This is a genomic window from Sodalis sp. (in: enterobacteria) (assembly GCF_036327475.1).
Taxonomy (GTDB): Bacteria; Pseudomonadota; Gammaproteobacteria; order Enterobacterales; family Enterobacteriaceae.
On sequence record NZ_CP132913.1, the window covers coordinates 865073 to 922743 of the forward strand.

Genomic DNA, 57671 nt, shown 5'->3' on the forward strand with positions numbered 1-57671 from the left:
ATTGAGAACCGGCATTTTGATCAAATCAGTGAAGCGAGCGTGAAGAATGTCAACTAAGTTCCTATCCAATCATGATACCACCCATGCCGAGCATGGGCACCACGATGCAGGAGCCAATAAAGTATTCGGTTTCTGGATCTACCTGATGAGCGACTGTATTTTGTTCGCTACCCTGTTCGCCACCTACGCCGTTCTGAGCCACAGCGTGGCGGGCGGGCCGACGGCTAAAGAGATTTTTGAGCTGCCGTTCGTCCTGGTCGAAACCTTCTTCCTGCTGTTCAGCAATATCACCTACGGCATGGTAATCCTGACCATGCACCGCGGCGACAAGAGTCGGATCAACATCTGGTTGGGTCAGACTTTCCTATTCGGTTTAGGCTTTATCTGCATGGAGCTCTACGAGTTCTATCATTTGATTGCCGAAGGCTATGGTCCGGATCGCAGCGCCTTTCTGTCCGGCGTTTTCACGCTGGTGGGCACCCATGGTCTGCATGTCATCTCCGGTCTTATCTGGATTATGGTCATGATGGTTCATGTCTCCCGTCGTGGTCTGACCCCGGTCAACCAAACCCGCCTGCAGTGCTTAAGCTTATTTTGGCACTTCCTTGACGTGGTCTGGATTTGCGTCTTTACCGTGGTGTATTTAATGGGGGTACTATAATGAGTCATGCATCCGCAGAGCATACCGGCGCCAACCACAGCAGCCATCAGTCCTATCTGATTGGTTTTATTCTCTCCATTATCCTGACGGTGATTCCGTTCGCCATGGTGATGCAGGGCTCTGCCAGCGAAAGTACGCTGATAGCGGTGTTGGTGATTTGCGCCGTGGTGCAGATTGTCGTGCATTTGGTGTATTTTCTGCACCTCAATACCTCGTCCGAGCAGCAGTGGAACCTAATAGCCTTTGTATTTGCGGTAATGATCATCGCAATTCTGGTAATCGGCTCCTTGTGGATTATGTGGTACCTCAATCACAACTTGATGAGCCACTAACAGTGTGCAACTGTAAAATGATTAAGCAATACCTGCAAGTAACAAAACCAGGAATTATTTTCGGTAACCTAATTTCTGTCATCGGGGGCTTTTTGTTGGCCTCAAAGGGCAAGATAAACTATGCCCTGTTTCTTGCCACGCTGGTCGGTGTATTGCTGGTGGTTGCCTCGGGTTGCGTGTTTAACAACTATATCGATCGCGACATCGACCGAAAAATGGAGAGGACCAAAAATAGGGTTCTGGTGATGGGGTTGATTTCTCTGAAAGCCAGTCTGGTTTACGCTACGCTACTGGGTATTGCCGGCTTTGCGCTGCTGTATCTGGCGGCTAATCCGCTAGCTATGTGGCTGGCGGTAATGGGCTTTATTGTCTATGTCGGCGTCTACAGCCTGTATATGAAGCGTAAATCCGTCTACGGTACGCTTATCGGCAGCTTGTCCGGCGCCGCGCCGCCGGTGATTGGCTACTGCGCCGCCAGCGATCGGTTCGACACCGGCACGTTGATTTTGCTACTTATCTTCAGCCTGTGGCAAATGCCGCACTCTTATGCCATCGCCATCTTCCGTTTCAAGGATTATCAGGCGGCGTCGATTCCGGTGTTGCCTATAAAACGTGGCATTTTAGTCACTAAACACCATATTACCCTGTATATCATCGGTTTTATGGTGGCGACGATGATGCTGACGCTGAGCGGTTATGCCGGTTACAAATACCTGATTGTCGCCGCCTCGGTCAGCGTTTGGTGGCTTAGCATGGCACTACAGGGCTATAAATCCGCAAATGACAATAAAGTTTGGGCGCACAAGCTGTTCATCTTTTCGATTGTTGCTATCACTTCGCTCAGTGTGATGATGTCGGTGGACTTTATGGTGCCTTCCGCCACCAGCCCGTTCACCCACGTCTAGTAGCTATTCGCCTTACCCTCCTCATGTCCTTTTCACCTCATTGTCAGCTGTGGCCGCCCGGGTAAAGGCGTATCTATTATCCCATTTTCCGTCATGCGTTAAGATATTATAATGGTCCGGTAAGATATTTCGAGGTAGTGATGAGCGACACAAAAATGACCGGAATGGAGCTGCGAGCCATCTGGGGGCTTGGTGCTGTATTTTCACTGCGCATGCTGGGCATGTTCATGGTATTGCCGGTATTGACCACCTACGGCATGGCCTTGCATGGAGTCAGCGAATCGCTTATCGGCCTCGCTATCGGCATTTATGGGTTGGCGCAGGCGATTTTTCAGATTCCCTTTGGCTTGGTTTCCGACCGCGTCGGCCGTAAGCCGCTTATCGCCGGTGGCTTGTTAGTCTTCGCCATCGGCAGCGCCATCGCCGCGCTGACCGACAACATTTGGGGGGTGATACTTGGCCGTGCATTGCAGGGATCCGGTGCAATTTCCGCCGTGGTAATGGCGCTACTGTCGGATTTGACCCGCGAACAAAACCGCACCAAGGCGATGGCATTTATCGGCGTCAGCTTTGGCGTGACCTTTGCCATTGCCATGGTGGTGGGCCCGATCATCACCCATTCCATCGGACTAAGCGGCCTATTCTGGGGCATCGCCGCACTGGCGCTGGCCGGCGTTTTGCTTACTCTATTGGTGGTGCCCACAGCCCGCGACCATACGCTTAACCGCGAATCGGGCATCGTGCGCGGCAGTATCAGAAAAGTCCTGGCCAATTCACAATTACTAAAACTTAATATGGGTGTTTTTTGTCTACACGCCATGCTGATGTCGAGCTTCGTCGCTTTGCCGCCCATGATGGCCGGCGCTGGTTTTTTGCCTAGCGAACAATGGAAAGTATATCTGATCACCATGCTGGTTTCGTTTGCCATGGTGGTGCCGGCGATCATTTACGCCGAAGTTAAGCGCCATATGAAGCGCGTTTTTTTTGGTTGCGTGACACTGCTGCTGTTTGCTGAGCTGGTATTGCTCACGTCGGGCAACCATCTGTGGGTGATGTTCGCTGGCATCCAACTGTTCTTTCTGGCATTCAACGTTATGGAGGCCCTCTTACCTTCGTTGATTAGCAAAGAGTCGCCGGCCGGCTATAAAGGGACCGCTATGGGCGTGTACTCCACCAACCAGTTTCTCGGCGCTGCATTCGGCGGTGCGCTCGGCGGTTTTCTATTTCAACTTCAGGGGGCGTGGCTGGTGTTTCTGGCTGGGGCGGTAATAGCATTGGCCTGGTGGATGGTGAGCGCTACGCTGCATGAACCGCCATACGTCAGCAGCCTACGCATTGCTCTGCCTGGTCGCGTGGCGGCCGATGGTCAACTGGCGCAGCGCCTACAAGCACAACCCGGCGTAACCGAAGTGGTGGTGCTGCCCGAAGAGCGCAGCGCCTACATCAAGGTGGACACCAAACAAACCAACCGCGCGGCGCTGGAAAAGGCGGTGGCGTTTAACGCTTGCGTCGCCGCCTCATCGGGTGCCACAGTCGCAAACGCCCGTTGTGCTACTCCTCCTCGCGAACAGCGCTGCGATCGACGCCGGGCGGGGCGTTAATCGCGAAAGTTAGTGAATTGGGCCTCCCCGCGCCTTTGATCCAGCGCGATAACCTGCGGCAGATCGTTAGAGCCTTGCTGGTGACACGGCCTGTTCGTCCTTGACCGCACCTGCACCTCCAGCTTGCTGTCTTTAATGAGCTTAAGGATTTTCTTGGCCAGCACGGTTCGACTCCTGTTTGAATTTCACATCGACGCTGTAGGTTTTCCCGCTGCGTTCCGGTTCGTTCAGTAATTCGATCGCGCCATCTTTAGCCGCGCTAGCCGCGCTTAGCCAGTTTTCACGCAAGATCTCGATCAGTTGTTTCACCTGAAATCCTACTTTGGCCTTTATGGTCTGATTTTTTATTCAAAACTGGACGGAACATTACAAAAGTCTCCCAGCCGGCGCTTAGTTCGCGATTGGCGTTTCCACCGCATTGCAAACTTCTTGCATATCAGTTGCTGACACGATATCAAATGATGGCATACTGTGTGGCTCTGGCAAGATAAAATTAGCCAACATATTATATCTTCTTGGGCAAAGAGATAAAAGACGGGATCCCAAAAGACGGGATCCCAGCGGCACATTACGCTCTGGCATGCCGTGAAAATCTGCGGCACAACAGTAAAGCCTATACTTATGGCTCCAGTGTGATGTGCGTCCTGACCCCTGTCATTTCGAGGGTAAGGCGCATGGGGCAGCTATGGCTGACGGCGCTCAGCCACCAGGAATACAGCGCCCAGGGATGGCTATGGGCGCCGCGATCGGTTTGCGGCATAATCAGCCCACAAGGGTGAGAAAGCTGTTTTCAACTGCCCACCAATAACGCCGAGCATTTGACTAAAAGCGATTGGCTAAAAGCGATATACTGCTGGTCACTCTGAAGTCTGGCAGGTGTCGGGGCTACGCGGGCATCATTGCCACAGTTACGGGCCAATTGTGCCACCTTACTCGTGCATAGCGGGCTCAACACTCGTGAAGAATTACGCTAATCCAGTCGCTGATCATGGGCGCCACTACCCTTGCCGCCAACCACAAGAGACCAAAATTCACCATGTTTATGCTGGCACGACTCGAATCGGGCCCGGCAATAACCAGGCGCAACAGGCTAGCGCCTTGCTGAAGTGTTGCACCATGCTATACCTGGGTCGCCTTGCACAACAATATTGCCGCAACGGCGATCTGGAGCGCTATGCAGCAGAAACCGAGGCCATCTGCTGCGAGGTGGCGATGGTGATATAGACCGTGAGGGCTACTGCAGCACCACCGATAATATCTCTTCCATGTTACAGGATGTCCTGGCGCAGCGGCATGCTGATTATATCAACGGCCATACTCTACGGCGCGCACGGACACGCGGCTGAGCGTGCCGGAGAACTAGCGACTATTTAATTCGATGAAATACAAGGAAAAGCTATGGATAAAACGATCCTTCCCCGCCTGGCAGATGCTAGTGAAGAAACCGAAGCCGTCACCATCTTCGATCTGCTGCTGCGCGCCTATTCTGAGGTGCGCAGCAGCGTGCGTCTGCTGGCCGACGATGCCATGGCAGCGAGTGCTTTCAGCGCAGTCCATTGTTGGTGACGTGAGTGCACCGTACGCATCTCGACGGTAATTTGGTGGCGGCGTCTCTGCGCCGCGCCAGCATCGGTGTTGCAGCACCATCAGCTGTTCAGTCAGACAAATATGACCGATTTCAGGCAGTTAAAGACCGATCAGCGGATGGTCTATGATGCGCGTTATATGATGCGCGTTATCGGCTCTTCACCAGCAAAGGGGTCGGGGACGGTAGGGATTTTCTCTAAAAATCATTGAGTTATTCGACGTCCGGCCGCTGCGCATACATAAATTCCTCCGTGCTTATCCTGGCACGCCAGCGAGATGATATGCTCTTTGTCATGGAAGATGAGCCGACACAGAATTAAGCGTGTTCAAGGTATCATCAATCAAACGCAAATTGGTCAGCATCTGGCTGGAGACCTGCCCAACGCTCTCGCCGACCACCAGCGCCACGTGCACCACCACACGTTTTAGCACGGCGCCCATCTGGCCATCACCACCTCGATCTCATTCACTCTCAGGACGACGGAGTTCATTGTCGGTATGCACCTCGATATGTTCCTAATGGCATACTACTGCCACTATCGCACTCCTTGAGAATATTGCGGATATTGCTGGTGAGAATCTTAATAAATCGCAACCGCACAGAAGTCGTTATTTGATCATTAAAGAGTCACACGTCACAATACGTTATATAATGGGATATTGACCCACATTAACCCCGACTTCGGCCTCCTCAGCCCTGCGGTGCGGAGTATACTACTTTGCGCGTGGGATTAAGGCGCAATTTGCTTATCACCCAATTCTGGGCTAACGTGGGCCACCATCCGCGCCTTCGCTATTGATCGGTAGGATACAGGCCATGCAAAAAAAAATTGAACAACCCGACAGTTTTGAAACTGCCCTAAAAGGGCTGGAGCAGATAGTCACCCGCCTTGAATCCGGAGAATTGCCGCTGGAGCAGGCACTTAACGAATTTGAGGAGGGCGTGCAGCTGGCTCGCCAGGGTCAGAAAACGCTGCAACAGGCGGAACAGCGGGTACAAATCTTGTTAAATGACACGCCGGAGGCACAGCTTGCTCCCTTTGCGCCGGAAAATGATGCGCTATGACCGATTTCGCCCGTGCGTTAGAAGCTAGCCGCCAGCAGGTGGATACGGCGTTGGAACACTATCTGCACACCCTTACCAGCCAGCAGGCGCCGCTTGTTCAGGCCATGCGCCACGGCGCTCTGCTGGGGGGTAAACGGCTGCGGCCCTTTTTAGTTTATCAGACCGGCCAGCTATTCGGACTCGCGCCCGCAAGTCTTGATGCGCCGGCGAGCGCGATTGAGTGTATCCATGCCTATTCGCTTATTCATGACGATCTGCCGGCGATGGATAATGACGCGCTGCGCCGCGGCTTGCCAACCTGCCACATCAAATTCGGTGAAGCTATCGCCATTCTGGCTGGCGATGCACTGCAAACGCTGGCTTTCAGCATCCTGGCCGATGCGGAAATGCCTGAGGTCAGTACACAGGATAGGCTGAAAATGATCTCGACCCTGGCCGCCGCCTGCGGCGCCGACGGCATGTGCCTCGGCCAGGCGCTCGATTTGGCGGCGGGGGGTCAGCAGGTATCCGTCGCACGTCTGGAGACGATTCATCGGTACAAGACCGGCGCCCTTATCCATGCCGCGGTGCGGATAGGTGCGCTGGCGGCCGGCAAACGCGGTGGACTGACACTGAGCTATCTCGATCGTTTCGCTGCCGCCATCGGCCTGGCTTTCCAGGTACAAGACGACATTCTTGATGTCGTGGGCGACAGCCAAACCACCGGCAAGCGGCAGGGAGTGGACCAGAAATTAGGCAAAAATACCTATCCGGCTGTACTGGGACTGGACATGGCGCGGGCCAAAGCTCAGGATCTGTATCACGAATCGCTAGCATCCCTAGAGTGTATCGCCGCACTCGGTTATGATACCGCCACGCTGGTGGCGCTGGCACGCTATATTATTGAACGTGACAAATAAGTGTTGTGGTTTTTTACATTCTAGATATGAATACCCCATGAGCTTTGATGCAAAGAAATACCCGACGCTGGTCCTAGTCGATAATCCTATGGAGTTACGCCAGTTACCCAAAGAGAGTCTGGCGGCGCTGTGCGATGAGCTGCGACAATTTTTGCTCGATAGCGTCAGCCGCTCAAGCGGCCATTTCGCTTCGGGTCTGGGGACAGTGGAATTGACGGTGGCGCTGCATTACGTCTACAATACACCATTCGATCGGCTAATTTGGGATGTCGGCCATCAGGCCTATCCACACAAAATTCTGACCGGACGTCGGGATCGCATCGCTACCATCCGCCAGCGCAACGGCTTACATCCGTTTCCGTGGCGTGGCGAAAGCGAATATGACCAACTTTCGGTGGGTCACTCCTCCACCTCCATTAGCGCCGGGCTCGGCATGGCGGTGGCGGCGGAGTATGAGGGATTGGGCCGCCGCACAGCCTGCGTTATCGGCGATGGCGCCATCACCGCCGGTATGGCGTTCGAAGCTATGAATCACGCCGGCGATATCAAATCCGATTTGCTGGTGGTGCTTAACGACAATGAAATGTCCATTTCGAAAAACGTTGGAGCACTCAATAATCATCTGGCGCAAATCCTGTCCGGCAAGCTTTACTCTACCCTGCGCCAGGGCGGCAAAAGGGTGCTGTCCGGTATTCCGCCCATCAAGGAGCTGGTGAAGCGCACCGAAGAGCACATTAAGGGTATGGTGGTGCCCGGCACGCTGTTCGAGGAGCTGGGATTTAACTATATTGGCCCGATGGACGGCCATGATGTGCAGGGTTTAGTGCAGACGCTAAAAAATATGCGTGCCAAGAAAGGGCCACAGCTGCTGCATATCATAACTAAAAAAGGCTGCGGCTATGCGCCGGCGGAGAAAGACCCCATTAGCTGGCATGCGGTGCCAAAATTCGATCCTCAAATCGGCACCCTGCCGAAAAGCGGCGGCCGATGCCCCTCCTACTCGGCCATTTTCGGCGATTGGCTGTGCGCCACTGCAGCTGGCGACGATAAATTAATGGCGATTACCCCAGCCATGCGCGAAGGCTCCGGCATGGTTACCTTTTCACGCAAATATCCGCGCCAGTATTTTGATGTCGCCATCGCCGAGCAGCACGCGGTCACCTTCGCTGCAGGTCTGACGATCGGCGGCTATCACCCTGTAGTTGCTATCTACTCCACCTTTTTGCAGCGTGCCTACGATCAGGTGATCCACGATGTGGCGATCCAGAATCTACCTGTGTTGTTCGCCATCGATCGCGGCGGTGTTGTGGGCGCCGATGGCCAGACCCACCAGGGCGCGTTCGATCTCTCTTATCTACGCTGCATTCCTAACATGGTCATCATGACGCCAAGCGATGAAAACGAGTGCCGTTTGATGCTGCACACGGGATATCACTATCGGGCTGGGCCGAGTGCGGTGCGTTATCCGCGTGGTAACGGCACCGGCGCTCCGCTCAGTGAGCTGTATGAATTGCCCCTGGGCAAAGGGGTCGTGCGCCACGATGGCGTCGGCGTGGCGATTCTCAACTTCGGTACATTGTTGCCCAAGGCCGAGGAGGCAGCAAAGGCGCTGAACGCGACGCTGGTGGACATGCGCTTCGTCAAACCGCTCGACGGTGCGCTCATAAGGGAGCTGGCCGCCAGTCATCAGGCGCTGGTGACGGTTGAGGAGAACGCTATTATGGGCGGTGCTGGCAGCGGCGTAAACGAATTCGTCATGCACCAGCGGTTGCAGGTGTCGGTATTGAATATTGGCCTGCCGGACTACTTCATCCCTCAGGGGGGGCAAGAGGAGATTTGTGCCGATCTAGGCCTTGACGGCGCAGGGATCCACCGGCAAATCAAGAACTGGCTGGCCTAAGAGCCCGTGGCGTCTCGCGCACGTAGGTGGTGCTGGCGTGTGTGCTGGCGTGGGTGCTAAGCAGGCCGGCGGACTGCACCCATCGCTGGCGCGTCGACCCAGCACAGCTTGCCGGTTGCTACAGTCTGCGGAGGTCAAGTTGAAAGCAGCTTGCTTACTGCACCATGTGGTGGGCTTTCGGTAGAGCAGCCGGCGTTTCCCTCCTGCCGCAACAGGGGAAACGCTCTAAAACAACGGCCAGTAATGCCCGACCCAGTAAAGGACGCCAGCGGAGATGATCCCGGCCACCACATCATCGATAATGATGCCCATGCCGCCGTGTACCTTGTGATCGAACCAGCGAATCGGCCAGGGTTTCCAGATATCCAGTAGTCGAAATAGTAAAAAGCCCGCTAACACCCACCGCCAATCGTTTACCGGCAAGGTTATCAGGGTGATCCACATACCGACGAATTCATCCCAAACGATGCAGCCGTGGTCGTGGACCCCTATATCCCGCGCCGTCTGATGGCAAAAGTAGACACCCAGGCAAAGGCTGAACATAATCGCCAGCGAATACAGCTGCCACGGCAGCGCCGCCAGAAGGTACCAAAACGGTATCGCCGCTAGCGAGCCCACGGTGCCGGACATCCAGGGGAACATGCCACTGCCGAAGCCCGTCGCCAGTAAATGTCGGGGGTTGGAAAGGTTAATCCGCCGCTTTGCGGCCAGCATATCCATCGTCATTCACTATTATCCGTTTTGAAATGATTATACCAGTCATACTCTACCGACTGGTGATGGCACATAAATTATATATCCCTTCGCTTCGCGGACCAATCTGGCCGTACAGGTAAACGGCGCGCCGGCATCGCCGCCAGCGAGCCAAAGACGCCGCGATTGATTTTAGGCATCGTAAAGTTCTAATCTTCACCGCCGCCGGGCGCCCAGCGCAGCGCCTGATCTGGCATGGCGTGGCGCAGCAACGCCGTAGAGGTGGAAATATCGGCGAGATTAATGCAGGCGCCGCAGTCGCTACGGGAAAGAATGTGGCGCAAATCCGTGATAATATTGCCGAAGATATCAATGACGGCGCTGGCGAGGTCGTGCAACAGATGCACGGCTGCAGGCGTAAATGGCGGTCCAGCAAAATATTGACTGTCCTGCGCATCCATTCCATGCAGATGATTTTGCAGTATCGCCAGACCGGCGGCGCTATCCCCAGCGTGCCGGTGATATGGATCCAGTTGCCCATTCAGGCGTCGACGCGGGTCAGTGCGCGGTCGTCAACGTTAAGCTCAACGGACCGCCACCGCCAATGAGCCGCATATCGTAGCAATCCAATTTCTAGAATAGGCTATCGCTGAAGGCAGCCAGCCAACCCTCTATAAGGTCAGCGCCACGACAACCAGGCTGGACCTGTCTGGCAGAAAATGCGTGCCCGCCATCAGTGTATCTCCGTACTGACCACAACCCATTTTCCGCTACCAACAGCAGCACACAGCTATCGCCGATGCTACCACCATATCCCGGTACGTTCTGCGGAAATAGCGGTTAATGAGGTCAAACTTACCACATGCCATACTCTGTCAAATTTGTGTTGGTGTTGGCACGACGTAACAGGCGGGATTGGCGACTTAGCGACGCCGGCCTCGCCTCGCTATTTTCTGTTTGGACGAATCTCTTTGGCCATCTTGTCCAGCACACCATTAATAAACTTATAACTCTCTTTTGCGCCAAAGGTTTTGGCCAGCTCGATAGCTTCGTTGATGGCGACCTTGTAAGGCATATCCTGGCGCTTACTCAGTTCAAACAGCGCAACACGCAACACAGCGCGCTCCACGTGACAGAGCTCCTCCAACTGACGTGAAAGATAGGGTGCCATCAGCTTATCCAGTTCCTGAGCATTCGTCGCCGTGCCGGCATACAGCTCGCAGAAATAAGCGACATCCACATCCGACGTGTCCCGCTCTGCCAGAAACTGGACTTCGATATCGGTAATGTCGTTATGTGATAATTGCCATGAGTAAATCGCCTGGACGGCACATTCACGAGCACGGCGGCGAGCGGCTGGTTTCACAAAATTCCCCTTTCCTTCTACTTACGCTTTGATGGCTTGCAATACGTTAATCATTTCCAGCGCGGTCAGTGCGGCTTCCGCGCCCTTATTACCGGCCTTGGTGCCGGCGCGTTCGATGGCTTGTTCGATACTTTCGGGGGTCAGCACTCCGAACGCCACTGGTAGCGCGGTGCGCGCGGCGACCGCGGACAGCCCGGCACTGCACTCGCCGGCGACGAATTCAAAATGCGCGGTGCCGCCACGGATAATCGTACCCAGCGCCACGACGGCATCATAGTTTTTGCTATCGGCCATCGCACATACCGCTAGCGGTAATTCATAAGCGCCCGGCACCCAGACCACGGTGATATTTTCGTCTTTGACCTGGCCGATGCGTTTCAGGGTGCCGACGGCGCCATCAAGCAGGCTGTCATTGATGAACTGGTTAAAGCGCGCAATAGCGATAGCGACGCGCGCATGGGGAGCTGCAACAACACCTTCAATAACGTTCATGGTTCTCCTTACAAAATGGCAAATAGCTGAATCGTCTCGCGAGGAGCAAATTTCAACATAATACTTTATCCGGCGTGTCAATTAAACGCCATCGCTTGGTTTCAAACGCAGGCGGATGTCCGGCCCCACATGCCGGACGTCAAGCAGCATAAACCCCGGCGCCGCATTAAGTTGTTGTAGCCCAGGCAGTAAACATAGCGGGCGGGCGTCAGCGCCGAGCAGTTTCGGCGCCTGGTACAATATCAATTCATCCACCAATCCGGCGCTCAGCAGCGCGCCGGACAAACCGGCGCCTGCCTCAACCCACAGGCTGTTGATCTGACGGCGGCCCAGCTGCATCATCAACACTACCAAATCAAGCTGTGCGCCATCCGGCCCCACGCGCGCCGGCAGTTGAAGCTGCTCGACGGACACCGGCCACGATAGATCGTCCGGCGCAAGGCGCGCCAGCCAGGTGCGCCCCTCCTCCTGCGCGACACGATGAGCGGGCGTCACGCGGTTGGCGCTGTCGATGATCACTCGCACCGGCTGACGCAACCGATTTCGTGGATAGTAAGCCTGAACATCCTCCGGCAGCGACGGCCAGCGCACCGTCAGGGCGGGATCGTCCGTCAGCACCGTGGCGGCAGTGGAAAGAATGGCGTCGCTTTCGGCACGCCAGCACTGAACATCCCGCCGCGCCTCAGGGGAGGTAATCCACTGACTCTCACCGGAAGCCATGGCGGTGCGGCCATCGAGCGATGCCGCGAGTTTGAGCCTGACCAAGGGAAAACCAGTGCGCATGCGTTTGAGAAAGCCCGGGTTTACCGCTTCAGCTTCTGCTAACATCAAGCCGTATCGAACATTAATACCCGCCTGCTGAAGCCGGCAGAAGCCGCGGCCCCCGACCTGCGGGTTGGGATCGAGCATCGCAGCCACCACTCGTGCCACGCCGGCGTCTATTAGCGCGTCGGCGCATGGGGGAGTGCGGCCGTGGTGGCTGCAGGGTTCAAGGGTGACATAGGTGGTGGCGCCGCGCGCCGCCTCTCCCGCCGTGCGCAGTGCGTACACTTCAGCATGCGGCTCGCCGGCGCGCTGGTGATAACCTTCACCCACAATGCGTCCATCACGAACGATAACGCAGCCCACGTTAGGATTGGGCGCAGTAGTAAAGCGTCCACGGCGCGCCAGTTCAAAGGCGCGCGCGAGAAAAGCCTCATCATGCTCCATAGAAGGGTTCCTTAGGGTGACACTAGTCCTGCGGTCGGGCGATCTCTTCACCAAACTCACAGATATTCTCGAAACTGCGATAAACCGAGACAAAGCGGATATAGGCGACCTTATCCAGTTTTCAGCGCGTTCATCACGAGATTGCCGATCATTTTGCTCGGCACACTTCGTGCTCGCAGGTGGCGCGCCGCTGGAATCTGATATGGTTGATGGCCATTTCGACATCGTCGAACTTGACCGGCCGCTTTCCAGCGCCTTCAAAATTTCGCGCAACCTTTCTTCGTTAAACGATTCGCGCACGCTATTGCTTTTTATTCAAATGTCGTGAAGCGTCCCATTACAGATAACGCACTGCCTGCGGCAGCACAACCAGGATTCCTTCCCCACTAGACGAGAATCTATCACTTTGGTATCGACTGCAGAATAAAACGGAAAACGGACAATGCATAGCGCTTCCTGGCTGGCTGATTGGTGATGGAGTAGTTTAGCGCGTTCTCCGCCGAGAACAAAGTAACAGCACTTAAAGCGGGACAGGAAAGGAAATTGCCACTATGATAATCAGTTATCTCGCTAATTATACCGTACCGTTGCCGCCATGCTGGTGATTACCGGTTGCGCCAGCCGAGAGGAGGCCCAACGGGCGTCAAACTGTGCAGCGAAGTGGGGCATTTAAACTAACGTTTGCAAACGATTACCAATCAGGCTGCAGCGATGATGGCGCAAAATGAGCAAAATCAGCAGTCGACACGCGGTCTACTCCCTGTACCCTGTGGCGAAAATTGCAGCGGACGTGCGCAGCGAGGCGGGCAACTTACGGGCCTTCATCAATCAAGTAGAGGCGGAAGCCAGCAGCTCACACTGCATGATATTCAACCGGAGACACCGCAAAATCCGCCGGCGACGGACGCCAAAACCCGTCGACAGCCAATAATGCCCTCTGCCTGAGCGTAACCGCTCAGCCGACGCCGACTGTATCGCGGGCTACAGCACTCCTCATAGCGCGTTGTGCGTCTCCTAAGATAGCAATGAAGGCTGATCGGCCCCCTCTTTTTCCACCTTCTGCTGCAACAAATGTTCGCGTTTCATACCGAGCTTAAGCGCCAACGCCGACACCACATAGATGGAGCTGACGGTGCCGATACAGACGCCGATAAACAGCGTTATGGAGAAGCCGCGCAGCATCGCGCCGCCGAAAATCAACAGCATCAACACCACCATCAATGTCGTGGCTGATGTTATGATGGTTCGGCTCAAGGTCTGCGTCAGCGAGACGTTAAAAATATCGTAGGTGCTGCCGCGGAAAATTTTGCGGAAGTTCTCACGGATGCGGTCCGACACCACGATACTGTCGTTCAATGAGTAGCCAATTACCGACATTATGGAAGCGATAATCGTCAGATCGATCTCGATATAAAGCAGTGACAAAACCCCAAGCGTAATCACCGCGTCATGGACCAGCGCCAACACCGCCCCAGTCGCTAGCCGCCATTCAAACCGGAAGCCGACATAAATCAGTATACAAATCAACGCCACCAGCAACGCCATGCCGCCGTCCTGTGCCAGATCGCTGCCGACGCTCGGTCCAACAAACTCAACCCGCTTCACGGCGGCATTCTGCCCGGTTGCCTGATTAATCACCACGAGCACTTTATTACCCAACTCCTGCCCAAAGCTGTCTTGCACCAGGGGCATACGGAATATCACATCGCGACTACTGCCGAAATTTTGCACCAGCGGATCCGTGAAGCCCGCATGTTCAAGCGCGTCACGCATCTGGTCAAGATCGGCGGTTTTTTCCAGGTTAAGTTCAACTACCGTACCGCCCGTGAAATCCAGCCCCCAGTTAAAGCCTCGCACTGCTATGATGGCGATGGAGGCGATAAGCAGGATCGCCGACAGGGTGAATGCCACATAATCCCAGCGCATAAAGTCGTAAACTTTACGCCCGTAGTTTAATTCTTTAACATTTATTTGTCGCTGAGCCATAAGCCACTCCTATATGGACAGCTTATCGATGCGTTTACCGCCATAAAGCAGGTTAACGATGGCTCGGGTGCCGATGGTTGCCGTAAACATTGAGGTAACAATCCCGATAGCGGTAGTAATGGCGAAGCCCTTGATCGATCCCGTGCCCACCGCGTACAAGATGACGGCGGTAATCAGCGTTGTGACGTTGGCGTCAACGACACTGGATAGCGCGCCACGATAGCCCTCGTGAATAGCTTGCTGGATCGTACGACCGTTGCGCAGCTCTTCTTTAATACGTTCATTAATAAGCACATTAGCGTCAACCGCTACCGCCAGCGTCAATACAATACCGGCGATACCCGGCATGGTCAGCGTCGCGCCTGGCAGCAGAGACATGATGCCGATAATGAGCACAAGGTTGGCGATGAGCGCCGTGGTGGCGATAAGACCAAATTTGTGATACCACACCACCATAAACAGAATCGACGCCACCAGCCCCCATAAACAGGCCTCCAGACCCTGAGTAATATTTTGCAGCCCCAGGGTCGGACCAATGGTGCGCTCTTCCACTATCTGGATCGGCGCAATCAACGCACCCGCACGTAGTAGCAACGACAGCTGACGCGCCTCGTTGGGGTTGTTGATGCCGGTAATGCGGAAGCTGTTACCCAGTCGCGACTGGATGGTGGCGACATTGATGACTTCTTCCTGCTTCTCCAGAATGGCGCGGCCGTCGGCGCCTTTCTTGCCGCTATCCTTATACTCCACAAACAAGGTAGCCATTAGCTTGCCGATATTATCCTTGGTGAAGTTGGACATGGTCGTGCCGCCGATGCCGTCCAGGGAAATATTGACCTGCGGACGGTTATATTCATCGGAGCTGGAAGTGGAGTCGGTGATGTGATCGCCGGTCAGGATAACCCGTTTGTATAACACAACCGGTTGGCCGTCGCGGGTAGCTTTCACCTCCGAATCCCACGGCACATGGCCGTTGGCGGCTGCGATTTGATCCACCGAGCTATTGACAAGACGGAATTCGAGCGTGGCAGTTGCCCCCAAAATTTCCTTGGCGCGCGCCGTATCCTGGATGCCCGGCAGCTCGACGACAATTCGGTCGGCGCCCTGTCGCTGCACCAAAGGCTCTGCGACGCCCAGCTGATTAACGCGGTTGCGCAGGATGGTAATGTTCTGTTGCACCGCGTACTCACGGGCTTGGCGCAGGCGATCATCCGCCAGCGTGGCGCGCAGCACGTTGTCTCCGACGCTATCGATAATCAGATCACGGTGACGTGGCGTCAACCAGGATATCGCCTGATCGCGGATATCAGTATCGCGGAAGCGGATTTCACTACCGTAATTTTCGATTTTACGCACCGTCGCATACGGAATGCCCCTTTCTCGCAAATCACCGCGCAGGGTATCCATTGTCTGCTTCTGCAACTTATTGAGCTCGGTGTCCATATCCACTTCCATCAAGAAGTGAACACCGCCGCGCAAATCCAGGCCGAGTTTCATTGGCGCCGCCCCTAGCATGGCTAACCAGGGGGGAGTGGCTGGGACAAGATTAAGCGCCACGATATAATCCTCACCGAGGGCGTTCATCAATGCTTCGCGGGCGCGAAACTGTACGTCCGCGTTTGAAAAACGGGCCAGAATGGTGCCATTTTCCAGAGTAATGGATTTACTGGCGATGTGTTGCTGCTCTAATACAGTCCGGATCTGGACCAGCGTCGATTCACTAGCGCTACCACCCCGCGCGCCAGTGATCTGCACGGCCCGATCCTCACCATACAGATTGGGAAGCGTATACAGCAGCCCGACGACTAGCGCCAGCACTAGCACGATATACTTCCATAAAGGATAACGATTTAACACGGCAATTCCCTTGAAAATCATTTATTACAGCGCTTTCATCGTACCTTTCGGCAAAACAGCGGCCACAAAATCACGCTTGATGACCACTTCATTGGTATCGTTGAGCGCAATGGAAATATAGCCCGTGTCAGCAACTTTCACTACTCGCCCTACCAGACCACCAGTCGTCAGAACTTCATCTCCTTTGGAAATGGAATTCATCAACTCTTTATGCGTCTTGGCGCGCTTTTGCTGTGGTCGCAGGATCATGAAATAAAAGATCAAACCGAAAACAACCAGCATTACCAGCAGAGAGTAAGAGCTTGACCGGGATGGATTATCGGTGGCAGCAACGGCGTCAGAAACGAAAAAGCCCATTTAAATTCCCTCATTGTTATTTAACTCGACGACTAAAGGCGGCACCGGCTTACCTGTCCGGCGATAGAACTCACCTACAAAGTGTTCTAACTTACCCTCATCAATAGCTTGGCGTAAATCCTCCATCAAACGCTGGTAATGACGTAGGTTATGGATAATATTTAGACGGGCACCCAATATTTCGTTGCAACGGTCAAGATGATGCAAGTACGCGCGACTATAATTGCGACAGGTGTAACAATCACATTCCGCATCCAGCGGCGCGACATCATCTTTATACCGGGCATTGCGTATTTTCACTACGCCATCGATCACAAACAGATGACCATTGCGGGCATTGCGGGTCGGTATGACGCAATCGAACATATCGATACCGCGGCGAACACCCTCCACCAAATCTTCAGGTTTACCGACGCCCATCAAATAGCGCGGTTTATCCACGGGAATCTGCGGGCACAGGTGCGCCAAAATACGGTGCATGTCGGCTTTTGGTTCCCCCACCGCCAGGCCGCCCACAGCGTAACCATCAAAACCGATCTCCACCAGTCTTTTTACCGATACATCTCGTAAATCTTCGTAAACACCTCCCTGAATAATACCGAAAAGCGCGCTGGGATTTTCAAGCTCATCAAAACGCTGGCGACTGCGGGCCGCCCAGCGTAATGACATTTCCATCGAGCGCTTGGCGTAATCCCAAGCGGAAGGATAAGGCGTGCATTCGTCAAAAATCATGACAATATCAGAACCCAGAGTGCACTGAATTTCCATCGATTTTTCAGGGCTTAGGAAAATCGCGTCGCCGTTGATGGGACTGCGAAAATGAACACCTTCTTCGGTAATTTTGCGAATGTCGCCCAGGCTGAAGACCTGAAACCCGCCGGAATCGGTCAGTATTGGACCGTGCCACTGCATAAAATCGTGCAAATCGCCGCTCAGCTTCATGACCGCCTGACCCGGGCGCAGCCAAAGATGAAAGGTATTGCCCAGCAGAATTTGTGCACCAGTTTCTTTTACTTCTTCTGGCGTCATGCCCTTTACGGCGCCATACGTCCCAACCGGCATAAACGCCGGCGTTTCCACAACGCCCCGATCAAATACCAACCGCCCGCGACGAGCCTGGCCATCGGTTTTCAACAATTGGTATTCCACACATCCTCCAACACCAGATAAACAGTCCGATGTTTGATGAAAAAAAAGAGCATTCTAAGCCGCTGTACAAGCCGATCCGCGGAATGTGTTGCCGCCGGCGTGGTTAATCCATGCTTTGGTGTTGACGGTTCGCGCAAAGCACGGATCCAGACCCACCACTGCCGATCAAGCCACCCGCTTACGACTCACCCACGCACTCTTTGTCAGCGGCAGGGTTTCGGGTGATAAACATGGCATCTCCATAGCTGAAAAAACGGTACACCTGCACAACCGCTGCCTGGTAGGCCGCCAGCGTATGGCGATAACCGGCGAACGCCGATACCAGCATTATCAAGGTAGACTCGGGCAGATGAAAATTAGTGATAAGCGCATCTATCACGCGAAAATGATAACCGGGATAAATAAAAATGCGCGTGTCACCAAAAAACGGCGCCAGGGTATTCTCTCCCGCCGCCACCGCCGCGCTCTCAAGGGAGCGCGCGGCGGTGGTACCGACGGCCACAACCCGGTTGCCGCGCACCTTGCACGCCAGAACCGCATCAACCACCTCTTGCGGCACTTCGGCATACTCCGAGTGCATCTGATGCTGTTCGATCCGATCCACCCGCACCGGCTGGAAGGTTCCAGCGCCTACATGCAGGGTGACAAAGGCCATTGCAACCCCTTTAGCGCGAAGCGCCGCCAGCAGTGGCTCATCGAAATGCAGGCCGGCGGTGGGCGCCGCCACCGCGCCTGGCCGTTCACTGTAAACCGTTTGATAGAGCTCACGATCCGCGACTGCGTCGGTCCTATCGATATAGGGCGGTAGAGGCATATGGCCGGCATCATTGAGTAGTGTCAGCACATCGCGTGGATCGTCGAAACGCAGCTCAAAAACTGAATCGTGGCGTGCCACCATGGTGGCGGCGATGCTGTCATCATCTCCCAATAGTAATGCGACGCCGCCTTTCGGTGCTTTGGACGCGCGCACCTGGGCAAGTACCCGCTTATCATCTAGAACTCTTTCCACCAGGACTTCGATTTTGCCGCCGCTGACTTTGTGACCGAACAATCTGGCGGGGATCACCCGGGTATTATTGAACACCAGTAAATCACCAGGTACCAGTTTATCCAGCAAATCGGTAAAAACCTGATGCGCCAGCGCGCCCGTCTGGCCGTCCAATGACAGCAAACGGCAGGCGCTGCGTTCCGCCTGAGGATAGCGGGCAATGAGATTATTGGGTAATTCAAAAAAAAAGTCGGCAACGCGCATGGTAAATCACTTCAGCATAAAAACAGGCGGCTTAGTCTAGGACTATACGTTCCGCTCTGCAAGAATTAAGCTATGTCGTGCCGCTTTTGCTGTTTACTAATGAAATGAATTTTCTTTCTCATCAGCATCTCGTCACCCTGTAGCTCCCTGCTCGAAAATCTGATGGCGGATTTTATCCGCGGCGATCCCGAAAGTCTCCATTCACCCGCGATTGTGGCGAGGATTTCGTCGAATTGATAGCCTTACCGATAGTCACGAAGCGGTAAGGCATAAGGCAGATGCGCACACTGTGTGCCCGCGACACGGCGGGTGGCGCCTATCGCACTGGATGTAGTCTGGGATCATTTTCTGTCGCGCCACTGGCTGCAGAAATCGCGCACGCAATCCCTTAACTGCTATCTGTGGATGGAAAACTGGCTGCTGCGCTATGCCGATGGGCCTTTTGGCTCATGACAAACGGTATGGCCCAGTGCCGCCCAGAAGGCGTTGTGGCAACTTTATCTGGCGATGATGCATGCAACGCGCCCGCTTACGTGCCGACCAGTCGCCGATCGCTCGGTCGTCCAATAGCGCGTCCACCTATCGGCAACGAGGTCCGCTCTGTCTCTGTCTATTAACAACGTGTCTATCTGTCACGTGGCCCACCCACTTTGTTGGCGAGTCCCGCGCTTCGTGGCAGGGCTATGTGGTCTGTCCGTCCGTATATATCCAAACTATTCGCTACATGGCCGGTTCCCCCATCGAGAATTGCCTTTTCGGCAGACAAGGGACTGTGCGCGGCACAATCTTTTGCCGCCCCGTACGCAATGTCCTAGAGATGATCCACCATCCCGTCGCTGTCAACGAATAACGCTAGGCAATCATCCTACATCGGCTCAAATCCTATCACACAGGGTAAACCGGCGGTCGTTTTCTTCTGGCCAATGGACCTCGCCTTAGTCTATTGCTTTTGACAAACGTTACGCAGCATTCTAGAAGCGCGGCGTGGAAATCCATCGGTGTCTCTTTTGACTCAGAGTTTGTACACAACGCCTGGCACAGGGTTACCACCGCAAAGGCACTATTAGGCCTATCCGATGGTAGCGGACATCAAACGCGAGATCATCAAAGCCTATAGCATTGAGCATCTGGAAGCCGGCGTCGCGCTGCGCGGTTCGCTCTTTATCGACCAAGACGGGATTGTTCATCATCAGATCGTTAACGATCTGATGATGGGTCGCAATATCGATGAAATAATGCGCATGGTCGATGTCCCGCAATTCCATGAAGAACACGGCGAAGGTTTGCCCGGCACAACGGGAAAGGGCAGGAAGGGATGGGGCTTCACCGGAAGATGTCGCCAAATATCTGTCTGAGAACTTGACCAAACTGTAATCAGTTTTCCGTCAGAGTAGAGGGGGCGCGCGCCTTGTCCGTCTAGCGCCGGTCAGCCTAGCTGACCGGCTTTTAACTCTTCGCCTACAACATGCCGGTAGCTAACCCGAGCAGCTAACCCGACAGACCCACCTTCACATCTCCTGCCAGGGTTTTGCACTCAGCAAGCGGTCACGTGCTTCGTTTTTACCCAGCGGTATCGCAGCAAGAGCAGCAAAATCCATACCACTCCAACGCATAACGACACCTGGGTAGTGAAGGAAGTACCAATCAAACCAAAAGACGATGCTGAAGCCAGCGGTGATAGTGTCGCCGGGCATGATCCACACCCATATGCTGACAAACGTAGCCAGCGCGGCGATCATCAGGAAAACATTTTCCGGCATGAGGTCTTCAAATAGACCGCCACCAGCATCGCCATTATCATCACCAGCATCGTATCCAGGGAATGCCGTTACGCGATACGCGCCGAAAGATGTGCGGCGTATGCCCATACCCGCTATGTCGCACAATATGCACCCGACTCCAAACACATCGCTGTTGATGGACGCCGTCAGCATGACGAAATTCAACAGGTCGGCGAAGACAAGCATGCCAAAATTCCGGAACGTCAATACAAACGGGCTACCGCCCGTACCCACCTGATTTCACGGGATAGATGGATATAATAACTGCCAGGATGCTGACTAAAATACACCAGGGAGCGGAGCTGATGGCTCCTAAGAGCGCTCAGGATTCCGCGCTTCGCTAGCACAGTGATGCCGATGATTTCAATACCGCCGTAAGCGAACATCACCATTTGTAGCGAAAGATCATCCCATGACGCCATAACTGAAGAAGCCGCCATGGCGCTATAAATTCGCCACACTAAAATTAAGAACCAGAACTCCAGCTCGCCAAGCGTTTTTACGCTCAGTCAATTGATCGCGTTGATGAATACACCACGTTCAACACCTAGACCCAGTGGGGTACCAGCAGGAACCACACGCCCATAAAGAGGTCACATCAGCAATGGCAACAATTAGGATTTCAAAATAGTAGCTCCAGTCGGTAATATGGCTCACCATGGGGTCAAAATTATCTTGCGCATAGCGGGAGAACGAACCAGCATTGAGGTTTTCAGGGGTATTTCTCCCAGGGCGGAAACGCAGGCCGCCAGGCCGCCTATAAAATAAGTCAGCAACACGATAGAACTATCGCATCAGCGAAACCATAGAACAACCCGATACCGATGGTAGAGCCATGTGCCGAGTGGAAAGCCCCGCTTCAGCGAAGGGGTGGAAGATTGTATGACCAATTACCTTTTATTGTACAAGGAAACCACGGAATGGTGTCCATGGTTAGTTGATTGCCTCGCCAACGTTCAAAGAACAGAGCGTTGCTGCCGTCCACGGGATTGATTGTAAGCAGCCGCGACGACAAGCATGACCAGCGTCGGCGGTAGCCAGGCCAGTCCCTGCGCACTTAGCGGTAAGCGATCTACTCAGGTAGGGAGAATGTTGGGATAGGTCGATACCTTGACGCCATCCAGGCAACCAACGCCAGACTGACCAGCATGCCGGGGCAATAAGGCGAGCGCTCGAGCGCCACCAGCGCAGCGTAAAACTCATTAGGATCATGACAATGCACGGTGGATAGATAGCGGTAAGCACCGGAACAGAAATGCTGATTAAATGGCTAAGGCCCAGGTTGGATACAACCATGGAAAACAGTCCCAGCAGGAACACCCACTTGCTATAGCTGATACCGGTATGTTCGCTGAAAAATTCAGCGCAGGCGCAGCTCAGACCCACCGCAGTCACCAAACAGGCTATCGTTATTAGCACCGTTAAAAACCGCTACCGGCGGCGCCAAAGATGTACTGCACATAGGCATGCAGAATTTCGACGCCGTTTTGCGTCTCCGGCACCAAAACGCCGCTGCCTGAACCTAACTTGAACAGCGTCAGAATAGGCCGCCGTCAAACCGATACCAGCAATCAGTCCGGCCAGAATGGTTAACGAGTCAGCAAGTGAGCGCTTGTCACGCCGCGCGAACGTGCGGCGTTGACGATAACGATGCCGAATACCATCGCGCCCAGGCTATCCGTGGTAAGATAGCCGTTCACGAATCCGCTGGAAACGGCAGGTGACTGTAGCCCGCGGATACTAGCAACGGCTGACCCGCTGGACACAGCACCGCCGTAATGCCCAATACCGCGAGCGCGATGATCCTAATCGGCGCCAGAACATAGCCCACTGTATCCAGAAAGCGGCCTGGGTACATGGAAATACCGATGACCACTGAAAATAGATCAGGCTATAAATCAGCAAAGGCAGTTCGCCGTTTCCGGCGAAAGGGGCCACACCGACCGCAAATGAGACGGTCGCGGTGCGCGGTGTAGCAAACAGCGGGCCCACCGCCAAATAACACACGACAGCCAGAAACAGACCGGCTTTCCGACCAATAGGGGAGCTGAGCGCATCAATGCCGCCCCCGACCCGCGCCAACGCGATAACGGCCATGACCGGTAGACCGACCGCAGTAATCAAAAAGCCCGCCGCCGCCAGCCAAACGTGCTGACCGGATTGTAGGCGGCCCACCATGGGCGGAAAAATGATATTTCCGGCACCGACAAACAGAGCAAAGATCATAAAACCCAGCGCGAGTATGTCTTTTGAGGTTAAACGTTTAGTCATGGGTTTGTATTAAAGTCTGCAGTAAATCCTAATAAAAAAATTATTATGACTGCGCAGTGATTGACACACCTTTGATCGAAACGATTGGCATCGCGCGAGCAAGCAGGTACAAAATCCGCTTTTGAATAATATTTAGGTTAGATATTCAAATGTTCCCTTTTCTGTGCTACATGATAACCAGTCTGACGCAGAAAATCGCCAGCGCAACATAAGAAAATACGATGGATGACATGGACACGCGGCGGTTCCGTCGGGTAACGCCTGCGTAGACGGTCGTTTCAGCCGATGAACAGATCCTTAAGGTAGCGCGCGACCGCTGCGCAGTTCAAAATCTAGCGTGGGCTCTCGGTATGCCTTTGACGTAAGGCGAAGGAAATGATTTGAGCGTGGGCGCTCAGCTTATTACCCTCTTCGGTAAAGGCGAAACCGCATTGCGGGCTCCGGCACAGCTGATCCAGACTGACATACTGGCTGGCTTCACGGATGCGTTCCAGCACCGCCTGATGATGTCCGGCTTTGATAAAGCGCAACGGTTTAAAGCTGCCAGCGCGTTCGGTATCGTACTCCAGGAAAAGGCATCCACCCTCACCTGGTCAAACAGGATGGGCACGACCGACTCATAACTCCTTCGGAAATCCATGTGGAGCGGAAGTTCCTGCTGTACACGTACAGGCTCAGCACAAAATCCTCCAGCTTTACTGGCCAGCGCTGGGCTATTGATGTATTTGAAGCCCAGGCTCCTCGCCCATGTGCGCCAATGGCATAGACAGAAATCAGGTCTTTGCGTTCTGGAAACCATTTAACACGGCCCGTCCGTCAGCCCGACCAAAATTCCTGCATACAACTAAAGTATGATAATGAAATTAGATCACCTGATCAGGTAAAGTTCGATGCCCGACAATACGCCGGCGTTGCGCATGCTAAGGTCGACGCCACCGTCATGCTCAGCAAGTCAAAAGAGAAAGCCGCTGGCTAATAGACTAACCCGATGCAGCAGTGGACCATTAAGCAAATTACAGGTATACACCGACCTCAGAACAAACTGGGTAATAATGGCGCCAGCCAAGGTAAACCAACGAATGAATCTAGATGATTGCGCTACCATGCTTTGCCTCGCATAAACAATTCAAAATGAATTTATCCCCATAATGGTTATTGCTAAATAGAGTATGAATGACATTTACCGGCAGTAGCGAGCGGGTGTCTTCATTAAGACGAAAAATGAAACAGTTATTATCATCCTCTGTCAATATCACTCAACAAATAACATTTTTAACATCTTGTCTATAAGTGCGCTGCGCGTTACCGATGTACGCCCCTAATAGAGTCGGTGCAATTCTCGGCACGACGGACGTTCACACTGGCTATTGTGGCTACGCTTTTATCGGTGATATTTATCGTCCGCCGGCCTGCCTTTAGTGACCCGACGCCAACACACCTGAATGCGTGGCACGCTGCCAGAAAAAAATGGGCACATCGGCGCAATGCGCAATTCCTCGACGACCCACTGCTGAAGTAACGCGGACAATGTGCTGCAAGTCTGACATGAACGCCGGATCATCGGCAAGTAATGTAATACATTTGGCCGCTTCACTAATGTAGTACATCAACCAATATTATTCTTCGTAATATTTAGTGCCGATACGGACAATATCCCTGCCTTGAGAGCGACGGTGTTTATTGGTATCGCGCAAAGAATAAATGCAACCGCAATATTCCTGTTGATAGAAACGCTCACGCTTACTGATATCAATCATTCGTGCGGAGCCACCCTGTTTGCGCCAATTATATTCCCAATAAGTAATACCGTTATAATGGCTCGCGGCACGCCTGCCGCATTCGTTAATCTGCTGCATATTTTTCCAACGAGAAATACCGAGCGAGCTGGAAATTACACTGAAACCGTTTTCAGCGGCGAAGAGAGCGGTACGTTCAAAACGCATATTGAAACACATGGTGCAACGGATACCCCGCTCAGGTTCTTGTTCCATGCCTTTGGCGCGGGCAAACCAATTGTCGCTGTCGTAATCAGCATCAACAAATGGCACCTTATACTGCTGCGCAAAACGAATATTCTCTTCCTTGCGGATCAGATATTCCCGCTGCGGGTGAATATTTGGGTTGTAGAAGAAAATCGTGTAATCAATGCCTGAAGCGGTGATCGCTTCCATGACCTCTCCAGAACACGGGGCGCAGCATGAATGAAGCAACAGTTTATCGGCGCCATTGGGTAACATTAAGACGGGACGGTTGAATTCGGCCATAAAAACACTCTTCCGGTGGTAAAATAAGCGGTCATTGGCGGCAAGGGTAACACAATAAAGACTACAGTTTTCCCACGCACCTCAGCCTGAGGGTTAGCGTTCGCCATAAATGGAAACTGGTAACAATTTCTCATAAACCTTTATACGCGTAGGGCATTTCCGCCTTAGCGGGATAGGCAAGCGCAGAAACAGAAGTCACAGGGTAGCATTATATTCTTTCATAAATAAAGTGTAACTCAGCTCCGGTTGATGTAATAATAATAGTGAGCGCCTAAGCCAGACTGCATGTTACCCCTGCGTGTGCCTACCCATGGCCAGGGTATGTCAGAACTTCGTGGCCACATTCTAACTCTGTGTTTTTGATAAGCCAAAGCCGTCGGTCAACTGCGGTGAATTGGTTATTAACTGACAACGGTGGCAAATGTCACTATCATTAGAAATGACGAGGCTTAGCTCTCGTCAAGCGATGCGAAAGCATGAAGCGTTTCCTGCAGTGAGCTTTTACATAGATTTAACCTTAAGAAAGTTAATAACCAATCTCAGTGGTCTCTCTGTTCCTCCAATGAAGTCATTGGCAATGAAAACGGGAATTTTGTTTTGCTAGTCCTACCGATGGCGACGCCGGTTTATGCCCTGCATGCCGACGATACCCGCAACACCGCCGGCTTTGATACGGTCAGTGTCATCGACACACGGCAACTGGACCCGCGATACACCTTCCGACACTATGGCGGATCACGTTTCTGCGCCCTACAAGCCTGATGTTGTGCCACCAGGTAAATTTCGCCGACGCTCGCTGGACGGTAAAGACGACAAATTAAGCAAGTTGGGGTTATGCTAACGCCCGCCGCCAGCCGTTGGCGTCAACACAAGCGTAAACATGACATGGTACATCTTCCTTCCTGGTTGCTGCCGTACGGCAAAGCCATTGCGCCCGGCGTGAAGGGTAGCGTCTGCCATTGGTGATAGTGCGCACTGGCTGCGGCAATCCGGCGTCGAACGCGCTGTCGTGCTTGCCAAATTACCATTGCCCCACCGGTTCAGGAACTGATCGCACCATCGCTATTAGCTCCACAGCTGGGAGGTTCACTAACCGGCAACTGTCTGGCAGCGGAGTTACACAGATATTATAGTCTACGTCAGACCACGTCATATCACGTATCACGAAGAGCCAGCACAGGTCAGGATCATTTCCCCCTTCAACCCACTGATGACGGCTAAAGAACAGTGAAAGAATGGCGTTGGCCGGATAGCTAGGTGACCCCTTCCGCTACACCCCAGACTCCTCGCTACTACGTCAACTGCAGCGGCCGCCGGGCACACCCAGCTCAATCAAGACATCCAGCTGCTGTGCCCTTGCGGCAAAAAAGTTGACAGCGCGCTGGCATTGGTCTCGCTATCGACGTAGCAGAAAAAGTGATAGGTTCGCCTATCGCCGAGGTGGGTTCGTCCATGACGATAATATCGGTAGCGCCGCGGTCTGTTGATTCCTTTGCCGAAATCAACAAAACCGAGCCGGCGCAGCTCTCATCCCAAACCAGATATTTTCCGCAACCGCCAGGTCTGGGGATCGCGCTCAGCTCCTACTGAACGATGATGACGCCTGCTTCCAGGGCCTCTTTCGGATGGGGGAACTCACGGCCTTTACACAGTTGAATGAAACCCATCAAAATGCTGAGAAAAGCGGATGGACCGACATGCTGAGAAAAGCGGATGGACCGACGCCGTTGCTGCTGCACAAGGTACGAACGAGCCACCACGGAGCAAAGCTTTTCCTTACCACGTAACTTGAAATAGGCCGCTTCGCAGCCGGCGTATTCAAATTGTCTGGATAGCCGCGCCTAATGCGGCGGCTTCTTTCTCCATAGGACATATCACCGAGCCGTTCACGACGTCCACCATAATCCGCCGCCAGCGAGTGCTGCAAGCACCGCCGCTGGTTAGGCGGATTTCGTGACCGCGATCCAATGCTGGCGGAACAAGTCCATTCTGAAACGCAGTCCATAAGTAGTGTTTTCCACCACCACCAAACAGAGATTGGCCGCGCTAAAATTATCTGCATCTAGATTGGCACAGGCTGGCCTTGGCCGCAGGCAGTTGCGGTACCCAGTTTCCGTAAAGAATGCCAGTATCAACACGCCACCTGCACACGGTTCCGCCTGCTCAAACGCTCGATAAAGGCGTTGACGTGCGAATATCGAAAACCTCTGCCGGAGGCATCGCCACATTCGGCCACACGCTGTCTTGTTAACCAAAATTGAGGTAATCGCAGGGCAGTAATGCTGTGGCTGGCCCCGTAGCCACAGTTCCAAGTGATGCTGCTTGAACCAGACGTTTTGGACGCGGTATAAGCCCGTCGCCACCATCACCCCCAAGCCGCGCCAGCGAGCCGCTGATACCGCCGAGCTGCTTCAGCAGCCAGCGCTCTCCGGCACAGTAACTTGACCGTATGCAGAACGTCGTCCGCATCGTCCAGCGGCCACGAAACCGTGCTGCTGGCCAGACACAACCAGCCACTGGAATCCGCTGGATTGACCACCGCCGTATCAACGGCCAGCTTGAAGGAGCTATCAGCGCGCCGACTACTACTGCGCCTGCTGCTCACGTCGGCCGGAGACACCACTTATTCAGTGGATGCGTGTCATTCACTGAGGATCCCTCCGTCGTCGTCACCGACGATCACCACCTTCATCCCATGCGTACCGCAGTTGATACCGGCAAAAGCGCCATATATCACTCCAATATCGCCCAGATTGCCTGAGGCGGCGCGGTCGAACGCCTCTACGGCGTCGTTGAATTTACAAATCTGCGAAATCAACGGCCGCACCTTCAGCTTTGCCAGCGATTAGTAGCCGCAGTGTACGGGATGCATGTTGGTATAGCGGAAATGGTCTCGAAGGTGACTTCCTTGGAATACAGACCAGCCCCACGGTGCCGCCGGGGCGACATGGTTGCTGATACTTGTGATAACCTGTTTCGTGATAACCTGTTTCACTCCGCTGCACCAAATACCACATCCGCGTCGTTGCCAGAAGTCAACGCGGCAACTTTCTCTGCCAGATTGCCAGTTTTGATATTGACTGCGTGCATGCCCGGATAACGTTCAGCGACCTTTAATTGATATCTCCGGGTTTAAGCTGGCCTTATGCAGCGGCATGCATATCAATGGCCACCTCCTTCCACCAATGCGCCTTCGGTAAGGCTGACGAAGGTGAACGCGGCCGGGTGCACTACTGTTTCCCGTAGACAGCCATTAGCCAGCGTGGTGGCCCAAAAAACGTACCGCCGAATCCAGGTTATAAATGCCGGCGTGGGATTTGTCGGCGTGGGATTGGACGGATTTCATATTCGAGGATCTCAGGCTCCACACAAGCTCGAGACGGACACTCCCCCAGCCAGTACGACGCTGGTGGCTTTGTGACCCAATATCTTCGGTGTTTTGACTACGAATTGGCCGATGCGGCCATGGTGGTAATAATGGACTATAATATCGATATCATTCGCGTACAATGAATGATGAATGAGTTATCGCCGAAAATATGTGAAGCGCGTTTTAAAATGAGGAAATTTGCAAACATCAAGATTATTTTGGCTGTCAATAGCCGAACAACACGCTGCGCATAAGTGGCGGCAACGGTTTTTCAATGATATTGATGCCCTTTCCTCGCGAAAACACGATGTTCCAAGTTATCCCTTGTCTGGCCTACAGTTGTTAACCTATTCCAATTAGCCACGCTATTGCACTGTTTCTCGGACAAACCTGCCAGGAAGCCCAGAATATTTACATCCGACCTTCAACGACATCCCAACAGGAGTTGCCTCTGGGGAGAGGAGTATTTATTTGCCGACGACCCCGCACTGATGCTGAACTACGGCGAGGTCGCACCGCCGGCTGGCGATTAAAGAATAGCACTAAAGAATAGCACTGTTGTCAACGCTATCTCGTGCTGCGCGCGGGCGCGCGACGCGATATACTATTGTGCTAATACCCGCCATTGATTGGCGGCAGGGTGTGGTTGTTTTGAAATTCTTATCGGAAAACCGGAACGATCTCGATATTTTACTGATCCGAGCGTACGGCGCGTGGCGTGAAAGCGGCAAGATTATTCGTTTCCGGCGAGATACAAAGCGATAACGACACGGGAGTGTAAATTGGTGCCAAGTAGGAAGGTCAAGGCTACGCTTGCAAGCGTAGCCGCGCGTCCAGCGTCAGCAAATAATCGTACCACGTGTGTTTTCCTACCAGATGCGCTAGGTAAGTGCTGGAGACCGTAATTAGGCTACGTTGTGAATATGGCGAAAATCTACGCGCTTGAGCCAGTAAGAAACCGTCGGCATTTGTCAATCCCGATATTGGCAATCCTTCTTCGGCAAGATGACGCAACTGACGGCGCTTGAAGCGTAACAGGCCGGCTACGACACGCTGGTCTTCGATTCGTGTGAATCCCAATAACAGGAAAACCGCACCATCGATAAGCTGATTGGCTGCGGCGTAGATGCGATAGTGTTAAGAATTATCGGCCGGCATACTTCGAACGACTGGCGTTGCTGAATATCTGGTCATTCTGATAGACCGCGGGCTTTGGTATTGCCTCATGCGGCAGCGTTTATATCGATAATCTTGATTGCGGCTTGCAGGCGGCCGCTTTTGTAGGAGCAGCGGGCCGGGCTCATTGCGTAAGCTGCAATAATCAGATCTCGCAGGGAATTATAAAATCCTGCATTGACCATCGGTTGTGGCCGATACAGGATATTAGCGTCTTCAGCATTGATGAAATTCCCTATGCGGCGGTATTCGGCTTTAATTCCCCCTGTATCTCCAACGAGTTAAATGAGATGGCTTGGCAAGCGATAAAATGATGGTGTGATGCGGCGCGAATCTGCCGTTTAGCATGGTTGTTGTCGCGTACGCAAGGGAGGTGTTTCCGGCCGGCCCTGCCTCTACTCACCCCGCGGCGCAGGCAACTCGTCCCGAACCGGTTTCCTCCTAGCGCAAACCACGCATTGTTATCCACCGCCGAGCGGCGTTGCTCTGCGCGGCGGGACGGCCCGCGCCGCTGTTGTGCTGCCTTCAGCAATAATTTATTAGTAAGCGCTTTAGCATTTTCCTTACTCTTAATATGGATTAATACTATCTTCGCAGCACGGTGCAATGACTCATCCCTCAAATGCACTATGCAGGAGATATAGATGCCCATCATCACTTTCCTTGCATTGAGTCATCCGTACATCGCTTTCATAAGATTACTTTCAGTACAGCAGAGCAGTACAGCAGAGAAAATTTAAACACATCCGGCCGCCATCGCAGAAAGGCACATTTTATTCTGCCGCTTGCGCATTTTCTCCATCTGGCGCGCCGGTTGTCGCGCCAAAACGCTACCAACAGGAGAAGCCCAGGCGCTTGCCTGGCCGGTGGGGCGGTCTGTATCGCGGTTCTACCGCCTGGCGGCGCATGAATGAAGATCTCTGCCAATCGACCAAAGATCTCCCAGCTCCGGAAAATATCGCATTCCCTCGGCCGTTGGCGCAGATGGCTAATAAGCAGGTCGTTTATGGTTACATTTAAAAGCGTCGCCGGTCCTGCTGATGGGCATCTGGGCATCGGTTTATTCGCGCGGCTGGGCGGCGCGCAAGATCTACCCAGGTGTTGAGTTGACCTTCGCCGGATTCCCTTGGCTGCTTATGGTTGTATCCCTGATACAACGCTTCCGTTTGTAACGTCATCGTAATCCGCGATGGGATTGTCGGAATAGCGGACCGAGCTGGCATCGAGAAAGTCAGTGCGAAATAGCCAGGCTTGACGACGGTGACGTAGATACATAACGGGACAAAGTCGCGCGCCAGATTGACACCGAACCCCTCCCCACCGCAAACTTGGACATGCCGTGAAGGGTAAAAAATCGAAATCGGTCGGCCCTTCGATTGAGCCGATATTGATGATATTGTCATAGTGCTGAGACCGCAGCGTCGACAGTATCGCCTGTATCATCCGTACCATCTCCGCGACGTTGATCTCGAACTGATGCTGTAAATCCTCGCGGCTTCTTCAAAAAGATCAAGATGACCGTATCCAGCATTATTTACCAGCACATCAACGGCGCCGAGCATTCGACGGCGGCGTAAACCACTCGTTGCTGGCCAGGTGGCGTCGGCGACGTCCAGGCTCTGGAGTAGTAGCCGGCGCTATATGTAGCGCGGACAGCTTCTTCGCTATCTCGCGCGGTCGCAACAATATTGTCCTCGGCCGCGAGGATGATCTGCGCGAGTTGGGCACCCAGGCCGCGGCAAGCCAATTGCACCCTGAACAATGCCGCTGAGTTAAAGGATAGACAGGCAGAAGCGACGCGAAAGGCGTACAGATTATGTGTTCTCCAAATGACGCCTAGCTCGATATTCCCGCACCAGTCAACCAGATCTGCCGTGAGTGGGTTGCTCCTACGCTGTATTCTTTGCGGCAGTGACGTGCCGAAAGTGAAGCGACTAATGGCTTACAGTATTTGATAGACAATTACGGCAGATGACATAAAAGCTCGGGATGCGTGACTACTAATATGCATTAGTTAAAATCTTAAGGGAAACTGCTCGCACGGATATCAAGTTTTGTGATGGTTTATCGGCAACTGTGGTACACCGACTTGGAAAAGTTGTTTATATAAATGTGATTGATCACATAAAGCAGAAACATTCAATATCTACCAAGTTGAGGGATGTACTCTTTACGCCAGTGAATAAATGTGTGATTTTTATTTTTGGATGAAACAACACGGAAAAGATAAAATCGCCATACAATAAGCTTTAAATAGTATACCCGTTATCGCCATGATGGAACGTTCGCTTCTACCCTGAGGAATTAAAAACAGGAATTCTGAAGCCGTATGTTCAACAATTCCACTCTTGATTTTTTAAATATACCTAAGGATTAATAGAATGGAGACGATGAATTTCTATGCCGATGACCAGTGCTGGTTGATAAGTTTGCCGCTCATGATAGAAAGGCAGAGTGTAATCCATCTGGGTATTGAATAGGAGTGAAGCTCTTCAACTAGTCTATACGTCACCTTCTGTCATCACGCCAATACCACACGTGGATGTTGAAAGAATTTTTATGTCATCCAATACATGCTGGCAGAAAAGATAAGTGCCAATTCAATAAGCGGCCTCATAGACTATTGCCATCATGTCGGATTATATACCCAAAAAACTCCTCGGAGAAGGCGTTTGCTGGTAATATGAACTATCTCATGCACTGTCAGCTAGCCCTATCAGATCTGACTTTCTCGTTAAGTGGGTCATAATCGCGCGCCGTTGTGATAGAAGGTGATTAATTGCCGTATGACTTTTCGATCGTCCAATTTCCATCATCCCGCGCCTATCGCATAATTTAAACTGATGAGTTGTGCTGGCCATTCCGTAGTACTAACCTAGCTATCATGGCGGTCTATTTACCCCTGATCGCGTTTTTAGCCAAACTGCCATGATGTGCTTGAGCCATGTTGAGTGTTACAAAAGCAGGAAATTCCATTTACCTGTCGTCGTAGCAAGCTCAATCATGTAAAAGACCGCTTCCACAAGCAAAGGGGCTATGGCTTAAACTTATACAGATGTTACAGTATGTGTAATTTCAACTTTGCACTTGTTGATTTTAGTGGCGCCGATAATAGGAGTCGAACCTATGACCTTCGCATTACGAATGCGCTACTCTACCAACTGAGCTATATCGGCATCATATAGGCGTTAATCTGAGTTCACACATGTTATGCAAAACTGGGAAAAAAATCAATAAGTGCGCGCAAGTGCTAACAATTGCAGTATCTTACCTTTTCGAGTAAGTCCCTACCACGACAACAGATTCGCCACCTCCATAACCTAAGAGCCTCGTGCCGCTCGGCAGCGTGGGTTAGCATGGCCAGACTGCTTGCGTGTATCGCAGGCGTGTTTTCCAGCGTTAGCTGTGAGGATCGCGACAAACGCGGTTTTGTTGGCCGGGAAACCGTCGCAGTACTCATGGCGGCTGAGGTTGTCGCCGTAGCCCATCCATTTGCCGTCGGTAAACAGTTTCTGGCATTGACATATACCGCTGAGAAGCCCACTTCGCGTACGAAGTGTTCCGCCGTTTGAACCGATTGGGTCAGAATGGCGTCGGAAATGCTGGGTTCCGTGATAACGAATATGTTCCACCGCCCGGTCGAGGTCGTCCACTGGCTTGACACCACTAACTTGACATCCGAATCACGGGACAGCCATGCGTCATGGTAATCGGCCTCTGTCACGGCAACACAAGTCGCGAGACCGTCAGATAGATAGGGACGCGTGAGCCCGTCAGCGCCTGCTGTATGCCCTTTATATCGTGGCGGCACTAGTACGGTAGGTTTCCTTACCGCCGCGCAAATCACCGCGTTGCCGGTTTCAAGCGCAGCGCCGTGACATCGATGGTTAATTGGGGCGAGCTTCATGAATCACACCCACTACGTCGAGCGGTACACAGCGATAGCCCGCAGCCCAACCGCTGGCCCCTGAATAACCCAGCCCACCGGATCGGTAAGGCGATACACCTGCCGCACGTCCGCGACAATGACAATAGCGCTAAGGCGCGTCGAATTTAAAAGCAGGCGGTCTAGCAGCGCGTCGCTCAGGCCGTCACGGCGTGCCTCACCATATCCTTCGCGTTGGCGTCAAGGAATTTTGGTTACTGGCCTCCAGGCTATCAGTAACCGCCTCCAGCGCCGAAGGATTATCGTTGTTGCCCACTTTGATTTAGCGGTGGCAACGGCATCATTTATTAATCACTGGCACAATGCCGTTATCCAGTAGGGCGCGCAGCGTGTTGCTGGCGTTGAGAAAACGTTCTCACTTCCATGTCGACGCGAGTCAGCAATATTCAACCAATATTGATATTTGAAAAGGAAAAACAGTTTCTCCCAAAATGAACTAAGCGGCTTTGTCCTACTGCCGCCAATAGCCGCTTGGAGGCGATGGTGACGGGCATGTCGGGATAATTAAGGTACTCTCGCCCAGCGGAAATGACGCCGAAGGTGACGATGATAATGCAGTGTCCGGTGGCGTGCAGCGGAGCACATTGGCGTACCAATTCGACAACGTTCGCACGATTAAGTGAACCAGTGCGAACCGCCGATTGAGGACACTGGTGCCTAATTTTGCCACCAGGCTCTGACCGCTGTTCGTAACGATATCTGCCGTTAAGGATGTTGATTGAATGGTTACCTGCCGTGGGGTTCAAGCACTATGCCTGGCCAGCATAGCGCGAAACAAAGAAAAAAGTAATGGCGTGTTAGGCTGAATGACTGTTCTTTAAACGCGTCGCAGGCTCCAGCTTCATATTCATCTTGTCGGAAAAGCCGAGAGGGCATATCGAAACCGGGGGCGAAGTAGTCGTGAAACAGACAATAGGTGTCGTTTGCAGCATATCCAGACCACTGCACACCAACACTGTCAGATACAAGAAATCGGTAACATTGCCACCACCGCTGAGCCACCACCGCTGACAGGGAAATCCAACTGCTTGATTTTATGAGGAAAGTGCTTGGACGCTTCTTCCCAGGTGTGGTTGGCCAACGTCTGTACCTGTTTCACCAGAATATCCCTTTTCAAATGCGGAAGTCGGCGATGCTGTAAAAGTGGACGACTTGTAGCCAGTCGCGCGCCGCAGCAGCGCTGTCGACATTATTCTCCATAGCGCGCTACTCCCACAGGTTGATGTCGCGCCACATTCACATTAGGTGGTTGATTAACCTGTACCAGTGGCCAGGGCTAGCGCTGTTCAGCGCCGATTACTTTGCCCGCCGTGATGGACCCGGGCCACCAGCGTTAATGTTTCGCAGTGTTTGACCGAAGGTTTGAATAAGGTTTCGCTCGGGTTGTTTTCTGCTGCCATTGAGCATCGTCTCCAAGACGAGTTCCTGGAATACCAGAATGATACCTGCAAGACTAACCATTCAGCCAGTAAAAACAAACGCTAGGCTGCGCGGCGGGCGTCAGAAGCGGTGCTTGTCGCTGCGCAAGGAAATACTGTGGCAAAATGAACACGGAGTTCCAAGCAATGATTGCCGCTAACGTATTAAGCGGCTGTCACACCCTAAGCCTGCCGCAGGCTTAACGGCTTGAAGCGGCCTATACACTCATTAGCCGCCACCGGTGACGGGCGAACGCTTTGCGCAACTATTCGGTCCCTAGTGGGCAGCAAGACTACCATGCACATGTCTTTGAAGGCAGTAGGGCTATCCCGAACTAGGGTGCTTCTCTCTAGTAGCAGAAGGACTATTTGCGCCAGAGGTGATACAAAACGCCCATATACAAAACGCTGCTAAATCCAGCTATTCTGCGGCATATCGATGATGTAATCACCCATCAGCGGTCAGCCGGTCGGTTTGTCGAAAACAGTGACAAAATGCGCCTTAGGATACATCTCGCGAATCGCTTTGGCAGTCTCACCGGTCTCCACCAGATCATCAATCACGATAAATCCGTCGCTGCCCCTTCGCGCGCTTGACACGTTCAAATCGCGCTAGCTGTCGTGATCATAGCTGGAGATGCATGCGGTATCCATATGGCAAATATCCAGCCCGCTGGCCAGCAATGCGCTCGGCACAAAACCGCCGCGGCTGACCGCGATAATTTTCCTTTCCATTGTTCAACGAATAACAGGCGTTTAGCCATGGTACACATATAGACTTGCACATGCACAAGGCGACGATATTAAGTCGGCTTAAAAAGTCTCTGGGCAAAGGGGTTGGCGGGGTTATAGAGATGTGGCCGTCTAAATACCAGCACCCCTTTTAACCTCAGTAGTTTTACACCCTACTAAAATAAAGTAGTATTCTAGGTTGACTCGGGTTATTCCGTCACTGGCCGCTCACCGCCGCCAGTGCGGTTTTTACGACATAACAGGAGTTCTATTGTGTCTGAATTGTCTCAACTCACGCCCCAGCCGCTGTGGGATATCTTCGCCAACATTTGTGCAATCCCACACCCCTCATACCATGAGGAAGCGCTGGCCACGCATATTCTACAATGGGCGCAGGGAAAGAAGCTGTTTGCTGAACGCGATCAGGTAGGCAATATCCTGATTCGCAAGCCGGCAACACCGGGTTATGAAAATCGCCGTCCGGTGGCGATGCAAGCACACCTGGACATGGTGCCGCAGAAAAACGGTGATACTGCTCATGATTTTACCCAAGATCCCATCCAGCCTTGGATAGACGGCGAATGGGTCAAAGCGCGTGGCACGACACTCGGCGCAGATAACGGTATCGGCATGGCGTCGGCCCTGGCGGTGCTGGCCGACAATAGCGTGGAACATGGTCCGCTGGAAGTGCTACTGACCATGACCGAAGAAACCGGTATGGAAGGTGCTTTCGGCCTACAACCTGGTTGGCTACAGAGCGAGATCCTCATCAATACCGACTCCGAAGAAGAAGGCAAAATCTATATGGGCTGCGCCGGCGGTGTTGACTTCAAAACCCAACTACCGCTCAGCCGCGAAACGGTGCCAGCCAGATATCACCAGGTGCGGGTGACCTTGACGGGTTTAAGAGGCGGCCACTCCGGCGGAGATATCCATCTGGGGCTTGGCAACGCCAATAAGCTACTGGCCCGCTTCCTGGCGGATTTTTGCGCTATGCTGGACATTCGTCTGCTGGATATTAACGGTGGGACGCTGCGCAACGCCATTCCGCGCGAAGCGTTTGCTATCCTGGCGCTGCCGCGTGAGGATGTCGACACCCTGCGCGCCCAGGCGCTCGCCTATCTGGTGATGATTGAAAGAGAATTGGCGGTCGAGAAAAAGCCGGTGCTGGACGTCATCGACAGCCAGCATGACGGGCAGGCACTAACCAAAGCCTGCGGCGACCGACTTATCGCGTTACTCCACGCGATGCCGAACGGCGTTGTTCGGATGAGCGATGACGCGAAAGGCGTCGTAGAAACCTCGCTAAATGTCGGCATAGTGTCGACGGATGCCGATAAAGCCGAAATTCGCTGTCTTATCCGCTCGCTTATCGACAGCGGCAAGTTGCAAGTTGAAGGGATGCTGCATGCGCTGGGACGACTGGCTGGCGCCACTACGGTTGCTAAGGGGAGCTATCCCGGATGGAACCCTGACTCTAACTCGCCGGTGATGCATGTAGTGCGCGATACCTATCGACAGTTGTTTAATAAAACGCCCAATATTCAGGTCATCCATGCGAGTCTGGAATGCGGGCTGTTCAAGAAACTCTATCCCGATATGGATATGGTTTCCATCGGGCCGACCATTACCAGTCCGCATTCGCCGAATGAACAAGTGCATATCGGGAGCGTTGACCGATACTGGACGCTGCTGACTGCGCTGCTAAAAGCGATTCCCGTCAAGGCGTGATCCAGCCCGCCGCTGGCCTGGTAGCTGGCGCCGAACACTATCTTTACGCAGTCTATCAACTTGCCATTATGGGTCAGAGGGTGGGGTTTTCACCGCCTATGCCTGAGGTGTATCGCCAGTGGCCGCTACGGGCCTAAATGGGGGTTCCGCTCCTCTTCCCAATGCAGCAGCAATTGATGTTCCAGTTGCCGAACCATTACGTGACATGTAATCCAATTAGCCGAACGCCGGGATCGCCGCGGCGCTGTTCCCAGGCCTGATGCGCGATGGCTATCCCGTTTATTGGGCCGCGGCCAGAATAATCTCCTCTCACGCTTCCCAGAGGGTGATACGCCAGGGTGCGTTAATACAGTGCGAGCGTCCCCAGACTACCCGACCGAATTTGTTAAATTGGCGCCGTCGGCGCAGGTGATAAGCCCCATCTCGCTGAATTTTTGGCGGTCACCCTTCAGACGCCCAGGTTCTTCGCCAGCGGCAGTCGCAGCAAGAACGCTGGTATGGCAGCGAGGGTAAGGACATGTTAGCTATTGGGTTTATTGGAATCGGAGGCGACTTCGCTAAAAACTAACCGGTGCTACGCCAGCCGAGGCCGATTAGCCGCAACTCATCGGCAATCTCCTGACAGATGGTGCGCTATCAAGGCGCTGGAACCATCGCAGCAATCGCTGTCGGTAACGTCCATAAACGCCTCATCCAGCGATAGCGGTTTGGTGAGCTAGGTATAGCAGGTGAAATGGAGCAGATGTGATCCGAAGCCTCTTTATGCACCGCCATGCGGCCAGGGATTACCGTCAGATGGAAGTAAGGTTTTAGCGCCATGGTTGTAGACATGGCGCTATACACACCATAGATAATGTCGCTAGCGATAGGAACTATCCTAACAGTTATTGCGCTATTAATATCAAATTCCCCCAATGATTACGATCGGGTACATGGTTATTCGGGCGCTAAGCTGATGATTCACGGTGATCGCCACTTGAGCTATGTGGAAAATGCGTTGATCAATGGCCAGGCGCAGGTAAAAATTAATATTTTCCGTTTTGCAGAAATATGCAGCGCCACTACTATTCGAACAATTATAAATTCTTCGGAATAATATCCATTCCGGCGCTACCCGCTGCCAGGTTTCGTTACCAAGTCATCTACCGGGTGGAAATCGATTTCCATATCCTGATCGAGCAAAGTGGCTTTGCCGAACAGGGTGCGCCGGGTTATCCAATAGAGATTACTTGAACAATGCCCCATAACGTAGCAGCCGTCGACAAGCGTCACCCTACCGCGATTAGCCTGGCGAATACGGGAGACCACTGTGCAGGATTTGATAGGATAATCGTGCACTAAACGGGCGATGAACGAATTAATGCTGGGCAACGGTCTTGAACGTATGGCAGCCCAATCCCTCAAGGTGCCTCCTATGCAGTCCTTGTGCAGTCCGGTCCAGCAGCTGCGCTATACCAGGGCCGAAAATACTGAAACAAATATCTGTTGGTACATTAGTGCTCATTGCCGAATAATTCACCCATGCTCCTCTTCTGTCGATTCCCTACCGGATTGGCTTACCCCGCGTCGCCATTTCTTTCTCGATGAGCAGTATTAGGATATGAATGACCTTGATATGGATTTCCTGGATCCGATCGGCATAACCGAAATGGGGGACACGGATTTCTACATCCGCGCTGCCAGCTATTTTACCACCCTCCTTGCCGGTCATGACGACAACCCGCATCCATTTGGCGCGCGCGGAGTCAATGGCGCGGATAATATTCACCGAGTTGCCAGAAGTGGAAATACCGACCAAGACATCGCCCCGATTACCCATCGTTTCAACATAACGGGAAAAGACCTGCTCATAACCAAAATCGTTGCTCACGCAGGAGAGATAGCTGGGATCTGAAATGGCGACAGCAGGATAGCCCGGGCGGTTTTCGCGATAGCGGCCGGTTAATTCTTCGGCAAAATGCATTGCGTCGCAGTGGGAACCGCCGTTGCCACAGGAAAACACTTTGCCGCCGGCCTTAAAAGTATCGGCAATCAATTTGGCCGCATCTTCAATAGACTGGATATGGCGCTCATCGCTAAGGAAATTTTGCAGAGTTTGCAGGGCTTCGTTAAGCTCCTTACAGATCAAATCCTGATGCATGGGGGTCGTCCCTCACTCAAGGCTGGCAAATGGATGAATTTTCCGCCCGCAGTTTACCGGAATTCCCCTATTGCGAGAAGCGCCGTTCAGGCGGTAGTTTTGCGCTATCTCATAAAAGAGGCAGACAATAAGTCTATTTGTAATTGTACCACATAATGGTACAGGGAGGGCATGGTCATGGCGCATGGGGCGATGAAAACAGATAGGAGTCCCGCCCCATTTATCACTTAACGCGCTAATTAGGGCCACCCCACCGTTTTCGTGCCTGCCAACGCCCGAACGATCGCTGGAGCGTGCACCGTAGTTTAGGCAAAAGCCGCGCGTCACTAAGGAGGAGGGGCGGCAGGAGCGGCGCGATATTATTTGATTAGCACCTCCATCGAAATTCTGATGGTGATGTCATCGCTGATGTTTGGCACGAACTGCCCCATTTTAAATTCTGAACGCGAAACCCACAGCGGCTTTTGGCCGTCGGATGTCCGCCCTGTTTATTCAATCCTGTTTATTCAAAACTATATCCAATATCACCGAATGGTAATGGTCAAATTGCCAAAGTTGGCGGTGGGGTGATTCCACGAGAACAGCAGCGAAGTATGATTGGGATTCAAATAGTAGATTTTCGTTTTTATCTGGGCGGTACCCGAAGCTAGCAGCAGCCCGCTGGCCACCGGCAACAATGTCTTTTCATCACAATCATATCCGCCATATTGCCGAAATGACCTTCATCATGAAGGCTTTATGAAGGCTTTCGGTGGGGATTGTTACTGAATATATTTATTGACTATATTCAATAATAATTTTAACCAAAATCGTTACGGACATTTAGCCGTCTACACGTCTTGATTATCTATTATCGCCAGCATGTTATACTGGCACAAAATTCGGCTATCGGGAATCATATTAGCCATGAGTACCCCGCTTATCCCGCAAAGTAATTCTCCGTCCTAGGCACTACCACCTTTACATAGATGCGCGCTAGCGCAACGCCATCAGGCGATTAACCTTCCTCAGGGTTTTCCCAATTTTGACGGTCCCGAGTATTTGAAATCCTGGCTGGCCTGGCACGTCAGCCAGGGCGCTAATATGCCCTGACACAAAGGCCGACATGCGCCGCATCGCGCTGTAACCCCAGCGTTCCGCGTTGACTGGCGCAGTTCGGCGAAATATTGAGCAATCGTACTCGATTGGTTGTCCTTAATTTAATACGTTGCATAGTCGTATTGAGCGATGAAGTCTACGGCGGCCATCACAGAGCATGCTGGCGCATGACCTCCTTCGGCAAGACTTATCATATGACCGGATGGAAAAAGCTATTGTGTGTCGCCGCCACCCCTGAGAGGCGCACAAAATTCATCAATACCCAACCTTTGCGGTCAATATCCTGTGAGCTGGCTCTCGCCGATATGCTTCGCCAGGGGCCGGCTACTGGTAGACGTTGCCGGCGTTCTACCGCCAGTGGCGCGCCACCTCTACCCGTTCATGGCCGACATGATAATGACGGTGCCCATCGGCAATTCTGAACATTTATTATAGCGGTACGTCACGTCGTCGAGCTGCACCAGTAAGAAACGATTTCACCGTGTCGGCTTGGGTCGTAATGACCGCACAGCCGCCTTATACCATAGCGCCTACCATCGGCCTGTGCGCCGCGCCCATTGTACAGCCATGCTACTACACGCGTTTCTGGCAGGGCATTGACGGCCGCTTCCATGGCAAAACCGGCGGTAAACATTTCCGGCAGTACAAGTTCCGTTCAGTTTTGACATCAACCCCGGATAATGCAGCTAGCGCCCACCGTGACTAACTACATCATAATTAGCCGTTTTGATGGCCTCCATCGCTGCCGGGTTGTGCGTCAGCACCATGGCTATAGGACGGCCAACGACAGATCGCGGTGGCTGAACTCCTGGCGGATTCACCAAAACTGGCCAGGGAGCTGTATTCATAGAGCGGATCCATCGACATGTGTCTTTCCGGATAACTGGCGGCGCCACGATAGAAAAGGAACTGTTTTGAACACGAGTCCCCATGCAGAACATGCCTTTCGGCCCCTTCTTCATAATTCCAAATTGCACTACGATACGAACTTGCCAAGGCCAGCCGGCATACGGGGCTTTCCAGCATAACCGATAAGATCGCGTGGATAATTGGCGTTGAAAGCGAAACTTTTTTCGGTCGTGTCACTCATTGTCAGTTCTTTTTTGTGAGCCGATGTTTTAGTTTGGTCCTGCGGGGTTAATTCTTTTTGTGTCGGAAAATTGCGCACAGAAGCGGTAAATTCAGCGCTGCCAGCGCCTTAACGATGACCGGTACTCCCGCCGCTCATGCCATTATATCACGTCGCTGCTGCCATCTGCTGCGCAAAACTCAGAGTGAGCAATGGCCACGTAACAACAGTACGATTGCCCATTACGTCACGGTTTGCGTTTGCGCTGCGCGATTAAGACTATCGAGACAAATGAGGTAGAGACAGGGACAAGGACGAAGACAGTATAAATGGTTGACGGTTCGAATGAGATTCGAACCCGCGCTTCCCGGCGTGACAGGCCGGTATTCTAATCGACATTACCACACCGCACCTGTGCTTTGTCTGGAAAGCGAGGCGAATAGTACAGCTGAGTAACGTCAGTGCCTTTCATGCGCGACAAAATTGTTTACTGATAGCAGTACACTGCGTTCATTTTAGCCTCACGGAACGGTTTTATTCGCTTTGTGCAGAGCTGTTTCACGCCACAGACAGCTGCCGCCCTTTTTCTGCACCAGATCCAACCGCTGCTCATGGGCTAGGACTTCCTCATCGCTGGCGTAAACGATCTTCAGCGACGTTTTGGTGCGCTGCACCCGCTGAATTTGCACGGTGTCGCCTACTTCGCGCTGCTCTTGCTCCCCTTCCATCGCAAAACACATGGCGGTCTGGCCGCCGGTCATCAACAAGAAAACGTCCGCCAGGATTTTGGCGTCGAGCAAAGCGTTGTGCAGCGTACGCTTACTGTTATCGATCAGATAGCGGTCGCACAACGCGTCCAGATTATTACGCTTCCCGGGGAACATTTTACGCGCCAGCAGCAGGCTGTCCGTTACCTTGCAAAAGGTGTCGATTTTAGCGATACCGTGATTAATCATCGCAAACTCATGGTCCATAAATCCGATATCGAAGGGGGCGTTATGAATGACTAATTCACCGCCGCGAATGAATTGTAAAAATTCATTCGCCACGTCGGCAAACGTCGGTTTATCCGCCAGAAATTCGTCACTAATACCGTGGACATTGAACGCCTCAGGGTCTACTAGACAGTCCGGTTTCAGATAGACGTGGAAACGCCGACCGGTCAGGCGGCGATTAATGACCTCTACTGCACCAATTTCGATAATTCGGTGTCCCTCGTAGTGGATACCCAACTTGTTCATACCGGTGGTTTCAGTATCCAGAATAATCTGTCGCGTAATGTTGGTGCTCATAATGCTCGTTTATGTCAGACTTGGGCTTTTAACATGGTGCAAGTTTACCAGAGATGCGCAAACAGGTTGAAATCTTCACCGACGGTTCGTGCCTGGGTAATCCCGGCCCCGGAGGCTATGGTGCAATATTGCGCTATAAACAGCATGAAAAAACCTTCAGCGCCGGTTATCGCCTGACCACTAACAACCGTATGGAGTTGATGGCGGCCATCGTGGCGCTGGAAGCGCTGACGAACGCCTGCGAGGTCGTGCTCAGTACTGATAGCCAGTATGTCCGTCAAGGAATTACCCATTGGATTCATAACTGGAAAAAGCGCGGCTGGAAAACCGCAGAGAAGAAATCGGTGAAAAACGTCGATTTATGGCAGCGGCTGGACGCAGCCATTCAGCCCCATATCCTGCTCTGGGATTGGGTGAAGGGCCATGCAGGCCATCCGGAAAACGAACGCTGCGATGAACTGGCGCACACCGCCGCCGGCCATCCGGCTTTGGAGGACATCGGCTATTGGGTAGAAACGCAAACGGATTGTGGCCTGGCGGATTAAAGCGGTCTCACCCCTCTTTCCAGGAAAGCCGCTACCGGCAGCTGTGAGCGATGGCATTTACCGGCCAACGCAAACCCCGCGTGGACGCTTTATTTTTCAGTGGCGTCAAGCGGAGGGGAAACGTGCGCTTGCGCGCGACTATCAGGCTCAGGCAACCCATTGCGAGGAAATGGGTACTGAGTGGCCGCCCCACTTGTCGTCGTCGCCATGGCAACATCTGCAGATGAGCGCGATGCAATACTTCGAAATTAACCACCTCCAACAAATCCAACAGCCGCATCTGCGTATACATTCGGCTTCTGTACGGCTGGCGGCGAAAAAGGATCGGGCAGATCTTGCCAAGCCCCAGCATGCTCACAGGGTTGAACGTCGAGATGACGAGCCAGCCGTCATCAATGAGGACCCGATCGACCTCCCGCAGCAGCCGGTGCGGATCGACAGTATAGGATAAAGTATGGGCCAGTAAGCAAGCGTCTACCGACTTATTGGCGAACGGCAGTTGGTAAGGATCGGCGATAACGTGTAAACCTTCTCCCTCAAGTCCCACGTTGACCTGATGGGAAATCGCACAATCATCAGTATCTAGATCCGCACTCAACGCGCCGACTTTGAGTAAATGAAACCCGAACAGCTTAGGCCACCACGCTTTCAAATCCTGCTCCAACGCCTGGCGATAGTAAGCCCCGCAGGGAATATCGTCCCATGAAGTAGGCGCCACAATAGTTTTGTTACTTTGCGCTGATTTCATGTTGGTCTATCTTCTAAGGGCCATAAAGAAATAACGAGGTCAACAATGAATATTATCAGCATTTCCGCACTGGCGGATAATTACATTTGGCTTTTACACAATGATGGCAGCCAATGCCTGGTATGCCTGGCGGTCCATGGCGAGGCGGCGTCGGTGTTACAGGCGCTTGCCGACCGCCACTTAGCCATTGTCGCTATTTTATTGACCCATCATCATGACCATGTGGCCGGTGTCGCTGAGCCGCTACAGTATTTCTTGGTGCCAGTCTATAGCCTTGAGAAAAGGGCACGGCCCAGATTGTTAGCAAAGGTAATACACTGACCTTACTAGGTCATACCTTTAGGATGATAGCATTGCCCAGTCATACACTCAGACATATCGGATTAGCACCTCCTGGCTTTTAGCGGCGACATGGGGTTTTCCCGCGGGTTACGGTCGGCTTTTCGAGGGCACGCCTAAGCAAATATACGCCTCTTTTCAAAAGTTAATCATCTTTCACCGATACCATGATCTGCTCCGCTCTTGAGTATACTTCAAGTAATTTTGACTTCGTCGCCACCTTGTTTCAAGATCGCCTGATCACAGGTTATCAACGTAAAATTAAAGAGTTACATCTAAAAACCAACCTAGCTTGCCACAATGCTACATTTGGAGCGTCAAATTAATATTTTTATGTTCCGTCATATTGACTTACAAACAAATTAAACGCTCAATTACTCGGCAGAAGGATCATTTCTGACGGTTTGGTTGTAATGTTTCAGCCTTCAAAGTATTATTGCTCATCTTTTAAGCGACTATTGACATACAGATGAAGACTCGCGCGATCTTATTCGCCTCGGTCTTGCTAGTGGCGTGTCAGACGTCCAGGCAGGACACCCCCCCCTCCGAACAGCGTGCACAGAGTATTTCTTCGGCAAGTCAAGGTGAAGCGGGAAAGTACACAGATGATCTAGCGGGTACCGCAAGATGGCAAGATATCAATAACAGCCTGCCGCAAGGCGATTTGTGGAACTTTATTGGCGACGAGTTGAAGATGCAGATACCGGATAACGCCAGGGTTCGTGAGCAACAAGAGCGTTATTTGAAACATACGAGATATCTCCACGATATAACATTACGAGCAGAGCCGTACATGTACTGGATAGTCGAACAAATTAAGCAACGTAAGATGCCAATGGAGCTAGTACTGCTACCGATCGTGGAGAGCGCTTTTGACCCGGAGGCAACATCTACCTCAAACGCAGCTGGCCTTTGGCAGATAGCTCCCCAGACAGGCAAGAATTATGGCCTGAAACAGAACCAATGGTATGACGGCCGTCGTGATGTGGTGGCGTCCACTACCGTCGCGCTGGATATGATGCAGCGGCTTAATCGTATGTTCGACGGCGACTGGTTATTGGCTATTGCTGCCTATAATAGCGGTGAAGGTCGTGTTATGCAGGCCATCAAGCGTAATAAAGCCAAAGGCAGCGCCACTGACTTTTGGTCTCTGGCGCTGCCGCGTGAAACTACCATCTATGTTCCGAAAATGCTTGCGCTCAGCAACCTCATTAAGAATAGCAAACAGTTTGGCATTACGCTACCTAAATCGAATGCACAACGCGCATTGGCACAGGTGGAAGTCGGCCAGCAAATGGGTTTAACGCAAGCGGCGGAAATGTCCGGCCTATCGCTGAGCAAACTGAAAAGCTTTAATACCGGCTATAAGCGCAACGTGACGGCGCCAAACGGGCCGCATTATATCATGCTACCCAAGGCGCATGCTTCGCAGCTGCGCACCTCGCTGGCGGAAGGTAATATTGCGGCAGTGCAGTCCACGCAGTTGGCGGATAACAACTCCGGCAGCGGCAACGGCAACTATAAGGTTCGTGCCGGCGATAGCTTATCCGGAATCGCCAAGCGGTTGAATGTCAAAACTACTGACTTGCAAAAATGAAATAACATGCATAGCGGAAACTGGGTTAAACGCTGACAGTCGGCAGCAGCTCGCTGCACAACAGCGCCTCCCATCAAGTGCGCAAAGGGAGTTCTCTAGCGAATGTCGCCCGCCGTCACGGTATCGATATCAATGACGTCATGTGCTGGAACAGTGCTTTGGACAATGCCGACAACCTGCAGCTGGAACTTAGGCTGTTCCTATTTGCAACGGCAAGTTCACAGACTCTTGATCTATCACTGGCTGTACTCTTGCCCGCGGCGGTGTTGGGCGATGATAGGTTGTGTCCAAATGGGCTGATGTCAGAGTCAACGAAAAGCAGATGCCAAAACGTCTACCTTTATGTTCCACTATAGCGTAGTTTATCCTCCAATGCTGATAATTGGCTCCGCTGGCGCCCGCTCGTACCGCGGAACGGGCTCGAATTCGACCAGCAAAGGGTTATGGTCAGAAGCCTCGGTTACTAACACCGAGGCTTCACAGACGTTCATATCGCGGTAAAAGACGAAATCCAGCGGCCGGCCAAACGCCCGTTTGCGCTGATCGTCGACAAATCGCACCTCGCCCAGCCCCATCCGTTCCGCGAATTGGTAGAGTGCCAACATGCGCTGGCGGCTCCAGGCATTGAAATCCCCCGCCATGATAACCGGGCCGCTATGATTGCGGATCTGTTCACCAATGGGGTCGAGCTGTTTACTATACACATCAATGCCCAGGCTGAAATTTACCGCGTGGATATTGACCACCATGAGCAGTTGCCCGTTATAGATTGGATACATGGTGACCAGAGCTGACTTGGCTAACCGCAACAGCGGCTCGCGCTCGCGCAGCGGACAGCAATAGACCGGATGCGCGGCGGAAAGGGTCATAACCCCTGACGGATGCTGCAGAAAAATAAGTGCGGGAACCTGGTCAGCCGCCAAATAATGCGAGGTAGCGAATCGAACTAGCTCAGGTGTTGTCTGCGCTTCCTGCAACAGAAGCAATTGAGCATCTTTACCAAACCCTTGGAGCACTGACAACCAATTAGCACACTGCTGTTTATAGATATTCCATACCATTACTCGCAAAATACGTGAGCCTGGTAAAGGTTCTCCTGCCGGCAGCACCTGCTCTAAGTGGCCAGAGGCAAGAGGCGGAAAGATACGCTCGACTGGCTGGCCGGCGACATACCTGACGGCATATGTTTTTCTTGGCACGGTTACCGCCTATTCAACTGAGTTTTGCGCCTGTGGCGGTGTTTGGGTTGATTCTGTTTTAGTCCACAGACACCTAACTATCCTACGCTTTTATAAGCTCTCGACTCGGCAAATTCAATGCAGAGCCACGACATATTGATCTTGCCCTACGCAGTATATCCAGAAGTGCCTCTACCTTGGCGAGACCGCCTGCTGCGGCAACGACGACACTGACACTGCCTGGCTAATTTGCCGTGAATGAGGCATGCCGCTACCAAGTACTGCGCCATAGTATTCATTACTGCCAAACTTGTTTATCGTGAGAGTTTAAAAGTCAAGCAGTCGGCAACGCGCTGCAATCGAGAGAGATGGTGGATAACCGCTTTAATCTTTATCTTCATGGTAACATAATGAAGATATTAGTCTGTTGGCGCATTGCTACAGCGGTAATGGCGAAATGCTGCGCAATAACCGCCTGTTTTCCAGCCGAAAAACGCTGATGCAAAGTTTTCGCTTTGCAAGCTGTAGCGCTTATCTCATTGGATTGCCGCATAATAAGCAACTACTGCGCCATCTGGCGACACATTTTACCGGTGGTTACAGGGCCGAAGTGCTCTATCAGTTTAGCATGCAATTAGGTCAGGCCACCCTTAGTCTTGCTGAGGGCGACTTCTGCTTCTTTGAAGAATTAACCCACAGAAAATTCAAAACGACCACGATATTCAGCACGACCCGCAGGGAAGCGAAACGGCCTTGAGCGCTGGCTGCCACATTCAGCGCATTCTACCAGGGACGCTTAACGTATTTCGCTTTAGCAACGCCGACTATGAAGTCTGAGAGAGTCGGCAATTATTGCGCCCGGTAAAATGCTACTACGATAGAGAGTGGGATTCAAAGGGTGTTACTGTTTGCTTTACGCTGTTTGTCTTCACCGGTGCGGCTGGTACCAAACCCGACCCCGATTATCATCCAGTACTGGCACCCTGTACTGGATGATAATCGGGTAAACCTGATCTGATGATTCTGGGGCAATAATCATACACATAATTGCCACGGCATCATCTTATTTACCACTCGAACGACGGATTCAGCGTAGTGCCCATCACCAACAGCAGTAAGTTCGTTTGGATCGATTAATCTATGCTCTACAGCACTGCTGGCCTCGCACCAGCGCTCGCTAGTGGCCTCACCGCTAGCTCGGTCGAAGTGTTGGTCAATCGCTTGTTTTACGATGGTAGATGTTATGATCTTGAGCGGGAATTAGTCCGTGCACGCCACTGCCAATGAAATTTACTATCTACCCTGATCGGTAGATATCCAGGGTGAACCAGGCGAGCTGCATTATTACCGCGGCAGGCCTGGACAGCTTTTTGGTCAGCGGCGCTATACCTCCATGAGGGTGTCCTTGCGGAGATTGCCGGCCTCAATTCAAAGACGCCACAGAGCGTTATGTTGCGCTAGTACCCGAAACCGCTCCTCTGGTTCATTTTGCAAAAACGACTTGAGCTATTTCGTAGCGACCACCGATGGATGTAGCAACTTAAGATCTAACAGCCTGAAATTAGCTAGGCTGGCTTTCTCTCACTGCGGAGAGACTCGAACTCCCAACACCCGGTTTTGGAGACCGGTGCTCTACCAGTTGAACTACGCCCCTAAATGAAAGTGGCGGTGCGGACGGGACTCGAACCCGCGACCCCCGGCGTGACAGGCCGGTATTCTAACCGACTGAACTACCGCACCATCGAACATGACACGCACCAGATTAGCATGAAAGGGGGTGAGACGCCCGTTGATATTCTGGGTGCTTATGCTCCTGTCGACACTGTTTGTGGCCCGATATTAACCAGCACAACCTTTTTAAAATGGATACCTGGCAGTTTCCTACTCTCGCATGGGGAAAACCCCACACTACCATCGGCGCTACGGCGTTTCACTTCTGAGTTCGGCATGGGGTCAGGTGGGACCACCGCGCTAGTGTCGCCAGGCAAATTCGTTGTCTGCACCGCTTTCGCCGTACGGAGGGCTCCGGGCTCTGGCTACCCAACCCTCACTTACGTGATCATCGGGCGTTATCCGGAACATCACTGATGGTGTCTCGTGTCTTGTCTCTTAGCACATGAGCGACCACATTTTGCCTGCATTTGCTGCAGGTGTTGGTGGTATTACCTGCACTTTTGTGGCTCGCTCTCAAACAGCTCAGGTGTTGTAAGGTTAAGTCTCACGGGTCATTAGTATCGGTTAGCTCAACGCCTCGCAGCGCTTACACACCCGACCTATCAACGTCATCGTCTTTAACGTCCCTTCAGGAGGCTCTAGACCTCAGGGAAGACTCATCTTGAGGCAAGTTTCCCGCTTAGATGCTTTCAGCGGTTATCTCTTCCGCACGTAGTTACCGGGCAATACCATTGGCATGACAACCCGAACACCAGTGGTGCGTCCACTCCGGTCCTCTCGTACTAGGAGCAGCCCCTCTCAATCTTCCAGCGCCCACGGCAGATAGGGACCGAACTGTCTCACGACGTTCTAAACCCAGCTCGCGTACCACTTTAAATGGCGAACAGCCATACCCTTGGGACCTACTTCAGCCCCAGGATGTGATGAGCCGACATCGAGGTGCCAAACACCGCCGTCGATATGAACTCTTGGGCGGTATCAGCCTGTTATCCCCGGAGTACCTTTTATTCGTTGAGCGATGGCCCTTCCATGCAGAACCACCGGATCACTAAGACCTGCTTTCGCACCTGCTCGAGCTGTCACTCTCACAGTCAAGCTAGCTTATGCCTTTACACTAACCTCACGATGTCCGACCGTGATTAGCTAACCTTCGTGCTCCTCCGTTACTCTTTGGGAGGAGACCGCCCCAGTCAAACTACCTACCAGACACTGTCCTCGGTCCGGATGACGGGCCTGAGTGAGAACATCAAACATTAAAGGGTGGTATTTCAAGATTGGCTCCATGCAGACTGGCGTCCGCACTTCAAAGCCTCCCACCTATCCTACACATCAAGGCTCAATGTTCTGTGTCAAGCTATAGTAAAGGTTCACGGGGTCTTTCCGTCTTGCCGCGGGTACACCGCATCTTCACGGCGAGTTCAATTTCACTGAGTCTCGGGTGGAGACAGCCTGGCCATCATTACGCCATTCGTGCAGGTCGGAACTTACCCGACAAGGAATTTCGCTACCTTAGGACCGTTATAGTTACGGCCGCCGTTTACCGGGGCTTCGATCAAGAGCTTCTCGCAAGCGATAACCCCATCAATTAACCTTCCGGCACCGGGCAGGCGTCACACCGTATACGTCCACTTTCGTGTTTGCACAGTGCTGTGTTTTTAATAAACAGTTGCAGCCAGCTGGTATCTGCGACTGGCTTCAGCTCGGGGCGCAAGGCCCTCCACCTACACACCAGCGTGCCTTCTCCCGAAGTTACGGCACCATTTTGCCTAGTTCCTTCACCCGAGTTCTCTCAAGCGCCTTGGTATTCTCTACCTGACCACCTGTGTCGGTTTGGGGTACGATTCGATGTGACCTGGAGCTTAGAGGCTTTTCCTGGAAGCGTAGCATCAATTCCTTCACCACCGTAGTGGCTCGTCATCACGCCTCAATGTTAAGAATGAGCGGATTTGCCTGCTCATTCCACCTTCACGCTTGAACCGGGACAACCGTCCCCCGGCGAACCTAGCTTTCTCCGTCCCCCCTTCGCAGTCACACCCAGTACAGGAATATTAACCTGTTTCCCATCGACTACGCCTTTCGGCCTCGCCTTAGGGGTCGACTCACCCTGCTCCGATTAACGTTGAACAGGAACCCTTGGTCTTCCGGCGAGCGGGCTTTTCACCCGCTTTATCGTTACTTATGTCAGCATTCGCACTTCTGATACCTCCAGCAGCCCTCACAGGTCACCTTCACAGGCTTACAGAACGCTCCCCTACCCAACAACACATACGTGTCGCTGCCGCAGCTTCGGTGTATGGTTTAGCCCCGTTACATCTTCCGCGCAGGCCGACTCGACCAGTGAGCTATTACGCTTTCTTTAAATGATGGCTGCTTCTAAGCCAACATCCTGGCTGTCTGGGCCTTCCCACATCGTTTCCCACTTAACCATGACTTTGGGACCTTAGCTGGCGGTCTGGGTTGTTTCCCTCTTCACGACGGACGTTAGCACCCGCCGTGTGTCTCCCGTGATAACATTCTACGGTATTCGCAGTTTGCATCGGATTGGTAATCCGGGATGGACCCCTAGCCGAAACAGTGCTCTACCCCCGTAGATGACTTCACGAGGCGCTACCTAAATAGCTTTCGGGGAGAACCAGCTATCTCCCGGTTTGATTGGCCTTTCACCCCCAGCCACCAGTCATCCGCTAATTTTTCAACATTAGTCGGTTCGGTCCTCCAGTTAGTACTACCCAACCTTCAACCTGCCAATGGCTAGATCACCGGGTTTCGGGTCTATATCCTGCAACTAAACGCCCAGTTAAGACTCGGTTTCCCTACGGCTCCCCTATATGGTTAACCTTGCTACAGAATATAAGTCGCTGACCCATTATACAAAAGGTACGCAGTCACACCCCGAAGGATGCTCCCACTGCTTGTACGTACACGGTTTCAGGTTCTATTTCACTCCCCTTGCCGGGGTTCTTTTCACCTTTCCCTCACGGTACTGGTTCACTATCGGTCAGTCAGGAGTATTTAGCCTTGGAGGATGGTCCCCCCATCTTCAGACAGGATATCACGTGTCCCGCCCTACTCATTGAGCTCACAACAAGCGCACCTTCGGATACGGGGCTATCACCCTCTGTCGCCGGACTTTCCAGACCGTTCTCCTGATGCGCAAGCTGATGATGGCTCTGGGCTGTTCCCCATTCGCTCGCCGCTACTGGGGGAATCTCGGTTGATTTCTTTTCCTCAGGGTACTGAGATGTTTCAGTTCCCCTGGTTCGCTTCGTCAGGCTATGGATTCACCTGACGATGATGCAACGAATTGCATCGGGTTTCCCCATTCGGACATCGCCGGCTGATAACGCTTCATATCAGCTCACCGGCGCTTTTCGCAGATTAACGCGTCCTTCATCGCCTTTGACTGCCTAGGCATCCACCGTATACGCTTAGTTACTTAACCTCACAACCCTGAGCTGTCTGCATTTGGTTCGACGGTCTGCCACGACTTCCGGGCTTTCAGTCACTTGCGTCGTCTCGCTTGAGTCTCACCATACAGGCGAGACTCGGCACAGTCTGTGAGGACCGGGCTGAAACGACAGCGCCTATCGCACGACAGTGATAACGTTAAGCGTTATCTCAGGTTTGCTTACTTCGTTTGAGAGACTCACATGCTGAGCTTGCACTTCAGCATGTGTTTCAAATTTTCAGCTTATTCCGGATTGTTAAAGAGCACGATATTTCAGAGCGCGTTTATCAAACGCGCTCTGAAACAAATCAACGACAGAAAAATCGCTCATCCCACAAATACATTCCATGAATGGTGGAGCTAAGCGGGATCGAACCGCTGACCTCCTGCGTGCAAAGCAGGCGCTCTCCCAATTGAGCTATAGCCCCAAGTCGTTCATCTTGCATATGCCTGGTCTACCTGCATGCCAGGTAATGCTTCGTTCACCACAGTCAATAAACAGGGCGACAGCCAATCTTCTTTTCACCGCATGCTGAACACAGCCTGACACGTTTGCCTGACAACAACACGCTGCGGTCTCATTCATCGGGATAAGTGTAACTGGTAGGCCTGAGTGGACTTGAACCACCGACCTCACCCTTATCAGGGGTGCGCTCTAACCACCTGAGCTACAAGCCTATAGGAGGTTTCTTGCTCGTGGTAGTTATCAGACAATCTGTGTGGGCACGTCACTTAACGTATCGTTTAGGTAAGGAGGTGATCCAACCGCAGGTTCCCCTACGGTTACCTTGTTACGACTTCACCCCAGTTATGAATCACAAAGTGGTAAGCGCCCTCCCGAAGGTTAAGCTACCTACTTCTTTTGCAACCCACTCCCATGGTGTGACGGGCGGTGTGTACAAGGCCCGGGAACGTATTCACCGTGGCGTTCTGATCCACGATTACTAGCGATTCCGACTTCATGGAGTCGAGTTGCAGACTCCAATCCGGACTACGACGCACTTTATGAGGTCCGCTGACTCTCGCAAGATCGCTTCTCTTTGTATGCGCCATTGTAGCACGTGTGTAGCCCTACTCGTAAGGGCCATGATGACTTGACGTCATCCCCACCTTCCTCCGGTTTATCACCGGCAGTCTCCCTTGAGTTCCCGACCGAATCGCTGGTAACAAAGGATAAGGGTTGCGCTCGTTGCGGGACTTAACCCAACATTTCACAACACGAACTGACGACAGCCATGCAGCACCTGTCTCAGAGCTCCCGAAGGCACCTAGGCATCTCTGCCTAGTTCTCTGGATGTCAAGAGTAGGTAAGGTTCTTCGCGTTGCATCGAATTAAACCACATGCTCCACCGCTTGTGCGGGCCCCCGTCAATTCATTTGAGTTTTAACCTTGCGGCCGTACTCCCCAGGCGGTCGATTTAACGCGTTAGCTCCGAAAGCCACGGCTCAAGGCCGCAACCTTCAAATCGACATCGTTTACGGCGTGGACTACCAGGGTATCTAATCCTGTTTGCTCCCCACGCTTTCGTACCTGAGCGTCAGTCTTCGTCCAGGGGGCCGCCTTCGCCACTGGTATTCCTCCAGATCTCTACGCATTTCACCGCTACACCTGGAATTCTACCCCCCTCTACGAGACTCTAGCCTACCAGTTTCAAATGCAGTTCCCAGGTTGAGCCCGGGGATTTCACATCTGACTTAATAGACCGCCTGCGTACGCTTTACGCCCAGTAATTCCGATTAACGCTTGCACCCTCCGTATTACCGCGGCTGCTGGCACGGAGTTAGCCGGTGCTTCTTCTTCGGGTAACGTCAACAGATGGCGCTATTAACGCCATCGCCTTCCTTCCCGCTGAAAGTGCTTTACAACCCGAAGGCCTTCTTCACACACGCGGCATGACTGCATCAGGGTTTCCCCCATTGTGCAATATTCCCCACTGCTGCCTCCCGTAGGAGTCTGGACCGTGTCTCAGTTCCAGTGTGGCTGGTCATCCTCTCAGACCAGCTAGGGATCGTCGCCTAGGTGAGCCATTACCCCACCTACTAGCTAATCCCATCTGGGTTCATCCGATGGTGTGAGGCCAGAAGGTCCCCCACTTTGGTCTTGCGACGTTATGTGGTATTAGCTACCGTTTCCAGCAGTTATCCCCCTCCATCGGGCAGATCCCCAGACATTACTCACCCGTCCGCCGCTCGCCGGCAAAGAAGCAAGCTTCTTTCCGTTGCCGCTCGACTTGCATGTGTTAGGCCTGCCGCCAGCGTTCAATCTGAGCCATGATCAAACTCTTCAATTAAAAGCTTGATGCTCAAAGAATTAAAACTGGTATTCCTATGAATATTCGTTGTTCACTCTTCAAGACTTGATATTTCGTGTATCGATACTGTCTTATGAGTGCCCACACAGATTGTCTGATAAATTGTTAAAGAGCGTGTCCGGGAGGGTAATTCCTCTACCGGTACAAGTGGCGTATACTACGCTTTTCCGCTGCAGAGTCAAGCTTTTATTTAACCTTCGTGGACCGCTTGCCTCTGGCTGAGCCGGTAAGTCGCAACGACTGCTCCCGGTCAGTGGAGGCGCATTATAGGACCTTCACGACCGGTGACAAGCGCTATTTTCGCCGAATGGCGATAAATTAAATGAAGTACTCTTTGTGCACCACCCATTTATCACCGGAACCTGTTTTTAGTCACCTCTGATTTTTAGTCAACTCTGACGCCCACCTCTAGCGCGTACACGGGGTGAGGCTGGCTTCGCGATCGCAGATCACGAAGTAGAGAGAGCATAGAGAGATGCAACGCCAGCAGCCAAGGCGTGTTCGCGCAAGGGTGAGGGCAGCACAATGAGATAGGTCGGATTAACGCTGTGTCCTGACCCCAAGCAGTACGACCTATTATTTAATAGTGTCGATGGTTAAGCATGGCCTGCTGTTTAGAGCGTAAGTTTTTCCAATGATCCGAAACCATAGCGCGTCAATACGGGCATCAGCGCCATCGCTTGCGGCGTGGCGGCAAGGCAATAAACTCTGTTCGGTCCAGCTTCGCTTTGTAGGCCGCTGACATCGATATTATGTTCCACCAACCAGGCGACACGACGAGCAATAGCTGAGCCGGAATCGACCAGGCGGGTTCCTTCCGGCAGTGTCGACTGTAATTCTGGGCTTAGCAGGGGAAAATGAGTGCAGCCAAGCACAACCGTGTCAGGGGGATCCACCGCCCTCAACCAAGGACGAAAGAGTTCACGCAGCACCGGCAGTGGCACCATTTCACCGTGCAGTTTGGCTTCTGCCATATCTACCAGTTCGGCCGCCCCCAATTGCAAAATTTGGCAATTGGGGGCGAATTGATTGATCAGATTGTGAGTATAGCTATGCTGTACAGTAGCGCGGGTCGCCAGTAGTCCAACGATGCCATTACGGGTAAGCCTGGCCGCTGGTTTGATAGCCGGCACTACGCCGATGATAGGGCATGGAAAATGCTCGCGCAACGCCGGCAGTGAAATCGTGCTGGCGGTATTACAGGCAACAATAACCATATCGAGCTTATGCAGCCGCCACATCGCACCAACAATGGCGACGATCCTATCAACAATGAACTGTTCAGATTTCTCACCGTAAGGGAACGCCTCATTGTCAAATACATACAGATAACGGGCGTCCGGCAAGGGTTGCCTGACCTCATTATAAATCGATAGCCCCCCCACGCCGGAGTCAAAGACAATAATGGTGGGCCATTTAGCAGCGATGCCGTCAGAAAGCATAAGTCCCGATGAGACAGAATTCCCGTCCCGCAGTTTGGTGGCCATAATCATACTTTTCATCGAATATATTGGCAAATCTACCACGAACCGTCAAGCTAACGGTAATTCAGCGACCAGTCGGCATTGACCACCAACTAGTCTAGTTGATATTTAACCTGTTGTTTGGCGCGCCGCGCCAAGATTTCGTTGGTCTTAGCATCGCATATATGAGGTATTCCAGCGTCATCCGGTGGGCCAGCACGCCTGTGGTAAACGACGTCCATTCTACCCCCTTAATGTACCTTACAGATATTGTAACATGTCTCGCTGCCGGTATCTCACGCGATCATATCGTCAATATCATTGCGATAGGCCGATAAACGCCACTCCAGCGAGCCAGTTAAACCCTTCTATCCCCCCTTCCGCTGTTTATTCTGCTCGGGAGCGGGCTGTACGTTGCCGCAATAGACGCTCTGGCCTAGATTTAGCGCGTTATAAGCTGTCATAGGGCAGCATGAGGCGGATAACCGCCGACGAAACTGCGAATTATCATTCTCTCGCGCCGCCTATTCCAGAGTGACCATGCCCTATAATCGCCGAATCGTGGCATATGATCCGGTATCATATTGCCAGTAGCCATCGCCGAGATAATCAGTATCGGGCTAGGTGGTCTGTTTCTGTCAATCGACCCCCGTGCTAGCGATACCCCGTGCGATTTGCGGCGTGGCATAGTCTTTGACGTGGTTATAATTTGAAAGACAGTTGATAAACATAAATCCCTTATTGTAAACGCAGGCCGGTATCCCAGG

38 protein-coding genes, 4 tRNA genes, 3 rRNA genes and 14 pseudogenes (1 of these 59 cut by a window edge) are annotated in these 57671 nt (G+C 52.7%); 21 read left to right on the plus strand and 38 right to left on the minus strand.

Annotated features, from left to right (window positions below; translation table 11 throughout):
* From cyoB to GPOALKHO_RS04775, 5 genes and pseudogenes are all read left to right on the plus strand, one after another.
* Window positions 1–57: the final stretch of a cytochrome o ubiquinol oxidase subunit I gene (gene cyoB, locus GPOALKHO_RS04755; protein WP_406703230.1), read on the plus strand. The gene continues 1938 nt to the left of window position 1, outside the view; only the last 57 of its 1995 coding nucleotides appear in the window; its start codon lies beyond the left edge, outside the window; the stop codon is at window positions 55–57.
* The gene (locus GPOALKHO_RS04760) at window positions 47–661 is read left to right on the plus strand and encodes a cytochrome o ubiquinol oxidase subunit III (protein ID WP_406703232.1); all 615 of its coding nucleotides are present in this window, start codon (window positions 47–49) and stop codon (window positions 659–661) included. Before cyoB ends, GPOALKHO_RS04760 begins: the two co-directional genes overlap by 11 nt.
* A complete protein-coding gene (locus GPOALKHO_RS04765) occupies window positions 661–993 on the plus strand; it encodes a cytochrome o ubiquinol oxidase subunit IV (RefSeq protein ID WP_406703233.1) in 333 nt (110 codons plus the stop codon). The genes GPOALKHO_RS04760 and GPOALKHO_RS04765 overlap by 1 nt, the downstream gene beginning before the upstream one ends.
* Window positions 994–1010: 17 nt before the next feature.
* Window positions 1011–1898, plus strand: coding sequence for a heme o synthase (gene cyoE / locus GPOALKHO_RS04770; protein WP_406703234.1), 888 nt, complete (start codon window positions 1011–1013; stop codon window positions 1896–1898).
* 140 nt (window positions 1899–2038) lie between these two features.
* Window positions 2039–3391 (plus strand): annotated as a pseudogene (locus GPOALKHO_RS04775) (MFS transporter); the annotation flags it as partial.
* 249 nt (window positions 3392–3640) lie between these two features.
* Here the strand turns inward: GPOALKHO_RS04775 and GPOALKHO_RS04780 are convergent.
* Window positions 3641–3808 carry a hypothetical protein gene (locus GPOALKHO_RS04780; RefSeq protein ID WP_406703235.1) on the minus strand — a complete coding sequence of 56 codons (168 nt, stop codon included), beginning with the start codon at window positions 3806–3808 and terminating at the stop codon, window positions 3641–3643.
* A 206-nt stretch (window positions 3809–4014) separates the two neighbouring features.
* On the opposite strand from GPOALKHO_RS04780, the gene GPOALKHO_RS04785 reads away from it, so the two are divergent.
* Window positions 4015–4278, plus strand: coding sequence for a hypothetical protein (locus tag GPOALKHO_RS04785; protein ID WP_406703236.1), 264 nt, complete (start codon window positions 4015–4017; stop codon window positions 4276–4278).
* Between the two features lie 619 nt (window positions 4279–4897).
* A complete protein-coding gene (locus GPOALKHO_RS04790; protein WP_406703237.1) occupies window positions 4898–5065 on the plus strand; it encodes a hypothetical protein in 168 nt (55 codons plus the stop codon).
* 287 nt (window positions 5066–5352) lie between these two features.
* Here the strand turns inward: GPOALKHO_RS04790 and GPOALKHO_RS04795 are convergent.
* Window positions 5353–5536, minus strand: a pseudogene (locus GPOALKHO_RS04795) (tRNA 4-thiouridine(8) synthase ThiI); the annotation flags it as partial.
* A gap of 367 nt (window positions 5537–5903) precedes the next feature.
* On the opposite strand from GPOALKHO_RS04795, the gene xseB reads away from it, so the two are divergent.
* The 3 genes from xseB to dxs are packed head-to-tail and all read left to right on the plus strand — an operon-like array spanning window position 5904 to window position 8951.
* Window positions 5904–6152: an exodeoxyribonuclease VII small subunit gene (gene xseB, locus GPOALKHO_RS04800; RefSeq protein ID WP_406703239.1), complete on the plus strand. Its 249-nt coding sequence runs from the start codon at window positions 5904–5906 to the stop codon at window positions 6150–6152.
* The gene (ispA, locus tag GPOALKHO_RS04805; protein ID WP_406703241.1) at window positions 6149–7051 is read left to right on the plus strand and encodes a (2E,6E)-farnesyl diphosphate synthase; all 903 of its coding nucleotides are present in this window, start codon (window positions 6149–6151) and stop codon (window positions 7049–7051) included. The genes xseB and ispA overlap by 4 nt, the downstream gene beginning before the upstream one ends.
* 37 nt (window positions 7052–7088) lie before the next feature.
* Complete coding sequence (dxs, locus tag GPOALKHO_RS04810) at window positions 7089–8951, plus strand: 1-deoxy-D-xylulose-5-phosphate synthase (protein ID WP_406703242.1); 1863 nt, start codon at window positions 7089–7091, stop codon at window positions 8949–8951.
* Window positions 8952–9176: 225 nt separating this feature from the next.
* On the opposite strand, the gene pgpA is transcribed toward dxs, so the two are convergent.
* The 6 genes and pseudogenes from pgpA to nrdR form a co-directional block, all read right to left on the minus strand.
* Window positions 9177–9665 carry a phosphatidylglycerophosphatase A gene (pgpA, locus tag GPOALKHO_RS04815; protein ID WP_406703389.1) on the minus strand — a complete coding sequence of 163 codons (489 nt, stop codon included), beginning with the start codon at window positions 9663–9665 and terminating at the stop codon, window positions 9177–9179.
* An 8-nt stretch (window positions 9666–9673) separates the two neighbouring features.
* Window positions 9674–10513, minus strand: a pseudogene (locus GPOALKHO_RS04820) (thiamine-phosphate kinase).
* A gap of 77 nt (window positions 10514–10590) precedes the next feature.
* Complete coding sequence (gene nusB / locus GPOALKHO_RS04825) at window positions 10591–11010, minus strand: transcription antitermination factor NusB (protein WP_406703244.1); 420 nt, start codon at window positions 11008–11010, stop codon at window positions 10591–10593.
* A 21-nt stretch (window positions 11011–11031) separates the two neighbouring features.
* Window positions 11032–11502 carry a 6,7-dimethyl-8-ribityllumazine synthase gene (gene ribE, locus GPOALKHO_RS04830; RefSeq protein WP_406703245.1) on the minus strand — a complete coding sequence of 157 codons (471 nt, stop codon included), beginning with the start codon at window positions 11500–11502 and terminating at the stop codon, window positions 11032–11034.
* Window positions 11503–11583: 81 nt separating this feature from the next.
* Window positions 11584–12711, minus strand: coding sequence for a bifunctional diaminohydroxyphosphoribosylaminopyrimidine deaminase/5-amino-6-(5-phosphoribosylamino)uracil reductase RibD (ribD, locus tag GPOALKHO_RS04835; RefSeq protein WP_406703246.1), 1128 nt, complete (start codon window positions 12709–12711; stop codon window positions 11584–11586).
* Window positions 12712–12733: 22 nt separating this feature from the next.
* Window positions 12734–13155: pseudogene (gene nrdR, locus GPOALKHO_RS04840) on the minus strand (transcriptional regulator NrdR).
* Window positions 13156–13480: 325 nt separating this feature from the next.
* Here nrdR and GPOALKHO_RS04845 point away from each other — a divergent pair.
* Window positions 13481–13642 (plus strand): hypothetical protein, encoded by a 162-nt coding sequence (locus GPOALKHO_RS04845; RefSeq protein ID WP_406703247.1) that lies wholly within the window; start codon window positions 13481–13483, stop codon window positions 13640–13642.
* An 83-nt stretch (window positions 13643–13725) separates the two neighbouring features.
* Here the strand turns inward: GPOALKHO_RS04845 and secF are convergent, their stop codons facing one another.
* The 5 genes from secF to queA all read right to left on the minus strand — a co-directional run bounded on the left by secF (window position 13726) and on the right by queA (window position 19312).
* Entirely contained in the window at window positions 13726–14697 is a 972-nt protein-coding gene (gene secF / locus GPOALKHO_RS04850; protein ID WP_406703248.1) for a protein translocase subunit SecF, read from the minus strand.
* Window positions 14698–14706: 9 nt separating this feature from the next.
* Window positions 14707–16554, minus strand: a complete 1848-nt coding sequence (gene secD / locus GPOALKHO_RS04855) for a protein translocase subunit SecD (RefSeq protein ID WP_406703249.1) — start codon at window positions 16552–16554, stop codon at window positions 14707–14709.
* Between the two features lie 24 nt (window positions 16555–16578).
* A complete protein-coding gene (gene yajC / locus GPOALKHO_RS04860) occupies window positions 16579–16911 on the minus strand; it encodes a preprotein translocase subunit YajC (RefSeq protein WP_406703251.1) in 333 nt (110 codons plus the stop codon).
* On the minus strand, window positions 16912–18060 hold the full coding sequence (tgt, locus tag GPOALKHO_RS04865; RefSeq protein WP_406703252.1) for a tRNA guanosine(34) transglycosylase Tgt: 1149 nt from the start codon (window positions 18058–18060) through the stop codon (window positions 16912–16914).
* A 178-nt stretch (window positions 18061–18238) separates the two neighbouring features.
* Complete coding sequence (gene queA, locus GPOALKHO_RS04870) at window positions 18239–19312, minus strand: tRNA preQ1(34) S-adenosylmethionine ribosyltransferase-isomerase QueA (RefSeq protein WP_406703254.1); 1074 nt, start codon at window positions 19310–19312, stop codon at window positions 18239–18241.
* Between the two features lie 309 nt (window positions 19313–19621).
* Here queA and GPOALKHO_RS04875 point away from each other — a divergent pair, with 309 nt between their 5' ends.
* Both GPOALKHO_RS04875 and GPOALKHO_RS04880 read left to right on the plus strand, forming a co-directional pair.
* Window positions 19622–19765 carry a hypothetical protein gene (locus GPOALKHO_RS04875; protein ID WP_406703256.1) on the plus strand — a complete coding sequence of 48 codons (144 nt, stop codon included), beginning with the start codon at window positions 19622–19624 and terminating at the stop codon, window positions 19763–19765.
* Between the two features lie 383 nt (window positions 19766–20148).
* Window positions 20149–20686, plus strand: a pseudogene (locus GPOALKHO_RS04880) (redoxin domain-containing protein).
* A gap of 160 nt (window positions 20687–20846) precedes the next feature.
* Here the strand turns inward: GPOALKHO_RS04880 and proY are convergent.
* From proY to brnQ, 3 genes and pseudogenes are all read right to left on the minus strand, one after another.
* Window positions 20847–21934: pseudogene (gene proY / locus GPOALKHO_RS04885) on the minus strand (proline-specific permease ProY); the annotation flags it as partial.
* A 92-nt stretch (window positions 21935–22026) separates the two neighbouring features.
* The gene (locus tag GPOALKHO_RS04890; RefSeq protein ID WP_406703258.1) at window positions 22027–22512 is read right to left on the minus strand and encodes a branched-chain amino acid transport system II carrier protein; all 486 of its coding nucleotides are present in this window, start codon (window positions 22510–22512) and stop codon (window positions 22027–22029) included.
* Between the two features lie 170 nt (window positions 22513–22682).
* Window positions 22683–23364, minus strand: a pseudogene (brnQ, locus tag GPOALKHO_RS04895) (branched-chain amino acid transport system II carrier protein).
* Between the two features lie 380 nt (window positions 23365–23744).
* Here brnQ and GPOALKHO_RS04900 point away from each other — a divergent pair.
* Window positions 23745–23987, plus strand: coding sequence for a hypothetical protein (locus tag GPOALKHO_RS04900; protein WP_406703260.1), 243 nt, complete (start codon window positions 23745–23747; stop codon window positions 23985–23987).
* Between the two features lie 993 nt (window positions 23988–24980).
* On the opposite strand, the gene GPOALKHO_RS04905 is transcribed toward GPOALKHO_RS04900, so the two are convergent.
* Window positions 24981–25628, minus strand: coding sequence for an epoxyqueuosine reductase QueH (locus GPOALKHO_RS04905; RefSeq protein ID WP_406703262.1), 648 nt, complete (start codon window positions 25626–25628; stop codon window positions 24981–24983).
* An 834-nt stretch (window positions 25629–26462) separates the two neighbouring features.
* On the opposite strand from GPOALKHO_RS04905, the gene GPOALKHO_RS04910 reads away from it, so the two are divergent.
* Window positions 26463–26594 carry a hypothetical protein gene (locus GPOALKHO_RS04910; RefSeq protein ID WP_406703264.1) on the plus strand — a complete coding sequence of 44 codons (132 nt, stop codon included), beginning with the start codon at window positions 26463–26465 and terminating at the stop codon, window positions 26592–26594.
* Between the two features lie 617 nt (window positions 26595–27211).
* Here the strand turns inward: GPOALKHO_RS04910 and GPOALKHO_RS04915 are convergent.
* From GPOALKHO_RS04915 to GPOALKHO_RS04945, 7 genes and pseudogenes are all read right to left on the minus strand, one after another.
* Window positions 27212–27388 carry a hypothetical protein gene (locus tag GPOALKHO_RS04915; RefSeq protein ID WP_406703265.1) on the minus strand — a complete coding sequence of 59 codons (177 nt, stop codon included), beginning with the start codon at window positions 27386–27388 and terminating at the stop codon, window positions 27212–27214.
* A gap of 881 nt (window positions 27389–28269) precedes the next feature.
* A complete protein-coding gene (locus GPOALKHO_RS04920) occupies window positions 28270–28446 on the minus strand; it encodes a hypothetical protein (RefSeq protein WP_406703266.1) in 177 nt (58 codons plus the stop codon).
* 4828 nt (window positions 28447–33274) lie between these two features.
* Window positions 33275–33350: transfer RNA gene (locus GPOALKHO_RS04925), tRNA-Thr, on the minus strand.
* Window positions 33351–33697: 347 nt separating this feature from the next.
* A pseudogene (locus GPOALKHO_RS04930) lies at window positions 33698–34279 on the minus strand (hypothetical protein); the annotation flags it as partial.
* A gap of 58 nt (window positions 34280–34337) precedes the next feature.
* A pseudogene (locus tag GPOALKHO_RS04935) lies at window positions 34338–34817 on the minus strand (glutamate 5-kinase); the annotation flags it as partial.
* A 261-nt stretch (window positions 34818–35078) separates the two neighbouring features.
* Window positions 35079–35219 (minus strand): alpha/beta hydrolase, encoded by a 141-nt coding sequence (locus GPOALKHO_RS04940; RefSeq protein WP_406703268.1) that lies wholly within the window; start codon window positions 35217–35219, stop codon window positions 35079–35081.
* A gap of 784 nt (window positions 35220–36003) precedes the next feature.
* Window positions 36004–36311: pseudogene (locus GPOALKHO_RS04945) on the minus strand (xanthine phosphoribosyltransferase); the annotation flags it as partial.
* 232 nt (window positions 36312–36543) lie between these two features.
* Here GPOALKHO_RS04945 and pepD point away from each other — a divergent pair.
* Window positions 36544–38001, plus strand: coding sequence for a beta-Ala-His dipeptidase (gene pepD, locus GPOALKHO_RS04950; RefSeq protein WP_406703269.1), 1458 nt, complete (start codon window positions 36544–36546; stop codon window positions 37999–38001).
* A gap of 1090 nt (window positions 38002–39091) precedes the next feature.
* On the opposite strand, the pseudogene GPOALKHO_RS04955 reads toward pepD, so the two are convergent.
* The 3 genes and pseudogenes from GPOALKHO_RS04955 to GPOALKHO_RS04965 all read right to left on the minus strand — a co-directional run.
* Window positions 39092–39505, minus strand: a pseudogene (locus GPOALKHO_RS04955) (class II glutamine amidotransferase); the annotation flags it as partial.
* A gap of 39 nt (window positions 39506–39544) precedes the next feature.
* Window positions 39545–40141, minus strand: coding sequence for a D-sedoheptulose 7-phosphate isomerase (lpcA, locus tag GPOALKHO_RS04960; RefSeq protein ID WP_406703271.1), 597 nt, complete (start codon window positions 40139–40141; stop codon window positions 39545–39547).
* A gap of 524 nt (window positions 40142–40665) precedes the next feature.
* On the minus strand, window positions 40666–40809 hold the full coding sequence (locus GPOALKHO_RS04965) for a hypothetical protein (protein WP_406703272.1): 144 nt from the start codon (window positions 40807–40809) through the stop codon (window positions 40666–40668).
* 238 nt (window positions 40810–41047) lie between these two features.
* On the opposite strand from GPOALKHO_RS04965, the pseudogene GPOALKHO_RS04970 reads away from it, so the two are divergent.
* A pseudogene (locus tag GPOALKHO_RS04970) lies at window positions 41048–41603 on the plus strand (hypothetical protein); the annotation flags it as partial.
* A 325-nt stretch (window positions 41604–41928) separates the two neighbouring features.
* Here the strand turns inward: GPOALKHO_RS04970 and GPOALKHO_RS04975 are convergent.
* Together GPOALKHO_RS04975 and dnaQ are read right to left on the minus strand one after the other, a co-directional pair.
* Window positions 41929–42329, minus strand: a pseudogene (locus GPOALKHO_RS04975) (allantoinase); the annotation flags it as partial.
* Between the two features lie 500 nt (window positions 42330–42829).
* A complete protein-coding gene (gene dnaQ, locus GPOALKHO_RS04980) occupies window positions 42830–43600 on the minus strand; it encodes a DNA polymerase III subunit epsilon (RefSeq protein WP_406703274.1) in 771 nt (256 codons plus the stop codon).
* 53 nt (window positions 43601–43653) lie between these two features.
* Between dnaQ and rnhA the strand changes: the two genes are divergently transcribed.
* A complete protein-coding gene (rnhA, locus tag GPOALKHO_RS04985) occupies window positions 43654–44145 on the plus strand; it encodes a ribonuclease HI (protein WP_406703275.1) in 492 nt (163 codons plus the stop codon).
* Between the two features lie 31 nt (window positions 44146–44176).
* Here rnhA and GPOALKHO_RS04990 read toward each other — a convergent pair whose 3' ends face one another.
* On the minus strand, window positions 44177–44893 hold the full coding sequence (locus GPOALKHO_RS04990) for a class I SAM-dependent methyltransferase (RefSeq protein WP_406703277.1): 717 nt from the start codon (window positions 44891–44893) through the stop codon (window positions 44177–44179).
* Window positions 44894–44938: 45 nt separating this feature from the next.
* Here GPOALKHO_RS04990 and GPOALKHO_RS04995 point away from each other — a divergent pair, with 45 nt between their 5' ends.
* Together GPOALKHO_RS04995 and mltD are read left to right on the plus strand one after the other, a co-directional pair.
* A complete protein-coding gene (locus tag GPOALKHO_RS04995) occupies window positions 44939–45214 on the plus strand; it encodes a hypothetical protein (RefSeq protein WP_406703278.1) in 276 nt (91 codons plus the stop codon).
* Window positions 45215–45701: 487 nt separating this feature from the next.
* Window positions 45702–47050 (plus strand): annotated as a pseudogene (gene mltD, locus GPOALKHO_RS05000) (murein transglycosylase D); the annotation flags it as partial.
* A 141-nt stretch (window positions 47051–47191) separates the two neighbouring features.
* Here mltD and GPOALKHO_RS05005 read toward each other — a convergent pair.
* Window positions 47192–48028, minus strand: a complete 837-nt coding sequence (locus GPOALKHO_RS05005; RefSeq protein ID WP_406703280.1) for an endonuclease/exonuclease/phosphatase family protein — start codon at window positions 48026–48028, stop codon at window positions 47192–47194.
* 406 nt (window positions 48029–48434) lie between these two features.
* Between GPOALKHO_RS05005 and GPOALKHO_RS05010 the strand changes: the two genes are divergently transcribed.
* Complete coding sequence (locus GPOALKHO_RS05010; RefSeq protein ID WP_406703282.1) at window positions 48435–48764, plus strand: hypothetical protein; 330 nt, start codon at window positions 48435–48437, stop codon at window positions 48762–48764.
* A 906-nt stretch (window positions 48765–49670) separates the two neighbouring features.
* Here the strand turns inward: GPOALKHO_RS05010 and GPOALKHO_RS05015 are convergent.
* The 7 genes from GPOALKHO_RS05015 to murI form a co-directional block, all read right to left on the minus strand.
* Window positions 49671–49747: transfer RNA gene (locus GPOALKHO_RS05015), tRNA-Asp, on the minus strand.
* 128 nt (window positions 49748–49875) lie between these two features.
* Window positions 49876–49992, minus strand: a 5S ribosomal RNA gene (gene rrf, locus GPOALKHO_RS05020).
* 222 nt (window positions 49993–50214) lie between these two features.
* Window positions 50215–53123, minus strand: a 23S ribosomal RNA gene (locus tag GPOALKHO_RS05025).
* 358 nt (window positions 53124–53481) lie between these two features.
* Window positions 53482–53557: transfer RNA gene (locus GPOALKHO_RS05030), tRNA-Ala, on the minus strand.
* A gap of 173 nt (window positions 53558–53730) precedes the next feature.
* A tRNA-Ile gene (locus tag GPOALKHO_RS05035) sits at window positions 53731–53807 on the minus strand.
* Window positions 53808–53878: 71 nt separating this feature from the next.
* Window positions 53879–55420 (minus strand): 16S ribosomal RNA (locus tag GPOALKHO_RS05040).
* The 16S, 23S and 5S rRNA genes sit together here with 3 tRNA genes alongside, the layout of an rRNA operon.
* Before the next feature lie 635 nt (window positions 55421–56055).
* On the minus strand, window positions 56056–56928 hold the full coding sequence (gene murI / locus GPOALKHO_RS05045) for a glutamate racemase (RefSeq protein ID WP_406703283.1): 873 nt from the start codon (window positions 56926–56928) through the stop codon (window positions 56056–56058).
* Window positions 56929–57671: the final 743 nt, after the last annotated feature.

Excerpts from the sequence above, each read along its gene's own strand:
- GPOALKHO_RS04765 (WP_406703233.1), top strand. The coding sequence starts at position 661 with ATGAGTCATGCATCCGCAGAGCATACCGGCGCCAACCACAGCAGCCAT.
- cyoE (WP_406703234.1), top strand. The coding sequence starts at position 1,011 with ATGATTAAGCAATACCTGCAAGTAACAAAACCAGGAATTATTTTCGGT.
- yajC (WP_406703251.1), bottom strand. The coding sequence starts at position 16,911 with ATGGGCTTTTTCGTTTCTGACGCCGTTGCTGCCACCGATAATCCATCC.
- GPOALKHO_RS04760 (WP_406703232.1), top strand. The coding sequence starts at position 47 with ATGTCAACTAAGTTCCTATCCAATCATGATACCACCCATGCCGAGCAT.
- GPOALKHO_RS04995 (WP_406703278.1), top strand. The coding sequence starts at position 44,939 with ATGAATATTATCAGCATTTCCGCACTGGCGGATAATTACATTTGGCTT.
- queA (WP_406703254.1), bottom strand. The coding sequence starts at position 19,312 with ATGCGCGTTGCCGACTTTTTTTTTGAATTACCCAATAATCTCATTGCC.
- lpcA (WP_406703271.1), bottom strand. The coding sequence starts at position 40,141 with ATGCATCAGGATTTGATCTGTAAGGAGCTTAACGAAGCCCTGCAAACT.
- GPOALKHO_RS04790 (WP_406703237.1), top strand. The coding sequence starts at position 4,898 with ATGGATAAAACGATCCTTCCCCGCCTGGCAGATGCTAGTGAAGAAACC.
- ispA (WP_406703241.1), top strand. The coding sequence starts at position 6,149 with ATGACCGATTTCGCCCGTGCGTTAGAAGCTAGCCGCCAGCAGGTGGAT.
- secF (WP_406703248.1), bottom strand. The coding sequence starts at position 14,697 with ATGGCTCAGCGACAAATAAATGTTAAAGAATTAAACTACGGGCGTAAA.
- GPOALKHO_RS04905 (WP_406703262.1), bottom strand. The coding sequence starts at position 25,628 with ATGGCCGAATTCAACCGTCCCGTCTTAATGTTACCCAATGGCGCCGAT.
- murI (WP_406703283.1), bottom strand. The coding sequence starts at position 56,928 with ATGGCCACCAAACTGCGGGACGGGAATTCTGTCTCATCGGGACTTATG.
- ribE (WP_406703245.1), bottom strand. The coding sequence starts at position 11,502 with ATGAACGTTATTGAAGGTGTTGTTGCAGCTCCCCATGCGCGCGTCGCT.
- dnaQ (WP_406703274.1), bottom strand. The coding sequence starts at position 43,600 with ATGAGCACCAACATTACGCGACAGATTATTCTGGATACTGAAACCACC.
- dxs (WP_406703242.1), top strand. The coding sequence starts at position 7,089 with ATGAGCTTTGATGCAAAGAAATACCCGACGCTGGTCCTAGTCGATAAT.
- GPOALKHO_RS04910 (WP_406703264.1), top strand. The coding sequence starts at position 26,463 with ATGCTAACGCCCGCCGCCAGCCGTTGGCGTCAACACAAGCGTAAACAT.
- GPOALKHO_RS04990 (WP_406703277.1), bottom strand. The coding sequence starts at position 44,893 with ATGAAATCAGCGCAAAGTAACAAAACTATTGTGGCGCCTACTTCATGG.
- rnhA (WP_406703275.1), top strand. The coding sequence starts at position 43,654 with ATGCGCAAACAGGTTGAAATCTTCACCGACGGTTCGTGCCTGGGTAAT.
- xseB (WP_406703239.1), top strand. The coding sequence starts at position 5,904 with ATGCAAAAAAAAATTGAACAACCCGACAGTTTTGAAACTGCCCTAAAA.
- ribD (WP_406703246.1), bottom strand. The coding sequence starts at position 12,711 with ATGGAGCATGATGAGGCTTTTCTCGCGCGCGCCTTTGAACTGGCGCGC.
- pgpA (WP_406703389.1), bottom strand. The coding sequence starts at position 9,665 with ATGCTGGCCGCAAAGCGGCGGATTAACCTTTCCAACCCCCGACATTTA.